Here is a 56,332-nt window from a genome sequence, read left to right as displayed (position 1 = left end):
ACCAGAGCGAAGCGCAGATCTACGCGAAATGGCTGACGAAGGAAAAGCCCGACGCCAAGGTCGCGATCCTCTACCAGAACGACGATTTCGGCAAAGACTACCTCAAGGGCACCAAGGACGGGCTCGGCGCCAAGGCGGCGTCGACCATCATCATGGAGGAGAGCTACGAGGTATCCGAGCCGTCGATCGACGGTCACATCGTCAAGATCAAGGCCGCCAATCCCGACGTGCTGCTGATCTATGCGACCCCGAAGTTCGCGGCCCAGACCATCAAGAAGACCGCCGAGCTCAACTGGAAGCCGCTCCAGATCCTGACCAACGTGTCGATCTCGGTCGGCAGCGTGATGAAGCCGGCCGGCTTCGAGAACGCGCAGGGCGTGCTGTCGGCGGCCTATGCCAAGGACTCGACGGATCCGCAGTGGGCCAACGACCCCGGCATGAAGAAGTGGAACGAGTTCGTCGACAAGTACATGCCGGGTGCCGACAAGTCCGACACCAGCATGGTCTACGGCTATGGTGCCGCGTCGACCCTGGCCAAGGCGCTGGAAATGTGCGGTGACGATCTCACCCGCGCCAACCTGATGAAGCAGGCGGCGAGCCTGAAGGACTTCACGCCGGACACCCTGCTGCCTGGGGTCAAGATCAACACCAGCGCCACCGACTTCGCTCCGATCGCGCAGCTCCAGATGCAGCGCTTCAAGGGCGAGAGGTGGGAACTGTTCGGCGAGATCATCAGCGGCGACGTCGCCTCCGAGTGACACGCTGACGCAATAAGCCGACCGTAAAGAAGCCCCCGCAGGCGACCGCGGGGGCTTTTTGTTGACGGCGGGCGTCAATCTTGTTCAATGCGGCGCTGATCCAGCCCGGGGTAGGAGAACAATGACTGCCGTTCGTTTTCAGGTTGCGGCCCTCGCGGCCGCACTCGCGTTGTGCACTGCGATGACTGGCCCGGTGCTGGCGCAAAAGAAATACGACAGCGGCGCTTCCGATACCGAGATCAAGATCGGCAACATCATGCCCTATAGCGGGCCGGCCTCCGCCTATGCCGTGATCGGCAAGACCGAGGAAGCCTATTTCAACAAGATCAATGCCGAGGGGGGCGTCAACGGCCGCAAGATCAAGTTCATCTCCTATGACGACGGCTATTCGCCGCCGAAGACGGTGGAGCAGGCGCGCAAGCTGGTCGAGAGCGACGGGGTGCTCCTGATCTTCGGCTCGCTCGGCACCTCGACCAACGGCGCGATCCGCAAATACATGAACGAGAAAAAGGTGCCGCAATTGTTCGTGGCGAGCGGCGCCTCGAAGTGGAACGATCCCAGGCAATATCCCTGGACCATGGGCTGGCAGCCGAGCTACGCGAGCGAGGCGCGCATCTATGCCAAATACGTCATGAAGGAGAAGCCGGACGCGAAGATCGGAGTGCTCTACCAGAACGCCGATTTCGGCAAGGACTATCTGAAGGGGCTGAAGGGCGGCCTGGGGGCCAAGGCGTCGATGATCGTGCTGGAAGAGGCCTACGACACCTCGGAGCCGGCCGTCGACGAGCACGTCGTGAAGCTGAAGGCCTCGGGCGCCGACGTCTTCATCAGCATCACCACACCGAAATTCGCAGCCCAGGCGATCAAGAAGGCGGCCGAGATCAACTGGCATCCGATGCAGATCATCTCCAACGTCTCGGCCTCGGTCGGCGGCGTGCTGGAGCCGGCGGGAATCGAGATCTCGCAAGGCATTCTCTCGGCCAGCTACACCAAGGACGGCTCGGACCCGCAATGGAACGCCGATGAGGGCATGAAGAAGTTCTATAACTTCCTCGCGCAATTCGATCCCAAGGCGAACAAGCTCGATGCCGGCGTGGTGTTCGGCTATGCCGCCGCCCAGACCATGGTGAAGGTGCTGCACATGTGCGGCGACGACCTCACCCGCGAGAACGTCATGAAGCAGGCCGCTTCCTTGAAGGATTTCGAGCCGGACACGCTGCTGCCCGGCATCAGGATCAACACCGCGCCGGACAATTTCGCCCCGATCGAACAGCTCCAGATGATGCGGTTCAAGGGCAAGAAATGGGAGCTGTTCGGCGACATCATCTCGAGCGATACGGGACATTAGCTGGATCAACTCAAAATCGATATACTCGCGTTAAACAACTCAAGGCAGTCGCGCTGTCTCGCACTCGCACACGAGACCGCGCCCGTCCCTGACTACTAAAGAAGCAGCCCCTGCGACGCCGTCGCGGGGGCTTTCTGTTGAAGGCACAGGACAAATCGTATTGAATTGCGGCGGCGTCGCCAAAAACAATCAAGACAAGAAACGGGACGCACACACACCAAGAAAATAGGGAGATAGGAATGCCCGCTGTCACCGGCAAACTTGCGGCCGCGTCACTGGCGCTTGCGCTCGTTGCGGCCTCGGCCTCCACTGCATCGGCCCAGAAGAAATACGATACCGGCGCGACCGACACCGAGATCAAGATCGGCAACATCATGCCCTACAGCGGACCGGCCTCCGCCTACGGCATCATCGGGCGAACCGAAGCCGCCTATTTCAAGAAGATCAACGAAGAGGGCGGGATCAACGGCCGCAAGATCAACTACATCAGCTATGACGACGCCTATTCGCCGCCGAAGACGGTCGAGCAGGCGCGCAAGCTGGTCGAGAGCGACGAGGTGCTGTTCATCTTCAACTCGCTCGGCACGCCGCCCAACTCGGCGATCCAGAAGTACATGAATTCGAAGAAGGTGCCGCAGCTGTTCGTCGCCACCGGCGCCACCAAGTGGAACGATCCGCAGAACTTCCCCTGGACCATGGGCTGGCAGCCCAACTACCAGAGCGAGACGCAGATCTACGCGAAGTGGCTCTTGAAGAACAAGCCGGACGCCAAGATCGCCGTGCTCTACCAGAACGACGATTACGGCAAGGACTACCTCAAGGGCCTGAAGGACGGCCTGGGAGCCAAGGCTGCCTCGATGATCGTGATCGAGGAGAGCTACGAGACCTCCGAGCCGACCATCGACAACCACATCGTCAAGCTGAAATCGACCGGCGCCGACGTGTTCATGAACATCACGACGCCGAAATTCGCGGCGCAGGCGATCAAGAAGAATTCCGAGATCGGCTGGAAGCCGCTGCACTTCCTCAACAACGTCTCCGCCTCCGTCGGCAGCGTGATGAAGCCCGCCGGCTTCGAGAACGGCCAAGACATCATCTCGGCCGACTATCTCAAGGACGTGTCCGATCCGGCATGGAACAATGACGCGGGCATGAAGGAATTTCTCGCCTTCATGACCAAGTACTTCCCGGAAGGCGACAAGCTGGACAAGGGCACCATCGTCGGCTTCGCCGTGGCGCAGACGGTGGTTCAGGTCCTCAAGCAGTGCGGTGACAATCTCACGCGCGAGAACATCATGAAGGAAGCCGCCAACCTGAAGAACTTCCGCACCGAGGCGCTGCTGCCCGGCATCCAGATCAACACCGGGCCGAACGACTTCGCGCCGATCAGCCAGCTCCAGCTCGAAAAGTTCAAGGGCGAACGCTGGGAGCTGTTCGGCGACGTGATCAGCGCCGACGCCGGCGGCTAGCCGTCCAGCAACATCCAGTTGCGCGAAAGGCCCCCCGCGAGACCATCGCGGGGGGCCTTTTTGTCGCGCGGCGATTATGATCACGCGATTGCACAATCGAATGATGGTAAACCCTGCTTACGCTTTCGCGCATGATACGGTAGGCAGGTGAACGGCGAATTCGCCGCCATCGCTTCAGTCTGCTCAAGGCCATCGTCATGACCGACCGACGTCCCCTGCTCCGCGCGCTCTACGACGCCGCCGTTGCCGCCGCGCATCCGAGTACAATTCTGGCGCCGCATCTGCGGCCGGCCCCGACAGGACGCGTGATCTGCCTCGCCGCCGGCAAGGGCGCCGGCGCGATGGCCGCGGCCGCCGAGCGGCATTATCTCGACACGCTGAAGCTCGCGCCGGAGCGGCTGGTTGGCATCGCCACCACGCGCCACGGCTACGGCGTGCCGACACGCCGCATCCGCGTGGTCGAAGCCGGCCATCCCGTGCCCGATGAAGCCGGCCTCAAGGGCGCGGCCGACACGCTCGCGCTCGCGGGCGAGGCCGGGCCCGACGACCTGCTTCTGGTCCTGCTCACCGGCGGTGGCTCGGCGAACTGGATCGCGCCGGTGGACGGCATCAGTTTCGCGCAGAAGCAGGCGGTCAACAAGGCGCTGCTGCGTTCGGGCGCGCCGATCGGCGAGATGAACGTCGTGCGCAAGCATCTGTCGCGCATCAAGGGCGGGCGGCTGGCGCGCGCCGGCAGGAACGCCGCCGAGATCGTGACGCTCGCGATCTCCGACGTGCCGCATGACGATCCCTCCGCGATCGCCTCCGGCCCCACCGTGCCCGATCCGACCACGCTGGCGGATGCGCGCGCGATCGTGGCCAGGTACAAGCTCGATATCGACCATGCCGTGCGCCGCGCGCTCGACAATCCCGATAACGAAAGCTGCAAGCCGGATGATGCCGCCTTTGCGCGCGCATCATTCGAATTGATCGCGCGGCCCAAGCAGTCGCTCGACGCCGCGGTGAAGCTCGCCAAAGAGGCCGGCTACGAGACGATTGATCTCGGCGCCGATCTCGAAGGCGAGGCGCGCGAGGTCGCGGCCCATCATGCCGGACTCGCGTTGCAGGCGCGTGCGCAGGGCAAGCGCATCGCGATCCTCTCCGGCGGCGAGCTCACGGTCACCGTGCGCGGCCAGGGGCGCGGCGGTCCGAACCAGGAATACGCGCTGGCGCTCGCCGGCCTCTTGAAGGACACGGCCGGCATCTCCGCGCTCGCGGGCGACACCGACGGCGCCGACGGCGGCGCCGGCCACCCTACCGACCCCGCAGGCGCGCTGATCGACGCGGCCACGTTTGCGAAGATGAAGGCGCTGGCACTCCAGCCGCAGGCCTATCTCGACAACAACGACGCGACGACGTTCTTCGAGGCGACCGGCGATCTGCTGATGCCCGGCCCGACGCTGACGAACGTGAATGATATCAGGGTGATCCTGGTGGATTGAGCGAGCGCTTCTCGCTCCGCTGCGTTCCCTCCCCCTTGCGGGGCAGGGCTATCGCATGTGGTTTGCATGATGCGGCGGCATCGGCACTCGGCTCCCTCTCCCGCTTGCGGGGGAGGGCTGGGGTGGGGGTGTCTCCGCGTCGGGATTGCCTGGGATTGCGGAGAACGTCCCTGCGTGGCGAGAGCCCTCACCCGCCGCGCTCGGGACGATGCTTCGCATCGCCCGGGGCGCGTCGGCCTCTCCCGCAAGCGGGAGAGGCGGAGCAAACCCGCGGACAATTCTCGTGAAATCCACATGCGATAGCCCTGCCCCCGCAAGGGGGGAGGGAGCAGAGAGAGCGTGCGGTTAAGCCCAGCTCAAAACTCGTTGGCGATCTTCGAGAGCATCTCGATCAGGGCTTCGCGGTTGGCCTGGCCGAGCAGGTCGTTCAGCCGCGCCTCGTGCTTGGTGGCGACGAGCTTTTTCGCCCGCGTCAGCACAGCCTTGCCCTTGTCGGTCAGGACCAGGATATGCGAGCGGCGGTCGTTGGTGGAACGGATCCGCGCACAAAGGTCGCGGCTTTCGAGATTGTCGAGCATGGCCACGAAATTCGGGCGCAGGATGCCGAGGGTGGAGGCGATCTCGGTCTGGTTCCGCCCCGGGTTCTTCTCGACCAGCAGCAGCACCGAGAACTGCGCGGGGGTGAGCTGGAGCGAGGCCATGCAGCGCAGGAAGTTCTCGAACACCTTGAGCTGCGCCCGCTTCAGCACATAGCCGAGCTGTTCGGAGAGCTCGCCGAGCTGGAGGGCATCGGTAGAGCCCTGGCCCTGGGCCTCGGCCGCGTCCTTGCGGCCCTTGGCCGAGTCAGCCGGTTTTTCTGAAGACTTTTCAGCGGTTTTGGAAACGGTCATCGCCTCGTGCTCGTAATCCCGCTAAATTCGGGGCGGGTCGCCCGCCACCCTTGAAGTTATATTTGATAATTGTTATGCACCATATCAAATATCGTCAGCGTATTTCAATGGCTGTGAGGGACCATCCACCGCGATTGCGGAGACCGGTCCTTAATCTTTGAGGGGGAGCGTCCGGTCTTGAACACCACTATCATGCTGTTCCTGGTGCAGGACGGCATCACCAATGGCGCGATCTATGCGCTGCTCGGCCTCGCGCTGGTGCTGGTGTTCGCCGTTACCCGCGTGATCCTCATTCCCCAGGGCGAGTTCGTTACCTATGGCGCGCTGACCTATGCCTCGCTGGCCGCGGGCCAGATGCCGGGCACGGCAAAGCTCGCGCTCGCCCTCGGCATCGGCGCCTTCGGCTTCGACCTGTTCGTGGCCCGCAAGGCGCTGCATGGCCGGCTGATCCTGCGCAGCGTCCTCACCAATATCGTGCTGCCGGCCATCGTGCTGGCGCTGACAATCTACTTCGCCGCCCAGAAGCCGCCGGTGGCGGTCTGCATCGCGCTGTCGCTGGTGATCGTGGCGATGATCGGCCTGTATCTCTACCGCATCGCGTTCCAGCCGCTGGCGCACACCTCGGTGCTGGTGCTGCTGATCGCCTCCGTGGGCGTCCACCTCGCGCTGCAGGGACTGGGCCTGCTGTTCTTCGGCGCCGAGGGCCAGCGCGGACCTGCCGTGCTGTCCGGCTCTTTCACCGCCGGCGCGCTGCGTTTCACCGGCCAGAGCATCACCGTCTACGCCATCACCATCGCCTTCATCGTCGGGCTCTGGCTGTTCTTCGGCCTGACGCTCTACGGCAAGGCGCTGCGCGCGACCGCCGTGAACCGGTTAGGGGCGCGGCTCGCTGGCATCCGCACCACGCTGTCGGGGCAGATCGCCTTCCTGCTGGCGTCCGTCATCGGCGCGCTGTCGGGCATCATGATCGTGCCGATCACGACGCTCTATTACGACAGCGGCTTCCTGATCGGGCTGAAGGGTTTCGTTGCCGCGATCATCGGCGGCCTCGTCAGCTACCCCCTCACCGCCGTCGCCGCGCTGGTCGTCGGCATCGTCGAGGCGTTCTCGTCCTTCTACGCCTCCAACTACAAGGAAGTGATCGTCTTCATGCTGCTGATCCCCGTGCTGCTGCTGCGCTCGCTCGCCGCGCCCGCGGTCGAGGAAGAGAAGGACTGACGCTAAGATGCAGAGCCGGCTCCCCATCCTCGTCTTCGCGCTTGTCATGGCGGCGATCCCGTTTGTCCCGGGCATGCCGCCGTTCTGGATCGTGCTGCTCGACAATATCGGCCTTGCCGCCCTCGTCGCGATGGGCCTCGTGCTGCTGACGGGCGTCGGCGGCCTGACCTCGTTCGGACAAGCCGCCTTCGTCGGCTTCGGCGCCTACACCACCGCGGTGCTGTCGACGAGCTACGGCCTGTCGCCCTGGCTGACGCTGCCGTTGTCGCTCGTGGTCAGCGGATCGCTGGCGGTGCTGCTTGGCCTCGTCACCGTCCGCCTCTCCGGCCACTATCTGCCGCTCGGCACGCTCGCCTGGGGGCTCGGCCTGTTCTATCTCTTCAGCAAGCTGGAGTTTTTGGGCCGCAACGACGGCATCTCGGCGATCCCGCCGCTGTCGATCGGCGCGTTCAAGATGCTCTCGCCCGGCTCGATCTACTACGCGATCTGGGTCGCCGTGATCCTCTCGGCCCTGCTCACGATGAACCTGCTGGACTCCCGCACCGGCCGCGCCATCCGCGCGCTCAGGCGCGGCCATGTCGCCGCCGAGGCGTTCGGCGTGCACACGCCGCGGGCAAAGCTACTGGTGTTCATCCACGCCGCGGTGCTAGCCGGTCTCTCCGGCTGGCTCTATGCCCACCTTCAGCGCGCGGTGAACCCGACGCCGTTCGGCGCACAGGCCGGCATCGAATATCTCTTCATCGCGGTGGTCGGCGGCGCCGGCTATGTCTGGGGCGGCGTGCTGGGCGCGGCGATCGTCGTGGTCCTGAAAGAGGTGCTGCAAAGCTATCTGCCGCTGCTCCTGCCGGGTTCCGGCCAGGTCGAGACCATCGTGTTCGGCATCATGCTGGTGGCGCTGTTGCAACTCGCGCCCGGCGGCGTCTGGCCCTGGCTGATGTCGTTCCTGCCCGAGCCTACCCGCGGCAGGAAGCCGGACACCTCGCTGAAGCTGGAGCAGCGCACCCGCGCGCCCGGCGAAGCCAGCGTCCTGCTCCAGGTCGAGAAGGCACGCAAGCAATTCGGCGGCGTGATCGCGGTCAACAACGTTTCCTTCGAGGTCCAGGCCCGCGAGATCGTCGCGCTGATCGGGCCGAACGGCGCCGGCAAGAGCACGACGTTCAACCTGATCACCGGCGTGCTGTCGGCGACCTCAGGCTCGATCTCGGTGCTTGGCAAGAGGCTCGACAACGCGCCGCCGCAGGAGATCGTCAAGCTCGGCATCTCCCGCACCTTCCAGCACGTGAAGCTGGTCCCCGACATGACCGTGCTGGAGAACGTCGCTATCGGCGCGCATCTGCGCGGTCATTCGGGGCCGATCTCCTCCATGCTGCGGCTCGACCGCGCCGACGAGGCAAAGCTGCTCGCCGAGGCCGCACGCCAGATCGAGCGCGTCGGGCTTGCCGACCAGATGCACCAGCTCGCAGGTTCGCTCTCGCTCGGCCAGCAGCGCATCGTCGAGATCGCGCGCGCGCTGTGCGTCGATCCGATGCTGCTGCTGCTCGACGAGCCGGCCGCCGGCCTGCGCCACATGGAGAAGCAGCAGCTTGCCAGGCTGCTGCGCGAATTGCGCGACGGCGGCATGAGCGTGCTGCTGGTCGAGCACGACATGGGCTTTGTCATGAACCTCGCCGACCGCATCGTCGTGCTCGATTTCGGCACCAAGATCGCGGAGGGCACGCCCGCCACGATCAAGACCAATCCCGAAGTGATCAAGGCCTATCTCGGAGTGGCGGCATGAGCGCGCTGTTGTCCGTCACCGACGCGCATGTCGCCTACGGCAAGGTCGAGGCCGTGCGTTCGGTCTCGCTCGAGGTCGGGGCGAACCAGATCGTCACCATCGTCGGCGCCAACGGCGCCGGCAAGACCACGCTGCTGTCGGCCATCATGGGCATTCTGCCGCTGAAGGGCCGCGTCGCCTTCGCAGGCCAGGACCTCGCCCGGCTCGACATCGAGGACCGCGTCGCGATGGGCCTCGGCCTCGTCCCGGAGCACCGCGAATTGTTCGTGACCATGAATGTCGAGGACAATCTCGAGCTCGGGGCCTTCCGCATCGAGCGGAGCAAGTCGAAGGCCTCGATGGAGCGGGTCTACACGCTGTTCCCGCGGCTGAAGGAGCGGCGCAAGCAGCTCGCCGGCACGCTCTCCGGCGGCGAGCAGCAGATGCTCGCGATGGGTCGCGCGCTGATGGGCGAGCCGAAGCTCCTGATGCTGGACGAACCGAGCCTCGGTCTCGCCCCGATTATCGTCGCCGACATCTTCCGCATCGTCACCGAGCTCCGCACCGCCGGCGTCTCGGTGCTGCTGGTCGAACAGAACGCGCAGGCCGCGCTCAAGATCGCGGACCAGGCCTATGTGATGGAGCTCGGCGAGTTCGTGCTCAGCGGCAAGGCCAGCGACATCGCCGCGAACGAACGCGTTGCGGCGAGCTATCTCGGCTTCCAGCACGAAGGTGCGAGCGTTCTGTAGTTCTGAGGCGTCGCCACGAACTCAACTGTCATCGTCCGCGAAGGCGGACGATCCAGTACTCCGAGAAGACCGTGGTCGAATCGATAGGTCGCTGCGTACTGGATGCCCCGCCTTCGCGGGGCATGACACCGAAGAATGCGACGAGATTCGCGCCTAGATGCTCGCCGCCTTCTCCTTCAACGCCGCCACCTCCGCTTCCAGCTCGGCGATCCGCTGATCCCTCGCCGCCAGCGCGGCCGCGACATCCGTCGCATCGAACTTCTGCGGAATGTGCTGCGGGCAGTTGGTGTCCCAGGCCGCGATCTTGAACAGGATCACCTGCTCCGGCCGCGCGCGATATCCCTTCGGCATCAGCGACGTCGTCAGCGCATCGTCATCCTCGACCACGCGCGCCTCGCCCCAGATCTTCACCCGGCGGCGATGGGCGTAGTCCATCACGAAGATGTAGGCCTTGGGATTTTCGGACAGGTTTCCCTGCGTGATGTATTGCCGGTTGCCGGCGTAGTCCGTGAAAGCCAACGTCTGCTTATCCAGCACCTTCAAAAACCCCTTCGGCCCGCCACGGTGCTGGATATAGGGCTGGCCATCGGCAGAGGCGGTGGCGAAATAAAAGCTGTTGGCATCGGCCAGGAACGCTGCGAGGTTCTCATCGACCTCGGTGCGCCAGCCGCGCTGCTCGGCATGGGCATAGCCTTCGCGCGATCCCTTTCGGGTCTGGATCGATTTCACCGCCGGCGTGAACGCCACGTCGCTGGCGTAGGTGAGGGTTGCCGTCATCGGAACATCTCCTGGAATCCCGGCGCATTTCTGCGTCTTTCGGCGATTAAAATGGACCTTTCGGCGTTTAAAACAATCCGCCGGCTTGACACTTCATCATTGCAATATATGCAATAATGCCATGGACCGCCTGGAAGCCATGCACGTGTTCGTCACCGTTGCCGATCTGCGCGGCTTTGCGCCGGCGGCGCGCAAGTTGCACCTGTCGCCCTCGGCGGTGACGCGGCTGATCGCGGCGCTGGAAGAGCATCTCGGCGCCCGGCTGTTGCAGCGGACCACGCGGCAGGTGACGCTGACCGATGTCGGCACACGCTATCTGGAGCGCGCGCGGCGCATTCTCGCCGATGTCGAGGAGGCCGACGGCTCGGCGCGGGAAGAGCGTAACCGGCCGAGCGGGCGGCTGGTGGTGTCGGCACCGGTCGGCTTCGGCCGGCTGCATGTCGGGCCGGTCATGACCGCCTATCTGAAGCGCTATCCCGAGGTTGCCGGCGAATTGCGGCTGTCCGACCATCTCGTCAATCTCGTGGAAGACGCCGTCGATGTGGCGGTGCGGATCGGCCATCTCGCCGATTCGTCCCTCGTCGCGCGCCAGGTCGGCGAGATGCGGCGGATCGTGGTGGCCGCGCCCGGCTATCTGAAGCGCCATGGCGAACCGAAGACGCCGGAAGCGCTCGCCTCGCACCAGACCATCCAGTTCGGACCATCCGCCAGCTGGCATTTCATGCAGGACGGCCGCGACATCGAGGTGACGACGAACCCGCGCCTCACCAGCAATAGCGCTGACGCCGCCCTGCAATATGCCGAGGCCGGCGGCGGCGTCACGCGGGTGCTGGCCTATCAGGCCGCCGAGGGCTTGAAGCGCGGGCGGCTGAAGGTCGTGCTGGCGAAATACGAGCAGCCGGCGCTGCCCATCCATGTCGTCTATCCGACCTCGCGCCTGCTCTCGGCCAAGGTGCGCGCGTTCGTCGATCTCGTGGTGGAGACGGCGGAGTGGCGGTTTGGGTGAAGGCGGTCATTCCGGGGCTCGCAAAGCGAGAACCCGGAATCTCGAGATTCCGGGTTCGATGCTTTCGCATCGCCCCGGAATGACAGCTAGCCCTTCTTCGGCACCACCCGAAACGTCCCGCTGGCCCGCGCTATCACGGTGTCGTCGGCCTTGACCAGGCACTGCGCGAAACAGATCGTGCTGCCGGTCTTGATCACCTCGCCCTCGACCGCGAGCCACTGGCCGATTTCGGCGGCGCCGACATAGTCGACCGACAACGAGATCGTGACGAAGGACGTCGTCCAGCCGGTCGCCTGTGCGCAGCTGTAACCCATGGCGGCATCGGCGAGCGCCGCGATCAGTCCGCCATGGATGAGCCCGCGCGCGTTGGTGTGCGGCTTGGCCAGGCGCAGGCCGATGATCACGGCCTTGTCGGCCTTCTTCGAGTAGAGCGGCTCCCAGGGATCGGTGAGCGGGGCTTTGCGGAAATGCGGCTCGAAGCCGGCGGGAATGTCGGTGGCGGTCATCGCTGTCTCGCGTTGCTGGTTGCCAGCATTGAACGCGATGGGCGTGGCGGACGCATCACCTACAAAGTTTTAAACGGAATTTGCGCGGGTGTTTGAAACGGGCGGCGGCGTTGCGAGGAATGCAACGCCCGTAGGGTGGGCAAAGGCGCAACGCGCCGTGCCCACCATCTCTCCACAAACGCATAGCTGGTGGGCACGCTTCGCTTTGCCCACCCTACGGCACTTCTCTAAAACGGCAGCCCCACATAATTCTCCGACAGCGACGACATCGCGGCCTGCGACTGCGTGACGTAGTCGAGTTCGGCGAGCTGGATGCGGGCGCCGATGGCGCCGGTGTCGGGGAATTTGTGCAGCATCGAGGTCATCCACCAGGAGAAGCGCACCGCCTTCCAGACGCGCGCCAGTGCCTTGGCGGAATAGGCGTCGATGCCGGCGCTGGACTTCTCGTCGTAGAATTCGCGCAGCGCGCTCGACAGATAATGCGCGTCGCTGGCCGCAAGGTTCAGTCCCTTGGCGCCGGTCGGCGGCACGATGTGGGCGGCATCGCCGCACAGGAACATTTTGCCGAAGCGCATCGGCTCGGCGACGAAGCTGCGCAAGGGGGCGATACTCTTCTCGATCGAGGGACCGGTGACGAGGCTGTCGGCGGCCTCCTGGTCGAGCCGACGCTTCAATTCGTCCCAGAAGCGGTCGTCGGGCCATTGGTCGACATGGTCGTCCAGCGAGCACTGCACATAGTAGCGGCTGCGCTTCATCGAGCGCATGGTGCAGAGCGCAAAGCCGAGGGCGTGGTTGGAGTAGATCAGCTCGTGGCTGACCGGCGGCGTCTCGGAGAGAATGCCGAGCCAACCGAACGGATAGACCCGCTCGAACTCCTCGATCGCCGAGGCCGGAACGCTGGCGCGGCTGACGCCATGAAAACCGTCGCAGCCGGCGATGAAATCGCAATCGAGCGTGTGGGTGACGCCGTCCCTGACCCAGGTTACGCGCGGGTGACTGCCGTCGAAATCATGCGGTCGCACGTCCTTGGCCTCGTAGACCGTATCGAGGCCGGCCGCCTTACGCGCGTTCATCAGGTCGAGCGTGACCTCGGTCTGGCCGTAGATCATGACCGTCTTGCCGGTCGCGGCCTTCATGTCGATGCGATGACGGCGGCCGGAAAAGGCCAGCTCAATGCCCTCATGCACCAGGCCTTCGGCATGCGCCCGCACGCCGGCACCGACCTGGTCGAGCAGCGCGACGGTTCCCTCCTCCAGAAGACCGGCGCGGATGCGGCCGAGCACGTAGTCCGGGCTCTGCCGCTCCAGGATGAAATTGTCGATGCCGTAATTGTGCAGCAGTTGCCCAAGCAACAATCCAGCCGGCCCGGCCCCGATGATTGCGACTTTTGTCCGCAATACTTGCTCCTCCCGATCCTGTAGGCTTTCGTCGCGGCTCGCTTGTCGCGATGATCCGCGCAAGTTAATTATATCATATAACGGTTGGGCAAAAGGGGAGTGCTGGTCGCGCTAGCATCGACAAATCCATGCAACATGGCTGACGTACAGGACGCGACAACGTGCGCGCCAATTCCGGCTTGAACGCGCCGGCCAATTAGATAACATGTTAAATAACGAGACCGGGCCATCGAAGCCCGCCGTCGAAAACAGGGAGAGACGTGTGATGAGGAAAGCCTGTCTGGCTTTGTTGCTCGCAGCAAGCGTGACGCCGGCGTTGGCGCAGGACAAGACCTTCGACTTGAAGATCTCGCACTGGGTGCCGGCATCGCACCCGCTGCAAAAATCGCTGGAAGACTGGGTGGCCGCGGTGAACAAGGATTCCGGCGGCACCATTACGGGCAAGGTGTTTCCGGCCCAGCAGCTCGGCAAGGCGTTCGATCATTACGACATGGCGCGCGATGGCATCGCCGATGTCACCTATGTCAATCCCGGCTATCAGCCCGGCCGCTTCCCGATCGTCGGCGCCGGCGAATTGCCGTTCCTGATCTCGGATGCCAAGGGCGGCTCGATGGGGCTCGACGCCTGGTATCGCAAATATGCCGAGAAGGAGATGAAGGACGTCAAATACTGCCTCGCCTTCGTCCACTCGCCCTCCTCCTTCCATTCCAAAACCAAGAAGATCGTGATGCCGGAGGACGTGAAGGGGCTGAAGATCCGTCCCGCGCACGCCACCATGGCGAACTTCGTCACCTCGCTCGGCGGCACCAATGTGCAGTCCTCCGCGCCCGAAGTGCGCGACATCATCGAGCGCGGCGTCGCCGACGGCGTCACCTTCCCATGGGGTTCCCTCGTGCTGTTCGGCATCGACAAGGTGACCAAGTACGACATGGAGGCGCCGCTCTACACCACGACCTTCGTGTTCGTGATCAACAAGGACAAGTACAATGCGATGTCCGACAAGCAGAAGGCCGCAATCGACAAGAACTGCTCGGTCGAGATGGCCGGCGTGGTCGGCGAGCACTGGGGCAAGTTCGAGGACGCCGGCGTCGACAAGGTGAAGGCGGAAGAGGGGCACGAGGTCTACAAGCTGACACAAGAGCAGACCGCGGCCTGGAAGAAAGCCGCCGAGCCGCTGGTCAAGACCTGGGGCGACGGCGCCAAGAAAGCGGGCGCCGATCCGGACGCCGCGCTGGCGGATTTGAAGGCCTCGCTGAAGAAGTACAACGCGCTGGCGGAGTAGCGCTTCGTTGAAACAGATGCGGCGGCGAGAGACATCTCGCCGCCGTCATTCTGCAAGTGCGCTGTTAGGAGCGCACGACGCTTCCTCCCCCTCTCCCCGCCTGCGGGGAGAGGGTTGGGGTGAGGGGGAGTCTCCGCGGGGACGGTGAAAGTTGGACTCGCGGAGAGCCCCCCTCACCCGGAATCCGCGCTTGCGCGCGCATTCCGGCCTCTCCCCGCAAGCGGGGAGAGGCGAACGACCGCCTTCTGAGCCGAGAGCGAGAATGACATCACTCAGGACACACCCATGAAGCGCGCCTGGATGGATCGCTTTATCGACACGATCGAATGGATCGCGGCCGGCTTCGTCGGCCTCGTCGCGCTCGACATCTTCGTGTCGGTTCTGCTGCGCAACACGCTGAACTATTCGATCCCCGACAGCTTCGACATCGGCCGCATGCTGCTCGGCATCCTGATCTTCTGGGGCATCGCTGCGACCTCCTATCGCGGCACCCACATCACGGTCGACCTGGTCTGGGGCAATGTCGAGCCGCGCTATCAGCGCTGGATCGACGTGTTCGCGACCCTGGTGCTGCTGTTCGTCGTCACGGTGCAGACCTGGACCCTGTTCGACAAGGTGCGCGGCACCTACAACGACAACGTCCAGACCTTCGACATGCACATGCCGACCTGGCCGTTCTTCGCGATTGCCTGGATCGGCGACGTCTCCGCCGTGCTGCTGATCGCGATCCGCACCTACCGGCTGATCTTCCATCCCGAAGAAATGCACGACCCCAAGCTGAAGGCGACGGAGTAATCATGAGCACCGATGCCGTCGCCGTAATCGGCTTCGTTTCCCTGTTTGCGTTGATGCTGCTGCGCGTGCCCGTCGGCATGGCCATGGGCCTCGTCGGCGTCTCCGGCTTCTCCTATCTGGTCGGCGCCACGCCGGCGCTGAAACTGGTCGGCCAGACCTCGATGCGCACGGTCACCGACTACACGTTCGGCGTCATCCCGATGTTCCTGCTGATGGGCTCCTTCGTCAGCAATTCCGGCATGAGCCGCGAGCTGTTCCGCGCCGCCAACGGGTTCGTCGGACATTTGCGCGGCGGGCTCGGCATCGCCACCGTCGGGGCCTGCGGCGGCTTTGCCGCGATCTGCGGCTCCTCGGTTGCGACCGCCGCGACCTTCTCCGCCGTCGCCTACCCCGAGATGCGCCGCTTCGGCTATCCGCAGTCGTTCGCCACCGGCGTGATCGCGGCCGGCGGCACGCTCGGCGCGATGCTGCCGCCCTCCACCGTGCTGGCGGTCTACGGCATCATCACCGAGCAGGACATCGGAAAACTCTTCATCGCCGGCATCATTCCGGGCCTGCTGGCGATGACCATGTACATGATCACGATCGCCCTGATCGGATACTTCCGGCCGGACTTCCTGCCCAAGGGCAAGGTGCTGCCGTGGCGCGAGCGCTTTGCCGGCCTGAAGGAGATCTGGGCCCCGGTCCTGCTGTTCGTCTTCGTCATCGGCGGCCTTTACGGCTTGCCCTTCCTGCCGCGCTTCACGCCGACGGAAGCCGGCGGCGTCGGGGCCACCGGCGCCTTCATCATCGGCGTCTTCACCGGCCGGCTCGACCGCGAGAAGATTTTGGCCTCGCTGCTCCAGGCGACGCGCACCGCCGCCGCGGTGTTCACCGTGCTGATCGGTGCGCTGATCTTCGGCTATTTCCTCACGGTGACGCAGACGCCGCAGAAGGTGACGGAATTTTTGACCGGCCTCGGCCTCGGCCCCTACGGCGTGCTGGCACTGATCATGGTGATGTATCTCGTGCTCGGCTGCCTGATGGACGCCATGGCGATGATCATCCTCACCGTGCCGATCATCTTCCCCGTCATCATGCATCTCGGCTTCGACCCGATCTGGTTCGGCGTCATCATCGTGATGACCGTCGAGCTCGGCCTGATCCACCCGCCGGTCGGCATGAACGTCTTCGTCATAAAAAGCGTGGTGAAGGACGTCTCCTTCTCCACCATCTTCAAGGGCGTGATCCCGTTCGTGGCGACGGATCTGGTGCGGCTGGTGATCCTGATCGCCTTCCCGCTGCTGGCGACCTGGCTGCCGACGCGGATGATGGCGCATTAATGATGGATTGAATGCGGGTTCTCGCCGCAACGGCGGTGATCTCCCTCGCCCCGCTTGCGGGGAGAGGGTTGGGGTGAGGGGGAGCCTCCGCGAGGACGGTGACAGTCGGACTCGCGGAGACTCCCCCTCACCCGGAATCCGCGCTACGCGCGCATTCCGGCCTCTCCCCGCAGGCGGGGAGAGGCGAAGACACCGGCGCCTTCTGACCGTGTGACCGTGTGACCGTTGGAGTGACACATGACCCCCACCCTCGACACCAAATACGTCTTCACCATCACCGCCCGCATCGGCGACGTCGTCACCGCCGGCGAGACCGGCATCGGGGTCCGCCGCATCATTCCGATCATCGGCGGCGAGGTGACGGGCGCGGTCACCGGCAAGGTGCTGCCGTTCGGCGCCGACTTCCAGACCATCCGCCCCAACGAGCTGATCGACCTAGAAGCGAAATACGCCTTCGAGACCGCCGACGGCGCCATCGTCTATGTCGAGAACAAGGGCATCCGCTTCGGCCCGGTCGAGCTGCTGCAAGAGCTCAAGCGCGGCGAGCCGGTCGATCCGAAACTGATCTATTTCCGGACCGTGCCGCGGTTCGAGACCGGGCATGAAAAGTATCGCTGGCTGATGGAGCACATTTTTGTAGCTTCAGCCGCACGCCACGCGGACCGCGTCGTGATCGACGTCCATCAGGTGATGTGAGGAATCGGTCTTTGACCCAGGGCGAACCTGGTTCAGAATGTGATCTGCACCAAGTTGTGCAGACCACGGGAGTCCCACCATGTCTCTTATGGCTTCCAGCGAACCAGTCCCCCAACACACCTTCGACTCCGCCGAAATGGGCGCCATCGCTCATCTCTACCGCGGCGAGGTCTATCGATCGACGATCTGGCGAACGCGGCTCGACAACACGACCAATTGGGCGATCGTCACGATGGGCATCGCGCTGTCGACGACATTTTCGAGCCCGGAGGCTTCGCCTCTACCACTCGTGCTTGTCGGACTGCTCCTTGCCGTGTTCCTTGGTATGGAGGCGCGGCGTTATCGCTATTTCAATGTCTGGCGTGCCCGGGCTCGTTGGCTGGAGAGGAATTTCTATGCGCCAATCTTCACCGGTGAAGCGCACGACGATAGCTGGAAGGCCGTTCTCGCGCGCGACTACACTGCGCCCCGCCATCACATTTCATTTGTCCGCGCTACCGGACGGCGGTTGCGTCGCAACTACGTCTGGATATTCGCCATCCAGGCGACAGCCTATTACGGCAAGATTGCAATCCATCCGACGCCTGCAATGACCTTGACGGAACTTATCGATCGCGCCGCCGTCGGACCGATTCCCGGCTGGGTCGTTCTGATCGTAGGCTTTGCCTACAATTTCGGGTGGCTGGCGTTTGCGCTCGGCACGATGTGGCTCGACCGGCGCGAGCACGGGACCAAGGGCGACCGGGTGGCGATGGGCTGATGACATCGGCGGCTACCCGTTCCCCGGGGGAGCCGAGACGAGCGTAGCTGCCCCGACGCCAGGGAGGGCCTCCCTTGTTGACTCCTTGTAAATTCGTTATACAACATAACTATTCTGATAAGGACGCAAATGACACAGGGAAACGCCGAGACCGCTGACGCGGGTGCCTCCGGGCTGTTGAGGATCGAGCGGGCCGACAGGGTTCTGACCGTGGGCCTGAACCGGCCGGCCAAGCGCAATGCGCTCAATGACGGCATCATCCTGGAAATCGGCGAGTGCTTTGCGTCCCTGCCCGAGGATATCGGCGCGGTCGTCATCCACGGCATCGGCGACCATTTCTCCTCCGGCCTCGACCTGTCCGAACTGACGGAGCACGACGCGACCGGCGGGCTGCTCCATTCGCAGATGTGGCACCGGGTGTTCGACCGCATCCAGTATAGCCGCGTGCCCGTGATCGCCGCGCTCCGGGGTGCCGTGATCGGCGGCGGGCTGGAGCTCGCCTGCGCCGCCCATATTCGCGTCGCCGAGCCCTCGACCTATTTCGCGCTGCCGGAGGGGCAGCGCGGCATCTTCGTCGGCGGCGGCGGCTCGGTGCGGCTGCCGCGGCTGATCGGCGTTGCCAGGATGATGGACATGATGCTGACCGGCCGCGTCTATAGCGCGACCGAAGGCGCTTCCTACGGCTTTGCGCAATATCTGACCGAAGCCGGCAACGGGCTCGGCAAGGCGCTTGAGCTTGCGACCAAGATCGCCTCCAACGCGCCGCTGACGAATTTCGCCGTGCTCCAGGCGCTGCCGATGATCGCGGAAGCCAATCCGCAGACCGGCCTGTTGATGGAATCGCTGATGGCCACCGTCGCCCAGAGCGACAAGGAAGCAAAGCGCAGGATCCGCGAATTCCTCGAGCACAAGACCGCCAAGGTGAAGCCAAAGTCATGAATGCACAGCCGTCCTCTTCCGGCACGGAGCGCGGCGCAAGCACTTTCCCGCTGCGGCCGATTTCGTTCGGCGATCCCGTCGTCAATATCGAACGGCGTGAGGACGGGACGATCTACCTGCGGCCGAAGCAGCCGCTCGGCGACTATTCCGTCCGCATCACCGACCGTCTGCATCATTGGGCGACGACGACGCCGGACCGCGTCTTCATGGCGGAGCGCGAAGGCGGCCGCGGCTGGCGCAAGATCACCTATGCCGAGCTGCTCACCGCGAGCCGGCACATCGCCTCGGCGCTGATCCAGCGCGGCTTGTCGGCGGACCGGCCGGTGGTCATCCTCTCCGGCAATTCGATCGACCATGCGCTTTTGGCCTTCGGCGCGTTCTATGCCGGCGTTCCGTTCTGCCCGGTGTCGCCGGCCTATTCGCTGGTGTCGAAGGATTACGGCAAGCTCTCCTATCTGATGAAGCTCTTGACGCCCGGCCTCGTCTTCGCCGAGGACGCCGACAAGTTCTCGGATGCGCTCGCTGCCAATGTTTCGCTCGGCACCGAGATCGCCGCCTCCTACGGCCATGTGGCGGGCCGCGACGTCACGCTGCTCGCCGACCTCATGGCGACGCCGATCCGCGGCGATCTCGACGAAGTCCACGGCAAGATCGGCCCCGATACGATCGCGAAATTCCTGCTGACGTCGGGCTCGACCGGCAATCCCAAGGCCGTCATCAACACCCAGCGCATGATCTGCGCCAACCAGGTGATGCTGCGCGAGACCCTCGCCTTCCTCAAGGACGAGCCGCCCGTCATCATCGACTGGCTGCCCTGGAATCACACCTTTGGCGGCAACCACAATATCGGCCTGACGCTCTACAATGGCGGCTCGATGTATCTGGACGCCGGCAAGCCGATGCCCGGTGGCATCGAGGAGACCGTGCGCAATCTCCAGGAGATTTCGCCGACCGTCTATTTCAACGTGCCGAAGGGCTATGAGTCGCTGCTGCCCTATCTGCGCGACGACCAGGGCCTGCGCGCGAAATTCTTCGACCGGCTGCATGCGATGTTCTTCTCGGGCGCGGCGCTGTCGCCGTTCGTCTGGGACAGCCTCGACGAGCTCGCGGTGAAGGAAAAAGGCTATCGCGTGCCGATGCTGACCGGCCTTGGCGCGACCGAGACCGCGCCGTTCTTCATGTCGGTCAATCCGCGCACCAGCCGCTCCGGCCATGTCGGCCTCCCCGTCTCCGGCAACGACGCCAAGCTGGTGCCGAACAACGGCAAGCTCGAGGTCCGCGCCAAGGGGCCGAACGTGATGCCCGGCTACTGGCGCCAGGCGGATATCACCGCAAAATCCTTCGACGAAGAAGGATTCTACAAGTTGGGCGACGCGCTCAAGCCTGCCGATCCCGATGATCTCAACGCCGGCTTCGATTTCGACGGCCGCGTCAGCGAGGACTTCAAGCTCGCGAGCGGTACCTGGGTCAGTGTCGGCCCCTTGCGCGCGCGCTTCGTTGCGGCCTGCGCACCGCTGGTGCGCGACGTCGTCATCGCCGGCATCAACCGCGACGAGGTCTCCGCGCTGGTCGTGCTCGACCTCGACGGCTGTAGGCTGGTCAACCCGACGCTGCCGGCCGACGACCTCGTCGTCGCGACGCGCGACCGGCTGGTGCGCGAGGCCTTTCGCGAGCGCCTGACCCGTTTCCTCGGCTCGGCCACCGGTTCCTCGACGCGGATCACGCGCGCGATCCTGATGGACACGCCGCTCTCGATCGACAAGGGCGAGGTCACCGACAAGGGCTCGATCAACCAGCGCGCGGTGCTGGAGCATCGCGGCGCGCTGATCGACGAGCTCTACGCTGCCAATCCATCGGACCGTGTGATATCGGTCGGCTAAGAAACCATCGCTACAGGAGAACGCCATGTTGTTGAAGGATCAGGCAGCCATCGTCACCGGCGGCGCATCGGGGCTGGGCGCGGCGACCGCGCGAAAACTGGCGGCGCAGGGCGCCAAGGTCGCGGTGTGCGACCTCAATGCCAAGCTCGCCGAAACCGTCGCCGCCGAGATCAAGGGCGTGGCGGTGACCTGCGACGTCTCCGACGCCGCTTCCGCTGAAGCTGCGATCGCGCAGGCGACCAAGGCCCACGGCCCCGCGCGCGTGCTGGTCAACTGCGCCGGCATCGGCGTGGCAAAACGCGTCGTCGGCCGCGACGGCCCGATGGCGCTCGCCGATTTCGACAAGGTAATCAAGGTCAACCTGATCGGCACCTTCAACATGCTCCGCCTCGCCGCAACCGAGATGTCCAAGCTCGAGCCGCAGGCGACCGGCGAGCGCGGCGTCATCATCAACACCGCCTCCGTGGCCGCCTATGACGGCCAGATCGGCCAGTCGGCCTATTCGGCCTCGAAGGGCGGCATCGTCGGCATGACGCTGCCGATCGCGCGCGAGCTCGCACAGTTCGGCATCCGCGTGCTGACGATCGCGCCCGGCCTGTTCCTCACCCCGCTGCTCGCGAACCTGCCGCAGGAAGCCCAGGATTCGCTCGCGGCCGCGATCCCCTTCCCGCGCCGGCTCGGCAATGCCGACGAGTTCGCCGCGCTCGCGCTGCACATGGTCGAGAATTCGTACCTCAACGGCGAGGTGGTGCGCCTCGACGGCTCGCTGCGCATGGCGCCGAAGTAAATTCATGAGCGATATTGCAGCAGCGTCCTCGACCTTACCTCTCCCATTGGGAGAGGTCGGCGCGCAGCGCCGGGTGAGGGGCTTTGCACTATCGAGAGACCGAAACCGCTCACCCGAATTGCTGCGCAATTCGACCTCTCCCTACGGGAGAGGTGAGAGCCGGCCCCAACGAGTACCAACCACATGTTCGTGAACCGGCGCGACGTACAGATCCAATGGGGCGATTGCGACCCCGCCAACATCGTCTATTACCCGCGCTATTTCAGCATGTTCGACGATTCGACCTCGGTCCTGTTCGAGAAGGCCGGCTTCTCGAAGCAGGACCTGGTCCACAAATACGGCCTGGTCGGTATCCCCATGGTCGACACGCGGGCCAAGTTCTACATCCCCTCGACCCATGGCGACTGGATCACCATCGAGACGAAGATCGAGAGCATCAAGCGCTCGAGCTTCGAGGTGAAGCACAATGTCTACAAGACCGCCGATCTCGCCATCGAGGCATTCGAGACCCGCGTCCTGGTCGGCCGCGACCCGGCCAATCCGGAGAAGCTGAAATCGGCACCGTTTCCGGCGGAAATGGTGACCAAGTTTACGGGAAGTTAGATCGGGGAGCTAAATCGCCGCATCACCAAAAGAGGGGGCTGAATTACCCCCCGATTTCTGCTTTCAAAGAAACACGTCAAGGGAGGAACAATAGATGAAACGCTTTTACCTGACCGCCGCGATCGCCGCGGCGACGCTTGCCCTGCCGGCCCTGCCCGCGCTGGCGCAGACCAGCGAAATCACCATCGGCATCACCACCACCACGACCGGCCCGGGCGCCGCCCTCGGCATTCCCGAGCGCAATGCGCTGGAGTTCGTGCCGAAGGAGATCGGCGGCGTGCCGCTGAAGGTGATCGTGCTCGACGACGGCGGCGATCCCACCACCGCGACCACCAACGCCCGCCGCTTCGTGACCGAATCCAAGGCCGACATCATCATGGGCTCGGCGCTGACGCCGCCGACCATCGCGGTCTCCAACGTCGCCAACGAAGCCGGCATTCCGCATTTCGGCCTCGCGCCGTTCCCGATCACGCCCGAGCGCATGAAGTGGTCGGTGGCGATGCCGCAGCCGATCCCGATCGTGGGCAAGGTGCTATACGACCACATGAAGTCGAAGGGTGTGAAGACCCTCGGCTATATCGGCTACTCCGATTCCTACGGCGACCTCTGGTTCAACGACCTGAAGGCGCAGGCCGTGCCGATGGGCATGACCATCGTGGACGAGGAGCGCTTCGCCCGTCCCGATACGTCGGTGACCGGACAGGTGCTCAAGCTCGTCGCCGCCAATCCCGACGCGATCCTGGTCGGCGCCTCCGGCACTGCGGCCGCGCTGCCGCAGACCGAGCTGCGCGAGCGTGGCTACCAGGGCCTGATCTACCAGACCCATGGCGCCGCCAGCATGGACTTCATCCGCATCGCCGGCAAAGCGGCCGAAGGCGTGCTGATGGCCTCGGGCCCCGTCATGGACCCCGAGGACCAGCCGGACGAAGCCGCCACCAAGAAGCCGGGCCTCGCGCTCAACTCGGCCTATGAAGGCAAGTACGGCCCGAACAGCCGCAGCCAGTTCGCCGGCCATTCCTATGACGCCTTCGAGATCCTGAAGCGAGTCATCCCGACCGCGCTGAAGACGGCCAAGCCCGGCACGCCGGAATTCCGCGAAGCGATCCGCCAGGCGCTGCTGTCGGAGAAGGAATTGGCTGCGAGCCAGGGCGTCTACAACTTCACCGAAAAGGACCGCTACGGCCTCGACGAGCGCTCGCGCATCCTGCTCACGGTGAAGAACGGCAAGTACACGCTGGTGAAGTAAGCGCTGCGACAGTTTCGAGACGACGAGAGCCGGCCCGATGGGCCGGCTCTTTTCTTTTGGCTTCCTTGAGGCGACGCTAAGCCGCCTGCCGCAGCGGGGTCCAGGCGAACTCCGGATAGTAATTGTCCATCATGCGGTCGACATAGGCGGTGAGGTTCGGGAAGCCCTCGGCCCGCTGCCGCAAACCGGATTCGAAGAACGGCGTCAGGATTCCGGCGAGTGCGCCGAAGGCGGTGGCATCGACACCACAGGGCTTGTTGCCCATCAGATAGGCCTTGTCGCCGAGTTGCACCGAAAGCGCGAACAGCGAGCGCACCGCGAGATCGACGTCGTCGTCCGGTGCGTGGCGGCCGAGCCCGGAGAGCAGATAGTTCTCGGCGACACGGAATTGCGCATCCTCGCGCAATTTTTCGCGATTGTGTTCCGGCGCGCCGTCGAAGAAATGCGACGGGCCCTTGGCGAAGTTGATCGGATCGACCCAGCGCGCGCCGACCAGCGCCCAATAGACGTGATGCTCGATCATGCGCTCGAACGCCCAGGCCTGTGCGCGCTCCTGCAACGAGAGCCCGGCGTCGAAATCGAAGCCGTAGCGGCGCTCGATATGGGCGCGGATGAAGGTGGAATCGGCCACCGCCTCGCCGCCGTCGTCGATGAACGGCAGCTGCCCCTTGGGGGAGGCGGGCGGCATCGCACGCTCCTTCCGGTAGGGCAGTCCCGCCATCTTGAGCTGCACCTCCGTCTTGGTGACGAAGGGGCTGATTTCCGGCAGGCCGAAGCCGGTGCCAAAGCCGTAAAGCGTGATCATAAAGCTCTCCTGAAGAAAGAGTTGACGGAACCTAACCGCGGGCTGCTGCCACCATGGTGGCAGCAGCCGTGATATCTTCTGCGAAACGGGCCCCTCGCCAGGCGCGGCCCATGATGTGGCGGACCAGCGCGTCCGCAGCCTGGATCAGCGAGCGTGTCACCATGGTCGCGAGCGCAACGCGGAGGTCGACGACGGTGAGATCGAAAAACATGAGCCGGCTGAAGGCCAAAGCGTGCAGCACGGCCTGCGCCCGCCACAGCGGACCGGCCGGGCTGAAATGGGTTGGGATGATCATGGACAAATCCTCTTCAGTCGATGTGTTGTCCCGGTATAGAACCCCCCTGCTGCCAACATCCTGTCAGCATCCACGCGCCGGATTTTGAGCGGGCTGCGGTCAGGAATTTGGAAAGAGAATTGTCATGAGACGCGCCGACCGGCTGTTTCAGATCATCCAGGTGCTGAGGCGCACGCGTAAGCCGCTGACGGCGGATGCGATTGCGGCCGAGCTCGAGACCTCCAAGCGCACGATCTATCGCGACATCGCGACACTGATCGGCCAGCGCGTGCCGATCCGCGGCGAAGCCGGCATGGGCTACATCCTGGAAAAGGGTTTTGACCTGCCGCCCCTGATGCTGACACCCGACGAGATCGAGGCGGCGGTGCTGGGCGCGCAATGGGTCGCGGGCCATGCCGATTCCACACTGGCGCGCGCGGCCGAAGATCTGATGGCGAAGATCGCCGACACCGTGCCTGAGCGCCTGCGCCCCTTCGTGCTGGAGCCCGCGAGCCGCGCGCGGCCAAGCTGGAACAGGGAGCCGGACCGCCTCGACATGGCGCGCACGCGCACCCAGATCCACGAAGGCAAGAAGATCATGCTGCGCTATCGCGACGAGCAGGGCCGCCCCAGCGAGCGCATGATCTGGCCGATCTCGGTCGGCTATCTCGAAGCCGTGCGCCTGCTCGCGGCCTGGTGCGAGCTGCGCAGCGACTTCCGCAGCTTCCGCACCGACCGCGTCGTGGAGGCGACCTATCTCGACGAGAAATATCCGGAGCGGCGCGACGTGCTGCGCGCAAAATGGCGGCAGAGCCTGGTCTGGGGCCCGCCAAAGGACACGTGACGACGATGGAAGAGCCATCCCCCATCGACCTGTCGAGCTGCTGCCAGAGCTGCGGCGCCTGCTGCGGCTATTCGGAGAACTGGCCCCGCTTCTCGATCGAGAGCGACGAGGAGCTTGCGGCGATCCCGGAGGCGCTCGTCAATGCGCGGCAGTCCGGCATGCGCTGCGAAGGCGATCGCTGCTCGGCGTTGCGTGGGGAGATCGGGAAAGAGACCGCCTGCGGCATCTACGCCGTGCGGCCGGAAGTCTGTCGCAGCTGCATGCCGGGCGACGCCGAATGCGCAATGGCGCGGCGGAAGTTCGGGCTGCCGATGATCGCGAACCCTTAGGCGGGGACAGCTTCGCTGATTTCGTCGTCGAGCTCGTCATCGAGCGGTGCAAGCACCGAGAGCGGCTTGGTCGACAGCGTGATCGGCTTGCGGCCACCCGACAGCGACGGCGAGGATTTGGCGACGCCTTCGCGCGACAGCGCGTAGAGCGTCGAGCCGACCCGGCCGCCGTTCTCGATCAGGTCGCGCTCGCTGCAGCTGCCCGCGATCGCGACCGCCAGCGAATGCAAATGGCTGCGGCGATAGCAGAACAGCGCCAGCTTCGCGCGTGCGTCAGGGGAAACACTCTCAACCAACCTCGGCAGGCCACTCTCGCTGGCGCGATACATCTCGCCAAGGAGCTCGTCGCGAACCGGGCAGAAATCGCTTTCAAAGGCGTCGCGGCTTGAAAACATTGCAGTTCTCCCTCGTGTGGGGAAGATGCAGCGCAATTCTCTAACGGAAGGTTAACCACCCCTGACGGTAGTCACCCGGGGTTCCTTGTGCGCTCCCCGCGAATCGGAAGGGGCGAGAATTGCCACTTGCCGTCATTCCGGGGCTCGCGAAGCGAGAACCCGGAATCTCGAGATTCCGGGTTCGGTCCTGCGGACCGCCCCGGAATGACGGGTGCAAGCAATCAGTTCGCCGCCATGAAGATGGAGAGGCCGAAGCCGGTCAGGTGATGGAGCGCCTGGTCGACGCCGATCAGGGTCCAGAACCAGGGGTGCGCAAGGTCGACCCCGAAATTGGCGGAGACGAACCCCTTGGCGCGGTCGATCGTGATGTGGATCACGAAATCGATGAAGGCCACGAACCAGAATTTCGGCGCGACGATCAGGATCAGCGGCAGCGCAACCGCAAGGTGAATCAGGCAATGCACCAGGAGCGGCAGGGCCCAGCCGTGCTTCTGGTCCTTGCCATGCGCCATCCAGGCGGTCTGCAGGACGAAATCAGCGATGATGTGCTTGAACGTGAGCAACAACATCCAGCCAATGAGCGCCTCAACCGGAACCGCCGATGACATGGGTGGAAACGACAAAGCTGACGCCCTCATTGAGGTGACAAGAAAAGATTGGAGCGTTCAGCGCAACTTCTTCTTGGACCGGTCAAATCGCCGGGACCTCTGATTTATGACACCTCCCGCACCGGAATGCAGCCGGGGGGAACCGGAAAATCGCCAACTGTGGCTAACTGGTGATAGGATGACCAATCGCCGCGTCGGCGTGGAGTAAGGTTACCTCCGGCTCGAAATTTGCATTCCGGTACCGGCAAGCTATCATTGGCGATAGAGAATATCGTTCTTTTTTCAGGCGTTTAAGAATTGCAGGGGCGCACGCAGCGATCGGATCCGCGAGCCGCCCGCGACCCAGAATAAGGCCAGAGTGCTGCCATGAGTACTGAAGGCCCGACCACATCGTCGGTCGAACCGCCGCCCCGGCGCCCCAAGGTAATCAAGACCAATCAGCAGCAGGTCCTGCTGTACGTCGTGCTGACCCTGCTGCTGTCGCTTGCCACCGTCTGGGCCGGCCGCGCGCTGGTGCACAATTCGGAGACGCTGACCTTTGCCGTCGGCGCACCCAACAGCGACGAGGCGCTGTTCGCGGTCAAGCTCGCCGCACTCCTGAAGAACAACGCCTCGCGCTTCCGCATCAAGATCGTCAACAACCCTGACAATGCCAAGGCGCTTGCCCAGTTCGACCGCAAGCAGGCCGACCTCGCCGTGCTGCGCACCGACGCCAAGGTCCCGCTGCGGGCGCGCACGCTCGCGATCCTCGAGCACGACCTCGTGCTCCTGCTTGGACCCGGCAACAAGAAGATCAAGTCGCTTGCCGAGCTGAAGAAGAAGAAGGTCGCAGTCCTCGCCGAGAACGAGTCCTCGCTTGCCTTCGTCCGCGGCATCCTCGACATCCCCGACGGTCCGGACGCCGCCAGGATACAGATGGCGCCGCAGGGCGCAACACTCGACAAGCTGCTTGCGCCGGGAAACGGCTTCGGTGCGGTGATCGCCATCGTCCACGCCTCGAAAGCGGTGCGGGACAAGGCCTATGAGCAGGTCGCCAAACGCGGCGGCTTCACGCTCAACGCAATCGACGAGACCAAGGCGCTGGCGCGCAAATTCCCCGGCATTGCAGACGAGACGCTGACGGCAGGGACGCTGTCGGTCTCGCCTGAAATTCCCGACGACGATCTCGAAACGATCGGGCTGGAATGGCTGCTGGTCGCGCAATCCAGGATGTCGGCGGCCACGGCGGGCGAACTCGCGCGCACCGTCTACGAGAACAAGTCGGCCCTCGGGCTCGACAGCGGCTTCGCCAGCAGGATCGAGCCGGCCTCGGTCGAGAAGGACGCCTATGTGATGGCGCATCAGGGCGCGGCCGATTACATCAACGACGACACCAAGTCGTTCATGGATAAATACAGCGACCTGATGTATCTCGGCGCCGCGGCGCTCAGCGTCATCGGCTCGATCTTCGCCGCCATCTACGCCAAGATCACCCGGATCGCACCGGAGAAGGCCAGCGAGCTCTCCACCGCCATCCTCGACATCGGCGAGCGCATCGAGCACGCCCACTCGCTGGATCAGCTCGAATGTCTCCAGGACGAGCTGGAAGGTATCCTGCGCGGCGCGGTCATCGGCCTCCGGGACGGCACGATCAGTACCGACGGGCTCGACACCTTCAAGCTCGGCTACGAATTCGTCCGCGACGAGATCGGCATGCGTCGCGACTACCTGAAGCGCCATGCGGGCGAGATCGATGAAACCGCCCCGGATGCCGGCCCTCCCCAGCACGACGACAGCAACGTTGTGGTGGTCAAGACCGCGCAGAGCGCTTGACCCGCCCATCTGGCACTCTCGGGGCAGGGCGGGCGGACGTCTTCCGGGAGGATCAACCGCCGGAACTCGGGAACCCTCCCCATCCGCAACCATTGGTTTCCGGATACAACCGGAGAACGCGCCATGCGTACACTCCTCATGATCTTCCTCGTGGGAATGCTGGCAGCGGTTGGCTATTTCGCTTATTCCGCGATGGCGGTCGAAGGCGAGCCGATCCCGACGGAAGGCTATGTGGCTCTCGCGCTGGGGGCGGGATTTTCCGTCGTCGTGGGCATCGGCCTGATGGTCCTGCTGTTCTTCAGCAGCCGCCGCGGCTACGACGAGCCGCCGCATTTCAGGTAGCGGCGGGACCGGCTGCCGCCCCCCGCCTTCGTCTTCCCATTTGCCGCGGCCCGCGCCCGTCGTTGACGGCCTCGGCCCGGGCAGGCACTTTGACACCGAGGTCCCAGCCGGGACCGCAAAAGCCAAGACTGCTGAAGCGAAGACCGCTAAAGCCAAGACCGCTAAAGCCAAGACCGAGCCACCTTCCCGCATGTTCAAGCCGCTGATCTCCGCTCTGGCCCAGTTCGTGGCCGCCACGGCCGGCCGCAACATGACCAAGGCGGCCTATGTTGCGGTCGGCGTCGGCCTGCTCAGCATGGTGCTGCTGACGGTTGGCCCGGCCTATGAGACGGCGCCCCGCTGGGTCGATGCCCTGCTCTGGGCCTGCCTCGCCTATTTCGTGTTCGAATGGGTCGTCCGGCTGCGCCACATGAGGCGAACCGAGCGCCTTGCGCTCTACATGTCCTCCTCCGCCGGCATCGTCGATGCGATCGGAGCGCTGGCCGTGCCGGTCGCGCTGGTTCTCGGCGTCGAGCTTCGGACGGCCTGGCTGCTCAGCGTGCTCTGGGTGCTGAAGGTGGTGCCGGGCATTCCGGGCCTGCGCCAGCTCCGCCGCGTCCTGGTGCTGGAATCGGGACCGCTGGTCAGCGTGCTCGTGATCTTCCTGATGGTGGTTTTCCTCGCCTCCGTCGCCGAATATTTCCTGGAGCGGGACGTGCAGCCTCAGACCTTCGGCAGCGTGCCGGCGGCGCTGTGGTGGGCGGTGGTCACCTTGACGACGACCGGCTATGGCGACGTCGTGCCGGTGACGCCTCTGGGGCGCATGGTGGCGGCGCTGGTGATGATCTCCGGCCTCGGCGTGTTCGGTCTCTGGACCGGTATCCTGGCAACCGGCTTTGCCGCGGAGACCCGGCGCGACAATTTCCTCAAGACCTGGGAATCCGTCAGCAAGGTGCCGTTCTTTGCGGCGCTTGGCCCGGCGGCCATCGCCGACGTCACCCATATGCTGCGGACCATGGAGCTGCCGGCGCGCACCATGATCATCCGCAAGGGCACGCAGGGCGACTGCATGTATTTTATCGCTGCCGGCGCGGTCGAGGTCGACCTGCCCGGCAAGAAGGTTCAGCTCGGCGAAGGCGCCTTCTTCGGCGAGATGGCGCTGCTCGGCAACAACATGCGCGGCGCCAACGTCTCGACCACGAAGGTGTCGCGGCTCCTGGTGCTCGATCTCGTCGATTTCCGCGTGCTGATGGCGCGGCATCCCGACCTCGCCGAGACCATCGACGCCGAGGCGAAACGGCGCACGCTCGAAAACAGGTAAAGGGAGACAAGAATGTCGGATATAGCCGACGCAGCCTCTGGCCCCGTGCTCGAACGCGACGGCGCGCGGGCCACCATCCGCCTCAATCGTCCCAAGCATCTCAACCGGCTCCAGGCCGAAGATCTCGGCGAACTCGTCAAACTGTTCGACCGGATCGAGGCTGATCCCGCGATCCGCGTGCTGGTGCTGACCGGCACCGGGCGCGCCTTTTCGGCGGGCTATGATCTGAATTCGGTCGCCGAGCGCGCGGTGAGCGCAAGCGAGCAGCAGAGCGCGGGCTCGGCCTTCGAAGCGGTCGTCAACCGGCTGGAGGATCTCGGCGTGCCGACCATCTGCCGGCTCAATGGCGGCGTCTATGGCGGCTCGACGGACCTCGCGCTCGCCTGCGATTTCCGCATCGGCGTCGACACCGCCGAGATGTTCATGCCGGCGGCGCGGCTCGGGCTGCACTATTACCGGAGCGGCATCAAACGCTACGTGACGCGGCTCGGCGTCGACAATGCGAAGAGGCTGTTTTTGACCGCGCAAAAGATCAGCGCGCCGGAGATGCTGCGGATCGGCTATCTCACCGCCATGGTGGCGGTGGAATTCCTCGACGAGGAGGTCGACAAGCTTGCCGGCGTCCTCGCCGGCAACGCGCCACAGGCGATGCGCGGCATGAAGCGCGCCATCAACGAATTCGCCCGCGGCGAATTGGATGAACAAGCCGCCGACCAGCGCCACCGCGACAGCATGCGCGGCGACGAGATCAAGGAAGGCATCAAGGCGTTCGCGGAAAAGCGGCCGCCAAAATTCTGATCACGCCCGCTTCGACCGCATCGCGCGCACCTGCGTGAGCTTGGGATCGCGGACGAGCGCCTGGTAGCGTTTGCTGTCGACGGCGTAAATCGCGATCCGGCCCTCACTGTCGGCATGAACGCCCCAGCCAAAACGCTTGCCCAGGCTCGACGCCCTCATGCACGCCTGCCCCCGGGAGAAGAACGCTTCACGGGCCGCACGCTTCTCCGTCTTCGTCGCCTTCACATCGAGCTCGCGTCCCGGCGCAGACGTCGCGAAGATCACGTCGTCGGACGTGTGTTTGTAGGGTGCCTTGGCGATCATCTCGTATTGCAGGGACGCCACCGTCGGCTTTCCCGCGCGCAGCGGCGGCTCCTCGCCAGTATGCGCCGGACAGTCTTCAGCGACCCGGATGAAGGTGTTGAAGCAATTGGTCGTGTGAATTGTCATCTGCAACCCTGGATCATTCAACCGACAGCAGCCGCAGCATGCTGCGCCGCCATCTCGTCATCCGCCGCATTGATCCGCTGGAACGCGGGCCGTGACGTCATCCGCTCGGCATAGCGGACGAAGACGTCCTTTTTCGGCACGATGCCGAACATCATCGTCCAGCTGAACGCGACGCCCCATAGCACGTCTGCTGCTGTCATGCGCTCGCCGAGCAGATACGGCCCCTTCGACAATTGCGCCTCGAGCGCACCCAGCATGGTGTCGTAATCGGCATAGGGCGACTGCGTGATCGGTGCCGGCTCGCGCTGCATGAACTTGTCGATTAAAGCCGGCTCGAACGATGCGCCGTAATAGGCGATCCAGCGCAGATAGGGGCCGCGCAGCGGATCGTCCAGCGCGGGCGTCAATCCCGCCTGCGGAAACAGGTCGCCGAGATAAATGGTGATGGCGACCTGCTCGGTCACCAGCGCATCGCCGTGGCGGATCGCCGGCACCTTGCCGAGCGGGTTGATCGCGAGATAGGCGCCCTGCCGCTGCTCGCCGGCCTTCATGTTGAGGACATGGAGATCGTAGGGCGCCCCCAACTCCTCCAGCAGCACCCGCGTGCCGGTGGCGCGGCTTTGCGGCGAGTAATACAGCGTGATGCGGTTCGGATCGGTCATGGCAGGTCTCCTCGGGCGCCGTCTGGCGATGCGCACCTTGTAGCGGACCATACCTGACATCCTGTGTCAGGTATGGTTTAAGGGGTCATGCGCGCGAGCCGGATGCTGTCGATCCTCACCACCCTCCAGGCCAGGGGGCAAGTCACCGCGCCCGAGCTCGCGCAAGCCTGCGAGGTGTCGGTGCGCACGATCTATCGCGACATCGACGCGCTCGCGGCATCGGGCGTCCCTGTTTATGCCGACCGCGGCGCGGAGGGCGGCTACCGCCTGCTCGACGGCTATCGCGTGCGGCTGAACGGCCTGTCGCAGAACGAGGCGGAAGCGCTGTTCCTGACCGGTTTGCCGGGGCCGGCGGCAGCACTCGGGCTGGATGCGGCAATGATCGCCGCGCAGAACAAGCTGATGGCGGCACTGCCCGCCAACCTGCGCGCGGACGCCGGGCGGATGCAGGAGCGTTTTCACCTGGACGCTCCCGGCTGGTTCGGCGAGGCGGAAGAACCAAAGCACCTGCGCACGATTGCCGGTGCGGCCCTGCGCGGGACGCTGATCAAGATCCGCTACCAGAGCTGGCGCGCCGAAAAGCAGCGCCGCGTGGCGCCGCTCGGGCTCGTGCTGAAGGGCGGCGGCTGGTATCTCGCAGGGCAGGTCGACGGCAGCGTGCGCACCTATCGTGTCGCGCGCGTGCTCGATTGCACGGCGCTCGACGAGCGCTTCGATCGTCCCGCCGATTTCGATCTCGCCGCCTATTGGCAGGCCGCCACGCTGCGCCTCGAGGCCGAGATGCATCCGAATGTCGCGATCGTGCGGCTGTCGCCGTTCGGCGTGAAACTGCTCGACGCGCTGAGCCAGCCTTACGTCCGGGCGCGCACGCAGATCGAGGACGCTGCCGACGCGGACGGCTGGCGCATCGCCAGAGTGCCGACCGGCAAGACGTCATGGCACGCCGCGGCCGAATTGCTGCGGCTCGGTCCCGAGGCCGAGGTGCTGGAGCCTGCCGATCTCCGCGAGAAGATGGCCGAGCTGACGCAGGCCATGGCCGCGCGCTATCGCGCGGCGCGGAAAGCATGACGGCGGCGCGCCTCGCCGCAGTCGACGAAACAATCCTGAAACACGATTCTCCCCTCGCCCCGTGAACGCATTCGCGTTTCGACCCGACCGAGATGCAGGGACACAACAACGGCCTCGCGCCAACTGGAGAATGAAGATGTTTCGTAAGCTTGCACTCGGTCTGATCGCTGCCGGCTCGCTCGGCGTTGCCGCTCTCGCCCCCACCGCCGCTTCGGCCCACGGCTTCCACCATCACTGGGGTCCCGGCTGGGGCTTTGGCGGAATCTACGTCAACACCGGCGTCAACAACTGCTACCAGGAGCGCGTCGTCCAGACCCGCCACGGACTGCGCGTCCGCGTCGTGAATGTCTGCGCCTACGGAATCTACTGATATCTCGCGCCGTCGACAAAGCCCCGATCGCTCCGCGATCGGGGTTTTGCATTTGCCTAGCCGGCCTGCCGGTGCCGGCGAAACCAGGCCCAGGTCTCGCGCGTCGTCGCGATATAGCCGCGGCCGCGATGGACGATCTCGCCGTCGACGATCTCGTTCAGCTTCGGCAGCGCGTGGAAGGGTATGGAGGGATAGGCGTGATGCTCGACGTGGTAAGGCATGTTCCACGCGAACCATTTGACGAGCGCGCCGGTGTAGGTGGTGCGCGTGTTCTGGAAGGCGCTGCGGGTGCGGTCGCAGCCGGTGTGCTCGGCATAGAGATAGGGCCGCAGGAAGAACTGCCCGATGACAAGCGGCACGATCCAGACCCAGAGCAGCAGCGCCGAGGAGAACCACAGCGAGAGCGCGAGCAGCAGCGCATAGAGCGCAGCATAGGCGCGCGCCTCGCGCACGATGATGGCGCGCTTGTTTTCGGGAATCCAGGGCACCGTGACCTTGCCGGTCACGGCGTGGCCGAGCATCAGCCAGAGGCGGCCGGCGACCTGGAGCAGGCCGCTATAAGCGAGCGCCAGCTGCGTATCGGATTTCGGCTTCACGCCGACGATCAGCTCCGGGTCCTTCTCAGGATCCTGGGTGTAGCGGTGATGGTCCCAGTGAAACAGGCAGTAATATTCGTAAGGTTGTCCGATGATGAAGCCCGAAGGATAGCCGACCGCAAGGTTGAGGCCACGGCTCCTGAACGCGGTCTTGTGCGCGGTCTCGTGCAACGCCATGAACAGGAAGGCGACGAAATAGCCCTGCACCGCCATCAGCGGCAGGGCCCATAACACGCCCCAGGCCGAAGAGACCTTCCAGACCAGCGCGCCGACCAGCACGACCAGGCCGTAATGGCTGAGGCTTTTCGCGGTCCCCCTGAGATCGGAGCGCACCGACAATTCACGCAGCATCGCCGGCGTGAGCGGCTTCAGGCGGTGGCCCGGCTCTGAAACGGTTGCGTCAGTCATGATCGGATGCCTGTCTTACTTGCTGAGGAGCTGTGCGATCTCGGCCCTGATGAAGGCCTGGTCGGGTGGATTGTTGACGGGATTTCCGGCGCGATGGCCGTGCAGCGACGGGATCGGATGCAGCACCGCCGATTTTGCGTTGACCAGCCGACCGAGTTCGTCCTCGTTGTCGCGGACGTCGAAATAGCGGTCGGTGGCGCCCGGCATCAGCAGCATGTGCGCCTTGATCGCGGCGAGCGCCCGATCGAGATCGCCGCCGAATGCGGCGCAGCGGCTGATATCGCCGCTCTGCCAGATGCCAATCTGCGCCAGCAGGTCGTTGGCATCGCGCCGCGCGAACGTCGCGTCCCAGCCACGGACGAGATAGTCCTCAAGCGAGCTGAAACCGGCCTCGCGCCAGAGCTCGTCGCGATAGAAGCCGTGCGACATCGCCCAGCCGGCATAGACGCGCCCCATGGCGCGGTAGCCGACGGTGGGCTTCTCGACGAAACGGCCGTTACGGAAGGCGGGATCGCCGGTCAGCGCGGCCTTCACGCTTTCGAGGAAAACATGATTATAGGGCGCGCAGCGCGCACTGCCGCAGACCACCGCGGCGCGCTCGACCATATCGGGATGAGATGCCGCCCAGTGATAGGCCTGCATGCCGCCCATCGACCAGCCATAGACCAGCGCGAGCTTCGAGATGCCGAAGCGCCCGGTGAGAAGGCGATGCTGGACCGCGATGGCGTCGTGGTAGGTCGGCTCGGGGAACGGGCCAGCCGTGTTCGAGGGCGAGGACGACAGGCCGTTGCCGAACAGATTCGGGATGATGATGAAGTAGCGTTCGGGATCGAGCACGCCGCCGGACCCGATCAGCCATTCGGTGTCGTAATGCTGCGCGCTGAACGAGGTCGGGTAGAGGATGACGTTGTCTTTGGCCGGGCTCAGCGTGCCGTACGTCTTGTAGGCGAGCGTCATCGAGGGGAAGATGGCCCCGGACTGGAGCGTGACGTCGCCGGCCTCGAAGGTCTCATAGTCGCGCTGCGCCGTCATGCGTTCAACTCCGCTCACGCGGTCGCAGAACGCGCCGCTGAAATGGCGATGCATCGATCATGCCGGGCCGCTCACGCATCATTGCGTCACGCTTAATAACTGTACGAATAGTACATATATTAGCAGGTGGCAAGATGTATCTGTCCGGTTCGCCGGCTCAAGCGATGGCCGCCAGATAGCGCGCGACCGACGCCGCGAATGCGGCCTTGGCCCCCGCGGCGATGTTGCGCCCCCACCAGGCGCCATAAATGCGGTCGAAGGCGAACGGCTCGACAACGCCGGCGATCCGCCGCACCGCGGTGGCATTGAGCGGCATGTAGTTCGGATAGGAATACATGAAGCTGACGAAGCGGCGGTCCATCGTCACCTGCGCGATGTCGCCGGTGAGCAGCGCGCCCCTGCCGTCCGCGCCCTGCCGCCAGTGCAGCATGGTGGCGCCGGCGAAATGGCCGCCGCTGCGCAGCAGCACCACGTCGTCGGAGATGCGATGGCTGTCGCCGGTCCAGTGCACGATCGAGGCATGCGGCCGCGTCACCCATTGGCGGTCATCCGCGTGCAGAAAGACCGGGATGCCGCCGAAAGCCTCGCTCCAGTCGGCGAGCGCGCCATAATAATGCGGATGTGAGATCGCGATTGCCTGCAGTCCGCCGAGCGAGCGGACCTGCGCGATCGCCTCCGGCGTTGCCAACGGCACGCAGTCCCACATCACGCAGCCGTCTGCGAGCGGCACGAGCAAGGCGCGCTGGCCGATGGCGAAGCTCGGCTCGAGTGCAAGACCGGTCAGGCCGAGATCGTCGCGACAGATCATGCGATGGCTTTCCGCCAACGCCTCGCGGGTGAGGAAGGTCTGCCCTTTCCAGTTCACGAATTGCCGTTCGTCCTCGCAGATCGGACAGGACGCAGGAGGTCTTTCGCTGGCCGGGAATTGCGCGCCGCAGGTTTCGCAGGTCCAGAGGGACATGGCTCGTGATCCAGGATGTGACGCTTCAAATATGGACAGGCGCGCGTCGACGGCAAGAGCGCTGCAAGCGGGAAAGGCGAACGACGCCTCACGTCCCGAAATTCTTCTGGATCGCCTTGTCGAGCGTCTCGCCGCCGACGAAGCGCTGGCGCAGCTCGCGCTTGAGCAGCTTGCCGCTCGGATTCTTCGGCAGGCTATCGACGAAGATGACCCGCTTGGGCACCTTGAAATGCGCCATCTGGCCGGCGCAGTGCTTGATGACGGATTCTTCGTCGAGCGTCTCGCCGCTCTTGACCACGACGATCGCGGTGACCGCCTCGATCCAGCGCGGATCGGGCAGCCCGACGACGGCAACCTCCGACACCGCCGGGATACGATACACCATCTCCTCGACCTCGCGGCTCGCGACGTTCTCGCCGCCGGTCTTGATCATGTCCTTGACGCGGTCGACCACGGTGATGTGACCCTCGCCATCGACGGTAGCGAGATCGCCGGAGTGAAACCAGCCGCCGGAGAACGCGGCCGCCGTCTTGACGGGATCGTTGTAATAGCCGGACAACAGGTGCGGCGAGCGGTGCACGATCTCGCCGACCTCGCCGACCTTGACGTCCTCCATCGCCGTATTGACCACGCGCGTCTCGACGTTCAGCACCGGCTTGCCGGCCGAGCCGGCCTTGCGCAGCTGGTCCTCGGGCCGCAGCACGGTCGCGAGCGGCGCGATCTCGGTCTGGCCGTAGAAGTTCCAGAATTTAACGGCGGGCAGACGGCGCTGAAGCTCGAGCAAGACTTCCACCGGCATGATCGAGGCGCCGTAATAGCCCTTCTGCAAGGTCGACAGGTCGGTCTTGTCGAAATTGGGTGAGCGCAGCATCGCGATCCAGATCGTTGGCGGCGCGAAAAACGACGTGATCCTGTGCGCCTGGATCAGCGCCAGGATGTTGTCGGCAGTAGGCTTTCTCGTGATCACGCCGGAGGCGCCGAGATAGACTTGCGGGCCAAGGAACACGTCGAGCTGGGCGCAATGATAGAGCGGCAGCGCGTGCAGGAATTTATCGTCCACACTCATGCCGCCGTCGATGATGCAGCTGACATACTGCCACATCACGGCTTCATGGGTCAGCATCGCCCCTTTGGGCAGCGACTCCGTACCGCTGGTGTAGACGATCTGCGCGAGGTCGCGGCTGTCGACGGACGCCTCCAGGAACGAGCCGTCGGCATGAAGCAGATCGTCGAAGGTGGTGAGGCCGGCGGGCGCGGTGGCGGGATCCTCGCCCGGGAGCCAGATCATCTTCTCGACCGCACAGTCCTTGGCCGAGGCCGCTCGCGCGGGCTCGACGAAATCAGGCCCGGTCGCAAGCAGCTTTGCGCCGGAGCTCTTCAGGATGAAATTGATCTCATCCGGATTGAGCATGAAGTTGATCGGCACCAGCACCGCGCCGATCCGCGCCACTGCGAAGCGGAGCGCGGCAAAGGCATGGGAGTTGCGCGAGAGCACGGCGAGACGATCGCCCTTTTTGACGCCGAGGCCGAGCAGGCCGCGGCCGAACCGGTTGCAGATCGCGTCCATCTCGGCGAACGTCCAGCTCACGCCGCCGCAGCTTATCGCGAGCTTACCCGGATCGCGGCCCGCCGAACGGCGCAGGAGATCGCCGATGGAATGCTCGCGCGCTTTCGAGATGGTGGCTGCGGTGTCGCTGGACATTTCTATTCCCCAAGATTTGCAATTTGCGCGAAGCGTAGTCGGCGCTGTCGACTGCGTCAAATTGCCTGCGCGCCGGCGTCATGACGCAAGAATTGCCCCTTCGCCGGGGCAATCTAATCTGGCGCGCCAACTACAAAGATCGGGGGAAATGTCATGTATCGGATCGCACGCGCCGCCCTTGCGGCCGGGCTGTTGTCTGCGCTTTTCATCAATCCGTCGCCCGCCCAGCAGACCCCGCTCAAGATCGGCGTGCTCTCCGACTTCTCCTCGGTCTATTCCGACATCGGCGGTATGGGGAACGTCGAGGCCACCAGGATGGCCATCGAGGATTTTGGCGGGCAGATGTTCGGCAAGCCGATCGACATGGTCTCGGCCGACGTGCTCAACAAGCCCGACGTCGCCTCCACCATCGCCCGCAAATGGTGGGAGACCGAGGGCGTCGACATGATCATCGACCTGCCGACCTCGGCCACCGCGCTCGCCGTGATGGAGCTGTCGAAGCAGTACGAGAAGATCATGATCGTGACGGATGCGGCGAGCTCCGACATCACCGGAAAATCCTGCTCGCCCTACACCGCGCACTGGACCTACGACACCTATGCCAACGCCCACACCGTCGGCAGCGCCATCGTCAAGAACGGCGGCGACACCTGGTTCTTCCTCACCGCCGACTACGTGTTCGGCCATTCGGTCGAGCGCGACACCGGCGACGTGGTGAAGGCCGCCGGCGGCAAGGTGCTCGGCAGCGTCAAGCATCCGCTCAACACCGCCGACTTCTCGTCCTTCCTGCTCCAGGCCCAGGCCTCCAAGGCCAAGATCATCGGGCTTGCCAATGGCGGCGGCGACACCATCAACGCGATCAAGCAGGCCGGCGAGTTCGGCATCGTCGCCGGCGGCCAGAACCTGGCGGCGATCGTGATGTTCATCTCCGACGTGCACAGCCTGGGGCTGAAGCTCGCGCAGGGGCTGATCATCACCGAGGCCTATTACTGGGACCTCAACGACAAGACCCGTGCCTTCGGCAAGCGCTTCCTGGAGCGCGTCAAGCGGATGCCGACGATGAACCAGGCCGCGACCTACAGCGCGACGCTGCATTACCTCAAGGCCGTGCAGGCCGCCGGCACCAGGGACACCAAGACCGTGATGGCCAAGATGCGCGAGCTGCCGGTGAGGGATGCCTTCACCGACAACGGCAGCTTGCGCGAGGACGGCCGCATGGTCCACAGCATGTACCTGTTCCAGGTGAAGAAGCCCGAGGAATCCAGGGGTCCGTGGGACTATTACAAGCTGCTCGCCGAAGTCCCGGCCGATCAGGCCTTCCGGCCGCTGAAGGACGGCGGCTGCCCGCTGCTGAAGTAGCGCTTTGCGCGCATCGGGGACCTGCCTTCCGTCGCGGGGCGGGCCCACGACATTGCATTGCACGGAAAAAACGAGCGAGCGCTCTCTCAGAAAATTCTGGTCCGCCCCCTTTCCCGACGGCCACTCTCTGCGCTAGGAATGACGACAAGGGTGTAAAGCCCACGCCTGGATCAACAACAACGCCAAAAGACCCGGGAAGAAATTTGGGGAGGCAGCGTGAATCTCGCGCGCCGACGACCTTGGACGAACGCGTTCTCGACGGAAGCGCTGTGCACGCGCATTCTGGAACGTCACCGCGACTCAATCCGCGTCCAGAAGCCACGTCTTGCCGTCGCAAATCTCGCGCGTATCATCGGCGCAACCCTCACCCTCTCCAACAAGCAGGGCTTTCACGCCACCACGCTCCGCCAGCTCGCGGAGGCCTCCGGCCTCAGCATGGGCGGCCTCTATACGTATATCGACAGCAAGCCCAGGCTCCTGTCGATGATCCTCGGCGAGGTCGCGGCAACGGCGACCGAGGTTCTGACGGCGCCTCCCGACGACGTCAGGAATGACGCCCACAGGCACCTCGACTGGATCATCGCGACCCATATCCGCATGAGCGAGGCGATGCAGCCCTGGTTCGTCTTCGCCTTCATGGAGGCGAAGTCCTTTCCGCCGGCGGAACGTCAGCGCGCGATCGACATGGAAGCCATGACCGAGAAGATCATCGCCGACGTCCTCAGGCAGGGCGTCGCCAGTGGCGCCTTCACGATCGACCATGTCAGGCTCACGGCGTCGCTGATCAAGCCGCTGCTGCAGGACTGGTACGTCAAGCGCGCCAAGTACCGCAAACGCGGCACGTCGATCGACGGATACATCGATGGCGTCGGCAACTTCGTGAGCGCCGCCTTGTCGAGTGGCACCCGCGCCAACGGACGCTCGTCCGCCAGGGCACGCTCGCGGCCAAAGCAGATGGCGCACCCATAGTCCGCAGGAAGGGCCAGGCGATGAAGCGTTTCCGGTTCAATCAGCAAGAGATCGTCTTCGCCGTCTTCGCGCTGCTGTTCCTGGTATTCTCGATCTTCCTGCGCGGCTTTCTCACCCCGGAGAACATGCTGACGCTGCTCCAGAACGTCTCCGTGCTCGGCATCCTCGGCCTTGCCATGGCGATCGTCGTGATCGGACGCGGCATCGACATCTCGCTGATCGCCGCGCTCGCCGTGCCGCCGGGGCTGGTCTTGCAGATGGTGCAGAACGGCCACTCGCTGCCGGCCTCGCTCCTGACCGCCGTGCTGCTGACGATTGCCTTCGGACTCGTCAATGGCTGGCTGATCGCCTACGCCGAGGTTCCCTCGTTGTTCGCGACGCTCGCGACCGGCTTGCTCCTCGCCGGTCTCGGGCAGGCCGCATTGTTCCAGCTCGACGTCGTGCAGTGGAGCCCCGGCATGGACGGCTTCGAGCGGCTCGGACAGGGCACGATCCTCGGCATCCCGACGTCGATCATCATGTTCGCGATCGCCTGCATCGTGGTGGCTTTCCTGCTGCGCCAGACGCGCTGGGGCGCCTATATCTATGCGATCGGCGACAACCCTTTCGCCGCGCGCGTCACCGGCATTCCCTCCCGCCCGATCATCGTCCTGCAATATGTGATCGCCGCCCTGATCGGCTGCTTCGCCGGCCTCGTGTTGGCTGCATCCGTCAACTCGATGCCGACCCGCATCTTCAACTCCACGCTCATCTACGACGTCATTCTGGTCGTCGTGCTCGGCGGCATCGGGCTATCGGGCGGCCGCGGCGGCGTCCTGAACGTCGTGATCGGCACGCTCCTGATCGGCACGATGCTCAACGGCATGACCATCATGGACATCTCCTACGCCGGGCAGAATCTCATCAAGGGCGTGGTTCTGCTGCTCGCCGTCATCACCGATTCCTTCCTCAATCCGCGCAACGAGGAGACGGCGCAGCAGGGCGACATCTGACCGACCCAACGAGATAACGACAACCACAACCAAGGAGGAAGCAATGAAGCATCTCGGCAGCCCGACAAAGGCCATCGTTGCAGCACTGGGCCTTGCGGCCATGACCGCACCGGCTTTGGCCCAGCAGGGCCTGGACGAGCCGTTCCAGAAGCCGTTCAAGGAAGCGCTGGCCGGCAAGACCGTGGCCTATGTTCCGGTCGCGATGAACTTCGACCTCACCGAGGGCTGGTATGCCGGCCTGAAGAAGGAGCTCGAGCCGCTCGGCGTCAAGTTCGTGATCCGCGACGCCAACTGGAACACCAATGCCGGCGCGCAGGCCGTCACCTCGCTGATCTCGGAGAAGCCGGCGGTGATGGTGGTGCATAATCCGGACGTGCAGACCTATGCCAAATTGCTCCAGCGCGCCGAGAACGAAGGCATCTACGTCATCCAGATCAACATGGGCTCTGCCTATCGGAGCTCCGCCTTCGTCGGTGCCAACTGGGTCGAGATCGGCGAACGCCAGACCGAAGGCGTGGTCAAGGCCTGCGAGGGCAAATCGAACAAGATCGCGATCATCCAGGGCGCGCTGTCGGCGGCCGCCAGCGCCTATACGCTCAAAGGCGTCGAGAACGTGCTCGCCAAGCATCCCGAGATCAAGGTGGTGTCGAGCCAGGCCGCCGATTGGGACGCCGCCAAGGCCAAGGCGATCACGCAAACGGTGCTGAAGCAGAACCCCGATCTCTGCGGCATCGTCGGCTTCTGGGACGGCATGGATATCGGCACGGCGGCGGCCGTGAAGGAAGCCGGGCTCACCGGCAAGGTATTCCTGGCCACCTCGGGCGGCGGCGAACGCAAGGGCGCGTGCGAACTGGTGAAGTCGGGCGCGTTCGATCTCAACATGAGCTACGACGTGCCGACCCAGGCGGCACAGATGGCAGGCACGATCAAATGGCTGCTCTCGTCGGGCGTCAAGCCCGGCTCCGTCAAGGGCTCGGAATACACCACGCTGATTCCGATCACCAAGGAGAACGCCGACAGCCAGACCGCCTGCTGGAATCTCAGCGATCTCAAGAAATAGTTCGACGCTGACGCTCGAGGTTCCCTGGGCCATTGCGGTCTCGGGGACCTCGCTCCCAACATTTTCCATGCCCCGCTGGAATGCCGATGCGCGACACCCTGACAAGCCTGCGTTACCGCTACTGGCCCGATCATCTGCTCGGCGAAATCCTGTCCAAGCGATGGACCGAGACGGCCATCCCGGTCATCCTGCTGCTGATCGTCGGCCTCGCGCTCAGCCGGTCCATCGACAATTTCCTGTCGCCGGCGAGCCTTGCCGACACCGCGCGCCAGGCCGGAGAGATCGGCTTCATCGCGCTCGGGCTGGCGCTGGTCGTCATCGTCGGCGGCATCGATCTGTCCGTCGGTTCGATCTTCGCACTGACGGATTTCTGCGCGCTCTATCTGCTCGACGTGCTGGGCTGGCCGGTCCCGGCGGTGGTGGCCGCCACGCTGCTCTGCGGTGCGCTGCTCGGCGCCGTCAACGGCGTCCTGATCGGTTATCTGCGGCTGCGCGCCTTCATCACCACGCTGATCACCCTGATCATCTACCGCTCGGCCTACGACCTCCTGATCCAGCGCTACTCCAACGCCATCGCGTCGGCCTTCCCCGACATCCCGTCCTGGGACTTCATCGGCGGCGGCAGCATCTTCGGCATCCCGACCGTAGCGCTGGTCTATATCGTCATCGCCATCTTCGGCCATATCTTCATGACGCGGCTGCGGCCCGGCTGGCACATCACCGCGATCGGCGGCTCGCGCCGCTCGGCGTACAATTCCGGCATTCCCGTCCGTCGCACGATCGCGCTCTGCTACGTCGCAAGCGGCGTGCTGACCAGCATCGGCGCGCTGTTCTTCGCCTCCCGGCTCGGCACCGTCGGCGGCGACATCGGCGTCGGCCTCGAGGTGATCGTGCTGACCGCGACGGTGCTGGGCGGCATCACGCTCGGCGGCGGCAAGGGTTCGGTCGCCAAATCCGCGGTCGGGGTCCTGATCGTGCTCCTGATCACCAATGGTCTCACGACCATGAACGCGCGCGGCGGCGTCAACCGGATGGCGCTCGCCGGCATCCTGCTCGTCGCCGCGATGGTCGACATCCGCTGGCAGAAGAATCGGACGCGCATCATCAGCAAGGTCTACGTCGCCCCGACCTACCACGCGCTGCCGCCGCCTCCCCCGACCGAGATCGGGCAGGGCGGCCCGTTCGAGCAGAACGACAAGCTGCGCGATGTCGAATTGATCGGCCTTGGCCGCATCGAGGCGCCGGAGGACGTCATCCTCGATCGCCACGACAACCTCTATGCGGGCTCGCGCCACGGCGACATCATCCGCTTCCTCGCGCCCGACTATCAGAAGATGGAAGTATTCGCCCATATCGGCGGCCAGCCGCTCGGCATGGCCTTCGATCGCGAGGACAATCTCTACATCTGCATCGGCGGCATGGGGCTCTATCGCATCAAGCCCGATGGCACCGTGGAAAAGGCGACCGACGAGACCAACCGCAGCATGCGTTCGGTCAACGACGACAGCCGCCTTCGGCTCGCCGACGACCTCGACATCACCGACGACGGCCTCATTTTCTTCTCCGAGGCGACCGTGCGCTACGAGATGGACGAGTGGCCGATCGATGGCCTCGAGGCGCGGGGCAACGGCCGCATCATCTGTTACGACACCAGGACCGGCGCGACACGGACGGAATTGCGCGGCCTCAAATTTCCCAACGGCATCTGCGTGGCCAGCGACGGCCAGTCGATCCTGTTCGCCGAGACCTTTGGCTGCTCGATCAAGCGCTATTGGTTCGCAGGACCGAAGAAGGGCGCGGTCGAGGTGGTGATGGACAACCTCCCCGGCTACCCCGACAACATCAACCTCGCCTCCGACGGCAATTACTGGCTGGCGCTGGTCGGCATGCGCAGCCCTTCGCTCGACCTCGCCTGGAAGATGCCCGGCTTCCGGCGCCGCATGGCCAAGCGTGTGCCGGTCGACGAGTGGCTGTTCCCGAACATCAACACAGGCTGCGTTGTCAAGTTCAACGAGCAGGGCAAGATCCTCGAATCGTTCTGGGACCTGCGCGGCGAAAACCATCCGATGATCACCTCGATGCGCGAGCATCGCGGCTACCTCTATCTCGGCGGCATCGCCAACAACCGGATCGGCCGCTACAAGCTCGACAACGCCGATCCCGACTTCGTCCAGTATGACAAGCGGTGGGGGAAGCTGTCGTGATCGCAGCCGTCAGGGAATTCGCCAACCGCTTTCTCGGGCGCGGCGAAGCCACCATCACGGTGCCGTCCTTCGACGGTGCCTTGAAGCCCAACCAGAAGCTGGAAGCCGCCGACACCTTGCTGACGTGCGAGGCGCCGGAGGACCTCGCCACCGATGGCCGCAACCTCTTCATTGCGGACGGTCCGCGGCTGATGTGCCTGAATGGCGGCTCGCCCTCGGAGATCCGCACCTTCGATCGGCCGATCTCGGCGTTGTGTGTCCTTCCCGAAGGCGGCCTTGCCGTGGCGCTCGGGGGACGCGAGGTGCGCCTTTACGCAAGCCCTTCGGCCGAACAGCCAAGCGTGACGTTTGCCGACGCCGCCTTCAATGCCGTCAACGCGCTCGCGCCGGCGGGCGACAACACGCTGATTGCGACGGACGGCTCGGCGACATGCGGCGTCGACGACTGGGCGCGCGACCTGATGGAGCTGAACCGGAGCGGCCGCGTGTTCAGGCTGGATCCCGGCAGCAAATCCGTGACGGCGCTGGCCCAGGGGCTCGGCCATGCCTTCGGCGCCTGCGCGCATGGCAACGGCGTGCTTGTCAGCGAGAGCTGGCGCCACCGCCTCGTTCTGGTGACGCCGGGCGCATCGCCCCGGATCGTGCTCGCCCACCTGCCCGTCTATCCGTCGCGACTGACAAGAGCCGCGGGCGGCGGCTACTGGCTCACCGCCTTCACCGCGCGCACCCAGCTCATCGAGTTCGTGCTGCGTGAGCCGGCCTATCGCCGCCGCATGATGACGGAGATCGATCCGGCGTATTGGGTTGCCCCGCGCCTGCGCTCAGGCCTCTCGTTCAAGGAGCCGATGCAGGGCGCGCACATCAAGACCATGGGCGTCATCAAGCCGTGGGCGCCGCCGCGATCCTACGGACTCGTCATCCGTCTCAACCCCGATGGCCAGCCGCTCTATTCGCTGCACAGCCGGGTTGACGGCGTCAATCACGGAATCGTTGCGGCCATCGAGATGGGCGACGACCTCGTCCTGATCGCCAAGGGACCTGGCCGTGTCCTGCGACTGCCGCTGGCCGGCCTTGCCGAGGAGTTTTGCCAATGAGCGACATCATGCTCTCGCTGCGCAAGGCGACAAAACTCTACGCCGGCGTTCCCGCCATCGACGGGGTCGACTTCGACCTGCGCCGCGGCGAGATCCACGCGCTGGTCGGCGAGAACGGTGCCGGCAAGTCGACGCTCACCAAGGTCATGGCCGGCGTGGTGACGCTGACCTCGGGCGCCATGACGGTCGACGGCGCGGACGTCGCACCGAGGACGCCGCTGGAGGCACGCAATCTCGGCATCGCCATGGTGTTTCAGGAGAACAGCCTGGTGCCGACCATGACGGTGGCGCAGAATTTATTCCTCGGGCAGGAGAAGTTCTATAACCGCTTGCGCGGAATCTACATCGCCGCGCAGCAGTTTTTGCAATCGCTCAATTTTGACGTCACGCCGACCGCCACGGTCAGCGGTCTCGGCGCGGCCAAGAAGCAGATGGTGGAAATTGCGCGCGCGGTTCTGCACCGCGCCAAGGTCATCATCTTCGACGAGCCGACCGCGTCGTTGACGCCGGAGGAGAAGAAGTACTTCTTCGACCTCGTCCGCGACCTCAGGAAGCGCGGTGTCTCGATCGTCTTCATCTCACATGCCCTGGAAGAGGCCCTGCTGCTCGCCGACCGCATCACGGTCCTGCGCGACGGCAAGCATGTCGTGACCGACGACGCCGCCAAATTCGACCGCGCCGCGATCGTACAGGCCATGGTCGGCCGCGACCTGTCGAACACGCTCTACGGCGCACGCAAGCGCAGCGTGCGGCCGGCCGGCCCGCGCGTGCTCACGGTGCAGAATTTGAAGATGGCGCCGATGGTGAAGAACAATTCGCTGTCGGTGTTCGCAGGGCAGATCACCGGCGTATTCGGCCTCGTCGGGGCCGGCCGCACCGAGACGTTCAAGATCGTCTCCGGCGTGCTGAAGCGCGACTTCTTCCACGGCGGCGAGATCCTGCTGCACGACAAGCCGGTGCGCTACCGGGTGCCGGCGCCGGCGGTCAAGGCCGGCATCGCCTATGTCACCGAGGATCGCAAGGTCGAGGGCTTCTTCGAGACGTCCTCGATCGCGCGCAACATCTATCTCGGGCTTCTGTCGAAGTTTCCCAAGGGCCGCATGATGCTGTCGCGGCGGGAAACCGAGACCATCGGCAAGACCTGGATCGAGAAGCTCAGGGTTCGCGCCATCGGCGACCACGGCAAGGTGGTCGAGCTGTCCGGCGGCAATCAGCAGAAGGTCGTGATCGCCAAATCGCTGGTGCAGGAGCCCGACCTGATCATCTTCGACGAGCCGACCCGCGGCGTCGACGTCGGCGCCATCGTCGAGATCCACGAGCTGATCAACCAGCTGGCCGACGAGGGCAAGGCCGTCGTGGTCATCTCGTCCTATTTGCCCGAGATCATGGCGCTCTCCGACCGCATCCTGGTCTCACGCCAGGGCAAGGTCGTGGAGGAATTCTCCGCGCTGGACGCGACGGAAGAGAGGATCATGTACGCGGCGATCCACTAGGCGTCGCCAGAGCGCTCCGGGCCAGCCGACTGCCTGAACCTTGGGCAGAGGCAACGATCGCGCAATCTGATCTGCATCAAGTTGCGCTGCAACAATCGCGGCAATGTTGGACCAGCTTCGGCTGCGCGGCTTCCACCTCGGAGAGATCCGTAGCGGCCGGCCATTCGTGTCTCAACATGTGGGCGCCGCGGCGCGGCGTTATGAACAGATGAACTTCACTCCGGGCCGCGTCATCGCCGCGATCGCCATCCTGCTTGCAGGCGGCGGCTATTACTACTGGCAGCACCGCGATTCCAACACGCTGCCGGCAGGCTTTGCCCGCGGCAACGGCCGCATCGAAGCGGTCGAGATCGACATCGCCACCAAGACGCCTGGCCGGATTCGCGAAATCCTGGTCAACGAAGGTGATTTCGTGAACGCCGGCCAGGTTCTGGCGCGGATGGACACCGAGCAATTGCAGGCGCAGCGCCGCCAGGCCGAAGCGCAGCTCCAGCGCGCATCCATCAATGTCGAGACCGCGAAGAGCCTGGTGAACCAGCGCGAGGCCGAACGCAGGGCTGCGGAGGCCGTGGTCGACCAGCGCATCGCCCAGCTCGACACCGCCAGCCGCAAGCTCGATCGCTCCGAGCAATTGATCAGGACGAATGCGGTGTCGCAGCAGGTGCTGGACGACGACCGCTCGGCCAACGCCACGGCCAAGGCGGCGCTTGCCGCCTCCCAGGCCCAGGTCGCAGCCTCCGAGGCCGCGATCAGCTCCGCCCGCGCCATGGTGATCGATGCCGGCGCCTCGGTCGACGCCGCCAAGGCCGCGATCGAAAGCATCAACGCCGACCTCAACGACAGTGTGCTGAAGGCGCCGCGCGAAGGCCGCGTCCAGTATCGCGTGTCGCAGCCGGGCGAGGTGCTCGCGGCCGGCGGCCGCGTCCTCAACATGGTCGATCTCGGCGACGTCTACATGACATTCTTCCTGCCGACCGCGGATGCCGGCCGCGTCGCGATCGGCTCCGAGGTCCGCCTCGTGCTCGACGCCATCCCGCAATACGTGATCCCGGCCAAGGCCACCTTCGTCGCCGACGTCGCGCAATTCACGCCCAAGACCGTCGAGACCGAGGAGGAACGCCAGAAGCTGATGTTCCGCATCAAGGCGCATATCGCGCCCGAGCTGCTGCGCCAGCACATCGAGCATGTGAAGACCGGCCTGCCCGGCATGGCCTATGTGCAGCTCGATCCGGCCGCGCAATGGCCCCACAATCTCAAGATCAAAGTGACCCGATGAGCGCGACTGCCGCAGCCGACGCACCGGCCGGGCCCGGCAGCGTGGTGCATCTCGAAGGCGTAGGCCTGAGCTACGGCAAGACCCGCGCGCTGGATGGCATTACCCTCGACCTGCCGTCCGGCTGCATGATCGGATTGATCGGACCCGACGGCGTCGGCAAATCCAGCCTGCTCGCGCTGATCGCCGGCGCTCGCGAGATCCAGCAGGGACGCATCCATGTGCTTGGCGGCGACATGGCGAGCTCGCGCCATCGCCGTACGGTCTGCCCTGATATCGCCTATATGCCGCAGGGGCTGGGCAAGAATCTGTATCCAACGTTGTCGGTGTTCGAGAACATCGACTTCTTCGGCCGCTTGTTCGGACACGACAAGGCGGAACGAAGCAGACGGATCGCTGGCCTTTTGCGCGACACCGGGCTCACCCCCTTCGCCGACCGCCCGGCCGCAAAGCTCTCCGGCGGCATGAAGCAGAAGGTGGGCCTGTGCTGCGCCCTGATCCACGATCCCGAGTTGCTGATCCTGGACGAGCCGACCACCGGCGTCGATCCCTTGTCGCGGCGCCAGTTCTGGGAGCTGATCGCCTCGATCCGGAGCAGCCGGCCCGGCATGAGCGTGATCGTCTCGACCGCCTATATGGAGGAGGCCGCGCAGTTCGACTTCCTGATCGCGATGAACGCCGGCCGCGTGCTGGCGACGGGAACGCCTGCCGCGCTCAAGCGTCAGACCGGCGCCGACACGCTCGACGACGCCTTCATCCGCCTCTTGCCGGAGGCAGATCGCGGCAATCACACCGGCGTCGTCATCCCGCCGCGCAGCGCGGACCATGACGAGATCGCGATCGAGGCGGACCACCTGACCCGGAGCTTCAATGACTTCGTCGCTGTCGACGATGTCAGCTTCCGCATCAGGAAGGGCGAGATCTTCGGCTTCCTCGGTTCGAACGGATGCGGCAAGACCACGACCATGAAGATGCTCACCGGCCTGTTGCCCGTGAGCGAGGGCAATGCGCGACTGTTCGGCAATGCGATCGATGCCGGCGATATGTCCGTGCGCCGCCGCATCGGCTACATGTCGCAGGGCTTCTCGCTCTATTCGGAGCTGACGGTCGCCCAGAATCTCGATCTGCATGCGCGGCTGTTCGGGCTGCCGGCGGAGACTATCGCCGCGCGCATCCACGAGATGATCACCCGGTTCGATCTTGCGGAGGTGGCCGACGCCCTGCCCGACGCGCTGCCGCTCGGCCTGCGGCAGCGGCTGTCGCTGGCGGTCGCCATGATCCATGCGCCGGACATCCTCATTCTCGACGAGCCGACCTCCGGCGTCGATCCCGTCGCCCGCGACCGCTTCTGGCAGATTCTCGCCGAGCTCTCGCGCAAGGACAACGTCACCATCTTCGTCTCGACCCATTTCATGAACGAGGCCGAACGCTGCGACCGGATCTCGCTGATGCACGCGGGCAAGGTGCTGACGTCGGACACGCCTGCCGCGATCGTGGCCGCGCGCGGCACCGCCACGCTGGAGCAGGCCTTCATCGCCTGCCTCGAAGAGGCGATCGCTGACACGGCGGATGCAGCCGGCCCGCCTGCGGCCGCATCGCCCGCGCCGGCTGCGACCGCTACGCCGCCGCGCAAGCGCAGCAGCGCGACGTTCAATCCGATCCGCATGCTGGCCTATTCCCGGCGCGAGGCGCTCGAGCTGCGCCGCGACCCGATCCGCGCGACGCTCGCGATCCTCGGCAGTGTGCTGCTGCTGTTCGTGCTCGGCTACGGCATCAGCATGGACGTCGAGAACCTGACCTTCGCCGTGCTCGACCGCGACGACAGCGCCATCAGCCGCGACTACAGCCTGCAGATCGCGGGGTCGCGCTACTTCACCGAAAAGCCTCCGATCACGGATTACGCCGATCTCGACCGCCGCATGCGCGCCGGCGAGATTGGCCTCGCCATCGAGCTGCCGCCCGGCTTCGGCCGCGACGTCAGCCGCGGTCGCCATGTCGAGATCGGCGCCTGGGTCGACGGTGCCAACCCCACCCGCGCCGAAACGCTGCGCTCTTACGCCCAGGCGATCCACGCCACCTGGCTCGCGCAGAAGGGCCGCGAGCTCTATGGCGAGGCGGCGATCGCCGGTTCCTACAAGCTCGAGCTCCGCTACCGCTACAATCCCGACGTCAGAAGCGTCGTCGCCATGGCGCCCGGAATCATTCCGCTGCTCCTGATCATGATTCCGGCGGTGCTCGCCGCACTCGCGGTGGTGCGCGAGAAGGAGCTCGGCTCGATCGTCAATTTCTACGTGACGCCGGTGACGCGGCTGGAATTCCTGCTCGGCACGCAACTGCCCTATGTCGTGCTGGCATTCGGCAACTTCCTGCTCCTGGTCGGCTTCGCGCTCGCCGTCTTCGGCGTGCCCTTCACCGGCAGCTTTCCGACCTATGCGCTCGCCGCCCTGCTCTATGTCACCGCCACGACCGGCATGGGGCTGGTGATCTCGGCCTTCATGAACAGCCAGATCGCGGCGCTGTTCGGCACGGTGCTGATCACGCTGATCCCGGCCATCCAGTATTCCGGGCTGATCGATCCGGTTTCATCGCTCCAGGGCCTGGGCGCACTGGTCGGGCGGCTCTATCCCACCACCTATTTCGTCACGATCTCGCGCGGCACCTTCTCCAAGGGGCTCGGTTTCGAGACTCTCCACAACGATCTCCTGGCGCTCGCCGTCATGATCCCGGTGCTGGTGGCAGCCGGCACAATGCTGCTGAAGAAACAGGCCCGCTGACCATGCGCATCGACAACGTGCTTCAGCTCGGCATCAAGGAATTGCGCGGCCTCGTGCGCGACCCGATGCTGCTCGTGCTCATCGTCTACTCCTTCACGCTGGCGGTCTATGCAGGTGCCAAGGCACTGCCGGAAACGTTGAACCGCGCCGCGATCGCCATCGTCGACGAAGACCATTCGCCGATATCGACCCGCATCGAGATGGCGTTCACGCCACCCTACTTTTCCGAGCCGCGCCTGATCTCGCAATACGAGATGGACCGGCGGATGGACGCGGGTCTCGACACCTTCGCGCTCGACATACCGCCGGACTTCCAGCGCGACCTGCTGGCGCGGAGATCGCCCGCGATCCAGCTCAACGTCGATGCGACGCGGATCTCGCAGGCCTTCAACGGCGGCGGCTATGTCGAGCAGATCGTCAGCGCGGAGATCGCGGAATTTCTGGCGCACACGCGCAATGCACAGGCCGCACCGATCGAGCTGGCGCTGCGGGCGCGGTTCAACCCGGAACTGAAGAAGTCCTGGTTCGGCGCCATCGACCACGTGATCACCTCGATCACCATGCTCTCGATCATCCTGACCGGCGCAGCGCTGATCCGCGAGCGCGAGCACGGCACGATCGAGCACCTGCTGGTGATGCCGGTCACGCCACTGGAAATCATGGTGAGCAAGATCTGGTCGATGGGAGCGGTGGTGCTGATCGCCTCCGCCTTGTCGATCATCTTCGTGGTCAAGGGGTGGCTGGCGGTTACCATCGATGGCTCGGTGGCGCTGTTCCTCGTCGGCGCGGCGCTTCAGCTCTTCGCCACCACCAGCATGGGCATCTTCCTCGCCACCGTCGCCGGGTCGATGCCGCAGTTCGGGCTGCTGCTGATCATGATCCTGCTGCCGCTGCAGACCCTGTCGGGCAGCATGACGCCGCGGGAGAGCATGCCGCAATTCGTCCAGGACATCATGCTGGCGGCGCCCAACACGCATTTCGTGATGCTCGCGCAGGCGATCCTGTTCCGCGGCGCGGGCCTGGAGGCCGTCTGGCCGCAGCTCGTCGCGCTCACGCTGATCGGCGTCGTCTTCTTCCTGATCGCGCAGCGCCGGTTTCGCGCGTTTCTGGCCTAGGCACGACGCGCGGCCCGAGCGTATTGCCCGGCCTCAAAGCTTGTGCCCCTTCTGCCGCAGCGCCTCGATCAGGCGCTGCTTCAGCTCGTCGGCCGCCTTCTGACCGACGTCCTGGCCGATCTGCATGCTCGCCTGCGCCAGCGCATCCGACTTCTCCAGGAATTTTCGTCCCACGGGCTGGGCGTAGAACGCCTCGATCTGGCGCAGCTCATCGACGGTGAAGCTGGCGGCGTAGAGAGCCGCGATCTGATCGATCATCGAGGCGACGAACGGAGCATAGATCTCGGCGCCGGGCGCCGTCAGCGCATCATAGTCGCGCTCGATCTCCGGCCTGTCCTGGGCGACCACCGGCCTGAGCTTAAGCAGGAGCTGCGGCAGCAGCGCACGATACTGGTCCGCAATCTTCAGCGTGACGACGAGCTTGCGCGCCGCATTCATCGCCTCCGGCGGCGGCGCCTGCGCCGACGCGCCGCAGACCAGGAACAGGAGCGTGCCGGCGATCGTCAACAAACGTCTGGACATGAACCTCTCCGTGAGAAGGCGAGCTGGCGCCACGATGCTTTCAACGGCTCGCGGGCGCCCCGGCCGCGGCCGGAGCGCTTTCGGGCTCGGAATCCTCGACCTCCGTCACCTTCACGAACAGGCTGGGCACGCGTTCGGCACGATCGAGCAGCCAGGCGGCGCCGATCATGATGACGATGCCGACGATGGAGACGGCGAGCTGCTCCCAGACGCCCTTGGTGTATTGCGTCAGGATCCAGTGCGCGGAGAACGACAGGAACACCCCGAGGCAGAAGATCGGCAGCGAATGCTGGCCGCAGAGGATGACCGGGCGCAGCCAGGGTGTGTGCAGTGACCGCCATTTGCGCGAGATGAAATGGGTGACCCAGATCGCCAGCGCCAGGAAATGCGTGAAGCGCAGCATGTCGAGATCGGTCTTGTCGATCGGGTAGATCGCCTTGATCATCCATTTCGGGATCAGGGCCTCGAGCGCGGGAACGTGCCAGGTCATCACGATCAGGAGCGCGAAGGCGAGCCAGGCCGCCGCGAGCGTCATCGCCGCCTTCGACCACACCCATTTCGCGATCTTCCCGATCTGGCCGATGCCGCACCAGGCCGCGAACACGAACATCAGCTGCCAGCAGAACGGGTTGAAGTACCATTTCGTGCCGGGCGGATAGGAGGCGACGTTCCAGTCGAACCAGCGCGACAGCACATAGAGCACCACGGAGGCGGCGAGGGTCAGGTTCGGCCGCCGCACCAGGCACCAGACGATGAAGGGCGAGGCGAACACCAGCGCGATGTAGAGCGGCAGCACGTCGAGATTGACCGGCTTGTATTTCAGGACGATCGCCTGCCCGATCAGCTCGTCCGGATGCGACAGGAAGTTGAACACGTTGAACTCGTGCTCGTACATCGGATTGTCGAAGCGGCGCGCGGTGCGCGCGATCTGCGCCGTGAACAGCAGGAACAACATGATGTGGGCGACGTACATCTCGGCCGCGCGACGCCACAGCCGCTTGAGCGCGGCGAGAAACCAGCCGCCCGCGATGATCGGCCCGTAGATCCAGCCGACCAGGTAGCCGGAGATGAAGACGAAGAACTCGGCGGCGTCGCTGAAGCCGTAATTGCGCAGCGTCAGCCAGGCCACGACGTCGTGCGGGATGTGGTCGAGGAAGATCATCCACAGGCCGATGCCGCGGAAGAGATCGAGCCGCAGGTCGCGCTCGACCGGCGCCAACAGTGCTGACTGGTCCCGTGTGATCATGGCCCCGCCTCTTCCGGTGGGCGTCGCGCCGTGGCGGCGCCGACAAAATGCAATGCTAAAAAACGCGAATCAAAAGATCACCTGGCCCTGCGGCTAGCTTCCCGCCAACGGTAGCCGACCCAGGTGCCCGCGCAAGGGACTTCGTCATGACGGGCGGCGGGGACCACCGCCGGGCCGCGCCGAACCGGCGGCCATCCCACTAAAACATCGAAAACAACCCCATGCACAGTAGAAGTGGCACGATAAGCCATTGTGATTACTACAAAATAAAAACGATATGTCGGGCAAGAAAGTCACCCCGGCGGTACGATCGCACGGCAGGCGGATTGAGAGTGAGGGGTCAGGCGATCTCGTCGCCCCGGGCGAGCATCCCGGTCAGCATCGCCTCGGCCTTCTGCTTCAGCGGCAGCGCGCCGCTGTCGGAGGCGATCGCGATCGCCGCGCGCAGGGCGGCAAGGATCGCGGCCTTGTTCTCCTCGCTGGAGGGAGGCGTCACCACGGCTTCGCCGAACAGGGCTTCGGCCTCGAGGCCGGCAAACCCCTGCTGCCGCGCGGTGTTGCGCGCCTCGCGCAGCATGTTCTGCGCGGCCTGGACGTCGCCGAGCCGGCAGGTTGCCAGCGCCAGGTAGATCGAGCTGCGCAGCACCGCCGAGGTATAGCCGACCGCCTTCGCCTCCTCCCGCGCCTCGCCGAGCATGCCGCGCGCCCGGTCGAACAGACCCTGCTCGAGATAGGCGATGCCGAGGTGGCAGGCGAGCACCGGCACGAACAGCCGAATGCCATGCTTCTGCGCGAGGACGAAACCCTCTTCGAGGATGGCGGCGGCCGCCGCCGGATCGTTGCGGCCGAGCTTCAGCCACCCGCCGCTATAGGCCGCCGCGACGCGGTCGTAGGGACGGCCGGTCTCCTCCGCGATCGCCGCGGCCTGCTGCTGGAGCTGTTCGGCGGCATCGAGCTCGCCCATCACGGTGTGGGTGAAGCTCTTCATCATGCAGCAGAGGAGGAGCGTGTATTTTGGGGGCGTACCGAAGGGCGCGCTTGCCTCCGGTCCCATGAGATTAGCGCGGCCTCGCGCCAACGTCTGCTCCGCTTCGCGATATCGACCGGCGAGAAAATAGGCCTGTCCCAGATTGTATTGTGCAAGGTTGCGCCAACCCGGGTTGCCTGACTTCTCGGCGAGGCCAACGACCTCCCGGCCGAGCGCAACCGCTTCAGTTGGCGTTCCGTAGAAATTCTGTCCACCCGCCATGACGGTCATGGCGGCGACCTTTCTTCCGATGTCGTCAATTCCACTGGCCCGGCGTTCGGCCTCTTTTCCGAGATCGATCCACTCGGCAACCTGACCGGACCAGATGAATGCCATTCGCGCCTCCATCCGGAGGTCAATTGCATCTGCCTCCCGCGAAGGAGTCATCGGTGTTTTGTCGAGCGAACTCATCGCGATCCCGAAATAGTCGACCGCATCGGCATATGCCGAGCGCACAAGACATTTCCGCGCGGCCCCCCTCCCGTACCCGAACGCTTTCAGCCAATCCTTCGCGCGCATTGCGTGGTAGCAAAGCGTGTCAGGACCGTCGCTCCATGTCTCGTCGCTTTCGAAGGCCGCAAGAATTCGCGCATGTATATTTTCGCGCACCTTTTCGACCATCGACTCGTAGGTCACTTGGCGGACCATCTCGTGCTGGAACTCGATCGAGTCCTCAAGTTCACTATCGATCCTGACGAGGAGCTCGGCTCGGTCGAGCGCTCCAAGGCAATCCTGGAAGACGTCTTCGGGCAGCGCCGCGACGTTCCGCAGCATCATCACGCTTGAGCGCGGCCCCAGCGCCGC

At 64.7% G+C, this 56,332-nt stretch carries 53 protein-coding genes (2 of these 53 cut by a window edge); 36 read left to right on the top strand and 17 right to left on the bottom strand.

Annotated features, from left to right (window positions below; genetic code table 11):
• The 4 genes from AB5K84_RS06490 to AB5K84_RS06475 all read left to right on the top strand — a co-directional run.
• Positions 1-758 carry the 3' portion of an ABC transporter substrate-binding protein gene (locus AB5K84_RS06490; protein WP_063921556.1) on the top strand. It extends 472 nt beyond the left edge of the window, so the window shows 758 of its 1,230 coding nt (coding positions 473-1,230); its start codon lies beyond the left edge, outside the window; it ends in the stop codon at positions 756-758.
• Positions 759-879: 121 nt separating this feature from the next.
• Positions 880-2,106: an ABC transporter substrate-binding protein gene (locus AB5K84_RS06485; protein WP_441232380.1), complete on the top strand. Its 1,227-nt coding sequence runs from the start codon at positions 880-882 to the stop codon at positions 2,104-2,106.
• Positions 2,107-2,345: 239 nt separating this feature from the next.
• On the top strand, positions 2,346-3,575 hold the full coding sequence (locus AB5K84_RS06480; protein ID WP_011090553.1) for an ABC transporter substrate-binding protein: 1,230 nt from the start codon (positions 2,346-2,348) through the stop codon (positions 3,573-3,575).
• A gap of 197 nt (positions 3,576-3,772) precedes the next feature.
• Positions 3,773-5,056 carry a glycerate kinase type-2 family protein gene (locus tag AB5K84_RS06475; RefSeq protein ID WP_011090554.1) on the top strand — a complete coding sequence of 428 codons (1,284 nt, stop codon included), beginning with the start codon at positions 3,773-3,775 and terminating at the stop codon, positions 5,054-5,056.
• Between the two features lie 356 nt (positions 5,057-5,412).
• Here AB5K84_RS06475 and AB5K84_RS06470 read toward each other — a convergent pair whose 3' ends face one another.
• On the bottom strand, positions 5,413-5,946 hold the full coding sequence (locus AB5K84_RS06470) for a MarR family winged helix-turn-helix transcriptional regulator (protein ID WP_011090555.1): 534 nt from the start codon (positions 5,944-5,946) through the stop codon (positions 5,413-5,415).
• 177 nt (positions 5,947-6,123) lie between these two features.
• Between AB5K84_RS06470 and AB5K84_RS06465 the strand changes: the two genes are divergently transcribed.
• From AB5K84_RS06465 to AB5K84_RS06455, 3 genes are read left to right on the top strand one after another with little or no spacing between them, the layout of a single operon-like run.
• A complete protein-coding gene (locus AB5K84_RS06465) occupies positions 6,124-7,164 on the top strand; it encodes a branched-chain amino acid ABC transporter permease (protein ID WP_028173794.1) in 1,041 nt (346 codons plus the stop codon).
• A 7-nt stretch (positions 7,165-7,171) separates the two neighbouring features.
• Positions 7,172-8,941: a branched-chain amino acid ABC transporter ATP-binding protein/permease gene (locus tag AB5K84_RS06460; RefSeq protein WP_011090557.1), complete on the top strand. Its 1,770-nt coding sequence runs from the start codon at positions 7,172-7,174 to the stop codon at positions 8,939-8,941.
• Entirely contained in the window at positions 8,938-9,669 is a 732-nt protein-coding gene (locus AB5K84_RS06455) for an ABC transporter ATP-binding protein (RefSeq protein WP_011090558.1), read from the top strand. Before AB5K84_RS06460 ends, AB5K84_RS06455 begins: the two co-directional genes overlap by 4 nt.
• A 153-nt stretch (positions 9,670-9,822) precedes the next feature.
• Here the strand turns inward: AB5K84_RS06455 and AB5K84_RS06450 are convergent, their stop codons facing one another.
• On the bottom strand, positions 9,823-10,446 hold the full coding sequence (locus tag AB5K84_RS06450; protein WP_011090559.1) for a pyridoxamine 5'-phosphate oxidase family protein: 624 nt from the start codon (positions 10,444-10,446) through the stop codon (positions 9,823-9,825).
• A gap of 121 nt (positions 10,447-10,567) precedes the next feature.
• Here AB5K84_RS06450 and AB5K84_RS06445 point away from each other — a divergent pair, with 121 nt between their 5' ends.
• A complete protein-coding gene (locus AB5K84_RS06445; protein WP_011090560.1) occupies positions 10,568-11,452 on the top strand; it encodes a LysR family transcriptional regulator in 885 nt (294 codons plus the stop codon).
• 86 nt (positions 11,453-11,538) lie between these two features.
• On the opposite strand, the gene AB5K84_RS06440 is transcribed toward AB5K84_RS06445, so the two are convergent.
• Positions 11,539-11,958, bottom strand: coding sequence for a PaaI family thioesterase (locus tag AB5K84_RS06440; protein WP_011090561.1), 420 nt, complete (start codon positions 11,956-11,958; stop codon positions 11,539-11,541).
• A 227-nt stretch (positions 11,959-12,185) separates the two neighbouring features.
• The gene (gene pobA, locus AB5K84_RS06435) at positions 12,186-13,355 is read right to left on the bottom strand and encodes a 4-hydroxybenzoate 3-monooxygenase (protein ID WP_011090562.1); all 1,170 of its coding nucleotides are present in this window, start codon (positions 13,353-13,355) and stop codon (positions 12,186-12,188) included.
• A 265-nt stretch (positions 13,356-13,620) separates the two neighbouring features.
• Between pobA and AB5K84_RS06430 the strand changes: the two genes are divergently transcribed.
• From AB5K84_RS06430 to AB5K84_RS06385, 10 genes are all read left to right on the top strand, one after another.
• Positions 13,621-14,637 (top strand): TRAP transporter substrate-binding protein, encoded by a 1,017-nt coding sequence (locus AB5K84_RS06430; RefSeq protein WP_011090563.1) that lies wholly within the window; start codon positions 13,621-13,623, stop codon positions 14,635-14,637.
• Positions 14,638-14,922: 285 nt separating this feature from the next.
• Positions 14,923-15,432 (top strand): TRAP transporter small permease, encoded by a 510-nt coding sequence (locus tag AB5K84_RS06425; RefSeq protein ID WP_011090564.1) that lies wholly within the window; start codon positions 14,923-14,925, stop codon positions 15,430-15,432.
• 2 nt (positions 15,433-15,434) lie between these two features.
• Positions 15,435-16,754 carry a TRAP transporter large permease gene (locus tag AB5K84_RS06420; RefSeq protein ID WP_011090565.1) on the top strand — a complete coding sequence of 440 codons (1,320 nt, stop codon included), beginning with the start codon at positions 15,435-15,437 and terminating at the stop codon, positions 16,752-16,754.
• A 237-nt stretch (positions 16,755-16,991) separates the two neighbouring features.
• Positions 16,992-17,450, top strand: a complete 459-nt coding sequence (locus AB5K84_RS06415) for a DUF3237 domain-containing protein (protein WP_011090566.1) — start codon at positions 16,992-16,994, stop codon at positions 17,448-17,450.
• 79 nt (positions 17,451-17,529) lie between these two features.
• A complete protein-coding gene (locus AB5K84_RS06410; protein WP_011090567.1) occupies positions 17,530-18,210 on the top strand; it encodes a DUF2270 domain-containing protein in 681 nt (226 codons plus the stop codon).
• 129 nt (positions 18,211-18,339) lie between these two features.
• A complete protein-coding gene (locus AB5K84_RS06405; RefSeq protein ID WP_011090568.1) occupies positions 18,340-19,149 on the top strand; it encodes a crotonase/enoyl-CoA hydratase family protein in 810 nt (269 codons plus the stop codon).
• On the top strand, positions 19,146-21,029 hold the full coding sequence (locus tag AB5K84_RS06400) for a feruloyl-CoA synthase (protein WP_011090569.1): 1,884 nt from the start codon (positions 19,146-19,148) through the stop codon (positions 21,027-21,029). The genes AB5K84_RS06405 and AB5K84_RS06400 overlap by 4 nt, the downstream gene beginning before the upstream one ends.
• A 25-nt stretch (positions 21,030-21,054) precedes the next feature.
• On the top strand, positions 21,055-21,816 hold the full coding sequence (locus AB5K84_RS06395) for an SDR family NAD(P)-dependent oxidoreductase (RefSeq protein WP_011090570.1): 762 nt from the start codon (positions 21,055-21,057) through the stop codon (positions 21,814-21,816).
• A 183-nt stretch (positions 21,817-21,999) separates the two neighbouring features.
• Positions 22,000-22,419 carry an acyl-CoA thioesterase gene (locus AB5K84_RS06390; protein ID WP_011090571.1) on the top strand — a complete coding sequence of 140 codons (420 nt, stop codon included), beginning with the start codon at positions 22,000-22,002 and terminating at the stop codon, positions 22,417-22,419.
• Between the two features lie 94 nt (positions 22,420-22,513).
• The gene (locus AB5K84_RS06385) at positions 22,514-23,665 is read left to right on the top strand and encodes an ABC transporter substrate-binding protein (RefSeq protein WP_011090572.1); all 1,152 of its coding nucleotides are present in this window, start codon (positions 22,514-22,516) and stop codon (positions 23,663-23,665) included.
• Positions 23,666-23,741: 76 nt separating this feature from the next.
• On the opposite strand, the gene AB5K84_RS06380 is transcribed toward AB5K84_RS06385, so the two are convergent.
• Together AB5K84_RS06380 and AB5K84_RS06375 are read right to left on the bottom strand one after the other, a co-directional pair.
• Positions 23,742-24,470 carry a glutathione S-transferase family protein gene (locus tag AB5K84_RS06380; RefSeq protein ID WP_011090573.1) on the bottom strand — a complete coding sequence of 243 codons (729 nt, stop codon included), beginning with the start codon at positions 24,468-24,470 and terminating at the stop codon, positions 23,742-23,744.
• A gap of 31 nt (positions 24,471-24,501) precedes the next feature.
• Positions 24,502-24,765, bottom strand: a complete 264-nt coding sequence (locus AB5K84_RS06375; RefSeq protein WP_011090574.1) for a hypothetical protein — start codon at positions 24,763-24,765, stop codon at positions 24,502-24,504.
• A gap of 124 nt (positions 24,766-24,889) precedes the next feature.
• On the opposite strand from AB5K84_RS06375, the gene AB5K84_RS06370 reads away from it, so the two are divergent.
• On the top strand, positions 24,890-25,588 hold the full coding sequence (locus tag AB5K84_RS06370; RefSeq protein ID WP_011090575.1) for a helix-turn-helix transcriptional regulator: 699 nt from the start codon (positions 24,890-24,892) through the stop codon (positions 25,586-25,588).
• Positions 25,589-25,593: 5 nt separating this feature from the next.
• The gene (locus AB5K84_RS06365) at positions 25,594-25,917 is read left to right on the top strand and encodes a YkgJ family cysteine cluster protein (protein WP_038966146.1); all 324 of its coding nucleotides are present in this window, start codon (positions 25,594-25,596) and stop codon (positions 25,915-25,917) included.
• Here the strand turns inward: AB5K84_RS06365 and AB5K84_RS06360 are convergent.
• Positions 25,914-26,312: a hypothetical protein gene (locus AB5K84_RS06360; RefSeq protein WP_028173785.1), complete on the bottom strand. Its 399-nt coding sequence runs from the start codon at positions 26,310-26,312 to the stop codon at positions 25,914-25,916. The genes AB5K84_RS06365 and AB5K84_RS06360 overlap by 4 nt on opposite strands.
• A 221-nt stretch (positions 26,313-26,533) precedes the next feature.
• The gene (locus AB5K84_RS06355; protein ID WP_049832502.1) at positions 26,534-26,881 is read right to left on the bottom strand and encodes a DUF3307 domain-containing protein; all 348 of its coding nucleotides are present in this window, start codon (positions 26,879-26,881) and stop codon (positions 26,534-26,536) included.
• Between the two features lie 405 nt (positions 26,882-27,286).
• Here AB5K84_RS06355 and AB5K84_RS06350 point away from each other — a divergent pair, with 405 nt between their 5' ends.
• From AB5K84_RS06350 to AB5K84_RS06335, 4 genes are all read left to right on the top strand, one after another.
• On the top strand, positions 27,287-28,732 hold the full coding sequence (locus AB5K84_RS06350; protein WP_011090579.1) for a TAXI family TRAP transporter solute-binding subunit: 1,446 nt from the start codon (positions 27,287-27,289) through the stop codon (positions 28,730-28,732).
• Between the two features lie 123 nt (positions 28,733-28,855).
• On the top strand, positions 28,856-29,074 hold the full coding sequence (locus AB5K84_RS06345; protein ID WP_028173782.1) for a hypothetical protein: 219 nt from the start codon (positions 28,856-28,858) through the stop codon (positions 29,072-29,074).
• A gap of 190 nt (positions 29,075-29,264) precedes the next feature.
• Positions 29,265-30,374, top strand: coding sequence for a cyclic nucleotide-gated ion channel (locus tag AB5K84_RS06340; RefSeq protein WP_011090580.1), 1,110 nt, complete (start codon positions 29,265-29,267; stop codon positions 30,372-30,374).
• Positions 30,375-30,386: 12 nt separating this feature from the next.
• Positions 30,387-31,172: an enoyl-CoA hydratase/isomerase family protein gene (locus tag AB5K84_RS06335; RefSeq protein WP_011090581.1), complete on the top strand. Its 786-nt coding sequence runs from the start codon at positions 30,387-30,389 to the stop codon at positions 31,170-31,172.
• Here the strand turns inward: AB5K84_RS06335 and AB5K84_RS06330 are convergent, their stop codons facing one another.
• Together AB5K84_RS06330 and AB5K84_RS06325 are read right to left on the bottom strand one after the other, a co-directional pair.
• Positions 31,173-31,601 carry a DUF6157 family protein gene (locus AB5K84_RS06330; protein ID WP_011090582.1) on the bottom strand — a complete coding sequence of 143 codons (429 nt, stop codon included), beginning with the start codon at positions 31,599-31,601 and terminating at the stop codon, positions 31,173-31,175.
• A gap of 17 nt (positions 31,602-31,618) precedes the next feature.
• Positions 31,619-32,263 (bottom strand): glutathione S-transferase family protein, encoded by a 645-nt coding sequence (locus AB5K84_RS06325; protein ID WP_011090583.1) that lies wholly within the window; start codon positions 32,261-32,263, stop codon positions 31,619-31,621.
• Positions 32,264-32,350: 87 nt separating this feature from the next.
• Here AB5K84_RS06325 and AB5K84_RS06320 point away from each other — a divergent pair, with 87 nt between their 5' ends.
• Entirely contained in the window at positions 32,351-33,331 is a 981-nt protein-coding gene (locus tag AB5K84_RS06320) for a helix-turn-helix transcriptional regulator (protein ID WP_011090584.1), read from the top strand.
• A 136-nt stretch (positions 33,332-33,467) separates the two neighbouring features.
• Positions 33,468-33,701 carry a hypothetical protein gene (locus tag AB5K84_RS06315; RefSeq protein ID WP_027543365.1) on the top strand — a complete coding sequence of 78 codons (234 nt, stop codon included), beginning with the start codon at positions 33,468-33,470 and terminating at the stop codon, positions 33,699-33,701.
• A 56-nt stretch (positions 33,702-33,757) separates the two neighbouring features.
• On the opposite strand, the gene AB5K84_RS06310 is transcribed toward AB5K84_RS06315, so the two are convergent.
• The 4 genes from AB5K84_RS06310 to AB5K84_RS06295 form a co-directional block, all read right to left on the bottom strand.
• Complete coding sequence (locus AB5K84_RS06310) at positions 33,758-34,705, bottom strand: fatty acid desaturase (protein WP_011090585.1); 948 nt, start codon at positions 34,703-34,705, stop codon at positions 33,758-33,760.
• A gap of 15 nt (positions 34,706-34,720) precedes the next feature.
• A complete protein-coding gene (locus tag AB5K84_RS06305; protein WP_028173775.1) occupies positions 34,721-35,737 on the bottom strand; it encodes an alpha/beta fold hydrolase in 1,017 nt (338 codons plus the stop codon).
• A 157-nt stretch (positions 35,738-35,894) separates the two neighbouring features.
• Positions 35,895-36,698 carry a hypothetical protein gene (locus tag AB5K84_RS06300; protein ID WP_011090587.1) on the bottom strand — a complete coding sequence of 268 codons (804 nt, stop codon included), beginning with the start codon at positions 36,696-36,698 and terminating at the stop codon, positions 35,895-35,897.
• 88 nt (positions 36,699-36,786) lie between these two features.
• Entirely contained in the window at positions 36,787-38,400 is a 1,614-nt protein-coding gene (locus tag AB5K84_RS06295; protein ID WP_011090588.1) for an acyl-CoA synthetase, read from the bottom strand.
• A gap of 153 nt (positions 38,401-38,553) precedes the next feature.
• On the opposite strand from AB5K84_RS06295, the gene AB5K84_RS06290 reads away from it, so the two are divergent.
• The 10 genes from AB5K84_RS06290 (at position 38,554) to AB5K84_RS06245 (ending at position 52,733) form a co-directional block, all read left to right on the top strand.
• Positions 38,554-39,759 (top strand): ABC transporter substrate-binding protein, encoded by a 1,206-nt coding sequence (locus AB5K84_RS06290; RefSeq protein ID WP_011090589.1) that lies wholly within the window; start codon positions 38,554-38,556, stop codon positions 39,757-39,759.
• A 216-nt stretch (positions 39,760-39,975) separates the two neighbouring features.
• A complete protein-coding gene (locus AB5K84_RS06285) occupies positions 39,976-40,728 on the top strand; it encodes a TetR/AcrR family transcriptional regulator (RefSeq protein ID WP_011090590.1) in 753 nt (250 codons plus the stop codon).
• 20 nt (positions 40,729-40,748) lie between these two features.
• Positions 40,749-41,720 (top strand): ABC transporter permease, encoded by a 972-nt coding sequence (locus AB5K84_RS06280; RefSeq protein WP_011090591.1) that lies wholly within the window; start codon positions 40,749-40,751, stop codon positions 41,718-41,720.
• A gap of 43 nt (positions 41,721-41,763) precedes the next feature.
• A complete protein-coding gene (locus AB5K84_RS06275) occupies positions 41,764-42,780 on the top strand; it encodes a sugar ABC transporter substrate-binding protein (protein ID WP_011090592.1) in 1,017 nt (338 codons plus the stop codon).
• 80 nt (positions 42,781-42,860) lie between these two features.
• Positions 42,861-44,984: an ABC transporter permease gene (locus AB5K84_RS06270; RefSeq protein ID WP_011090593.1), complete on the top strand. Its 2,124-nt coding sequence runs from the start codon at positions 42,861-42,863 to the stop codon at positions 44,982-44,984.
• Positions 44,981-46,078: a hypothetical protein gene (locus tag AB5K84_RS06265; RefSeq protein WP_038966137.1), complete on the top strand. Its 1,098-nt coding sequence runs from the start codon at positions 44,981-44,983 to the stop codon at positions 46,076-46,078. Before AB5K84_RS06270 ends, AB5K84_RS06265 begins: the two co-directional genes overlap by 4 nt.
• Positions 46,075-47,571, top strand: a complete 1,497-nt coding sequence (locus AB5K84_RS06260) for a sugar ABC transporter ATP-binding protein (protein WP_011090595.1) — start codon at positions 46,075-46,077, stop codon at positions 47,569-47,571. Before AB5K84_RS06265 ends, AB5K84_RS06260 begins: the two co-directional genes overlap by 4 nt.
• 208 nt (positions 47,572-47,779) lie before the next feature.
• Positions 47,780-48,847: an HlyD family secretion protein gene (locus AB5K84_RS06255; protein WP_038966136.1), complete on the top strand. Its 1,068-nt coding sequence runs from the start codon at positions 47,780-47,782 to the stop codon at positions 48,845-48,847.
• Positions 48,844-51,618: a ribosome-associated ATPase/putative transporter RbbA gene (gene rbbA / locus AB5K84_RS06250; RefSeq protein WP_063921557.1), complete on the top strand. Its 2,775-nt coding sequence runs from the start codon at positions 48,844-48,846 to the stop codon at positions 51,616-51,618. Before AB5K84_RS06255 ends, rbbA begins: the two co-directional genes overlap by 4 nt.
• A 2-nt stretch (positions 51,619-51,620) precedes the next feature.
• Entirely contained in the window at positions 51,621-52,733 is a 1,113-nt protein-coding gene (locus AB5K84_RS06245; RefSeq protein WP_011090598.1) for an ABC transporter permease, read from the top strand.
• A 33-nt stretch (positions 52,734-52,766) separates the two neighbouring features.
• On the opposite strand, the gene AB5K84_RS06240 is transcribed toward AB5K84_RS06245, so the two are convergent.
• The 3 genes from AB5K84_RS06240 to AB5K84_RS06230 all read right to left on the bottom strand — a co-directional run.
• Entirely contained in the window at positions 52,767-53,255 is a 489-nt protein-coding gene (locus tag AB5K84_RS06240) for a DUF2059 domain-containing protein (protein WP_028173764.1), read from the bottom strand.
• A 40-nt stretch (positions 53,256-53,295) separates the two neighbouring features.
• Entirely contained in the window at positions 53,296-54,501 is a 1,206-nt protein-coding gene (locus tag AB5K84_RS06235; protein WP_011090600.1) for an OpgC domain-containing protein, read from the bottom strand.
• A gap of 340 nt (positions 54,502-54,841) precedes the next feature.
• Positions 54,842-56,332 carry the end of an ATP-binding protein gene (locus AB5K84_RS06230; protein ID WP_011090601.1) on the bottom strand. Its footprint extends 1,566 nt past the window's final position, so 1,491 of the gene's 3,057 nt are visible here — the last part of the coding sequence; its start codon lies beyond the right edge, outside the window — the gene reads right to left on this strand; its stop codon occupies positions 54,842-54,844.

Origin of the sequence: Bradyrhizobium sp. 1200_D9_N1_1, assembly GCF_052075915.1 — a bacterium.
Classification (GTDB): Bacteria; Pseudomonadota; Alphaproteobacteria; order Rhizobiales; family Xanthobacteraceae; genus Bradyrhizobium; species Bradyrhizobium diazoefficiens.
The sequence above is the reverse complement of the archived record's forward strand: the minus strand, read 5'-3'. Positions and strand labels throughout refer to the sequence as shown.

What these genes read in the sequence shown, in the direction of transcription:
- rbbA (WP_063921557.1), top strand. Translation starts at nt 48,844, where the DNA reads ATGAGCGCGACTGCCGCAGCCGACGCACCGGCCGGGCCCGGCAGCGTG.
- AB5K84_RS06350 (WP_011090579.1), top strand. Translation starts at nt 27,287, where the DNA reads ATGAGTACTGAAGGCCCGACCACATCGTCGGTCGAACCGCCGCCCCGG.
- AB5K84_RS06470 (WP_011090555.1), bottom strand. Translation starts at nt 5,946, where the DNA reads ATGACCGTTTCCAAAACCGCTGAAAAGTCTTCAGAAAAACCGGCTGAC.
- AB5K84_RS06480 (WP_011090553.1), top strand. Translation starts at nt 2,346, where the DNA reads ATGCCCGCTGTCACCGGCAAACTTGCGGCCGCGTCACTGGCGCTTGCG.
- AB5K84_RS06240 (WP_028173764.1), bottom strand. Translation starts at nt 53,255, where the DNA reads ATGTCCAGACGTTTGTTGACGATCGCCGGCACGCTCCTGTTCCTGGTC.
- AB5K84_RS06335 (WP_011090581.1), top strand. Translation starts at nt 30,387, where the DNA reads ATGTCGGATATAGCCGACGCAGCCTCTGGCCCCGTGCTCGAACGCGAC.
- AB5K84_RS06390 (WP_011090571.1), top strand. Translation starts at nt 22,000, where the DNA reads ATGTTCGTGAACCGGCGCGACGTACAGATCCAATGGGGCGATTGCGAC.
- AB5K84_RS06430 (WP_011090563.1), top strand. Translation starts at nt 13,621, where the DNA reads ATGAGGAAAGCCTGTCTGGCTTTGTTGCTCGCAGCAAGCGTGACGCCG.
- AB5K84_RS06315 (WP_027543365.1), top strand. Translation starts at nt 33,468, where the DNA reads ATGTTTCGTAAGCTTGCACTCGGTCTGATCGCTGCCGGCTCGCTCGGC.
- AB5K84_RS06460 (WP_011090557.1), top strand. Translation starts at nt 7,172, where the DNA reads ATGCAGAGCCGGCTCCCCATCCTCGTCTTCGCGCTTGTCATGGCGGCG.
- AB5K84_RS06345 (WP_028173782.1), top strand. Translation starts at nt 28,856, where the DNA reads ATGCGTACACTCCTCATGATCTTCCTCGTGGGAATGCTGGCAGCGGTT.
- AB5K84_RS06365 (WP_038966146.1), top strand. Translation starts at nt 25,594, where the DNA reads ATGGAAGAGCCATCCCCCATCGACCTGTCGAGCTGCTGCCAGAGCTGC.
- AB5K84_RS06235 (WP_011090600.1), bottom strand. Translation starts at nt 54,501, where the DNA reads ATGATCACACGGGACCAGTCAGCACTGTTGGCGCCGGTCGAGCGCGAC.
- AB5K84_RS06260 (WP_011090595.1), top strand. Translation starts at nt 46,075, where the DNA reads ATGAGCGACATCATGCTCTCGCTGCGCAAGGCGACAAAACTCTACGCC.
- AB5K84_RS06395 (WP_011090570.1), top strand. Translation starts at nt 21,055, where the DNA reads ATGTTGTTGAAGGATCAGGCAGCCATCGTCACCGGCGGCGCATCGGGG.
- AB5K84_RS06340 (WP_011090580.1), top strand. Translation starts at nt 29,265, where the DNA reads ATGTTCAAGCCGCTGATCTCCGCTCTGGCCCAGTTCGTGGCCGCCACG.
- AB5K84_RS06380 (WP_011090573.1), bottom strand. Translation starts at nt 24,470, where the DNA reads ATGATCACGCTTTACGGCTTTGGCACCGGCTTCGGCCTGCCGGAAATC.
- AB5K84_RS06455 (WP_011090558.1), top strand. Translation starts at nt 8,938, where the DNA reads ATGAGCGCGCTGTTGTCCGTCACCGACGCGCATGTCGCCTACGGCAAG.
- AB5K84_RS06440 (WP_011090561.1), bottom strand. Translation starts at nt 11,958, where the DNA reads ATGACCGCCACCGACATTCCCGCCGGCTTCGAGCCGCATTTCCGCAAA.
- AB5K84_RS06305 (WP_028173775.1), bottom strand. Translation starts at nt 35,737, where the DNA reads ATGACGGCGCAGCGCGACTATGAGACCTTCGAGGCCGGCGACGTCACG.
- AB5K84_RS06400 (WP_011090569.1), top strand. Translation starts at nt 19,146, where the DNA reads ATGAATGCACAGCCGTCCTCTTCCGGCACGGAGCGCGGCGCAAGCACT.
- AB5K84_RS06290 (WP_011090589.1), top strand. Translation starts at nt 38,554, where the DNA reads ATGTATCGGATCGCACGCGCCGCCCTTGCGGCCGGGCTGTTGTCTGCG.
- AB5K84_RS06405 (WP_011090568.1), top strand. Translation starts at nt 18,340, where the DNA reads ATGACACAGGGAAACGCCGAGACCGCTGACGCGGGTGCCTCCGGGCTG.
- AB5K84_RS06445 (WP_011090560.1), top strand. Translation starts at nt 10,568, where the DNA reads ATGGACCGCCTGGAAGCCATGCACGTGTTCGTCACCGTTGCCGATCTG.
- AB5K84_RS06360 (WP_028173785.1), bottom strand. Translation starts at nt 26,312, where the DNA reads ATGTTTTCAAGCCGCGACGCCTTTGAAAGCGATTTCTGCCCGGTTCGC.
- AB5K84_RS06485 (WP_441232380.1), top strand. Translation starts at nt 880, where the DNA reads ATGACTGCCGTTCGTTTTCAGGTTGCGGCCCTCGCGGCCGCACTCGCG.
- AB5K84_RS06280 (WP_011090591.1), top strand. Translation starts at nt 40,749, where the DNA reads ATGAAGCGTTTCCGGTTCAATCAGCAAGAGATCGTCTTCGCCGTCTTC.
- AB5K84_RS06255 (WP_038966136.1), top strand. Translation starts at nt 47,780, where the DNA reads ATGAACTTCACTCCGGGCCGCGTCATCGCCGCGATCGCCATCCTGCTT.
- AB5K84_RS06370 (WP_011090575.1), top strand. Translation starts at nt 24,890, where the DNA reads ATGAGACGCGCCGACCGGCTGTTTCAGATCATCCAGGTGCTGAGGCGC.
- AB5K84_RS06300 (WP_011090587.1), bottom strand. Translation starts at nt 36,698, where the DNA reads ATGTCCCTCTGGACCTGCGAAACCTGCGGCGCGCAATTCCCGGCCAGC.
- AB5K84_RS06310 (WP_011090585.1), bottom strand. Translation starts at nt 34,705, where the DNA reads ATGACTGACGCAACCGTTTCAGAGCCGGGCCACCGCCTGAAGCCGCTC.
- AB5K84_RS06275 (WP_011090592.1), top strand. Translation starts at nt 41,764, where the DNA reads ATGAAGCATCTCGGCAGCCCGACAAAGGCCATCGTTGCAGCACTGGGC.
- AB5K84_RS06410 (WP_011090567.1), top strand. Translation starts at nt 17,530, where the DNA reads ATGTCTCTTATGGCTTCCAGCGAACCAGTCCCCCAACACACCTTCGAC.
- AB5K84_RS06320 (WP_011090584.1), top strand. Translation starts at nt 32,351, where the DNA reads ATGCGCGCGAGCCGGATGCTGTCGATCCTCACCACCCTCCAGGCCAGG.
- AB5K84_RS06375 (WP_011090574.1), bottom strand. Translation starts at nt 24,765, where the DNA reads ATGATCATCCCAACCCATTTCAGCCCGGCCGGTCCGCTGTGGCGGGCG.
- AB5K84_RS06270 (WP_011090593.1), top strand. Translation starts at nt 42,861, where the DNA reads ATGCCGATGCGCGACACCCTGACAAGCCTGCGTTACCGCTACTGGCCC.
- AB5K84_RS06330 (WP_011090582.1), bottom strand. Translation starts at nt 31,601, where the DNA reads ATGACAATTCACACGACCAATTGCTTCAACACCTTCATCCGGGTCGCT.
- AB5K84_RS06450 (WP_011090559.1), bottom strand. Translation starts at nt 10,446, where the DNA reads ATGACGGCAACCCTCACCTACGCCAGCGACGTGGCGTTCACGCCGGCG.
- AB5K84_RS06415 (WP_011090566.1), top strand. Translation starts at nt 16,992, where the DNA reads ATGACCCCCACCCTCGACACCAAATACGTCTTCACCATCACCGCCCGC.
- AB5K84_RS06355 (WP_049832502.1), bottom strand. Translation starts at nt 26,881, where the DNA reads ATGTTGTTGCTCACGTTCAAGCACATCATCGCTGATTTCGTCCTGCAG.
- AB5K84_RS06325 (WP_011090583.1), bottom strand. Translation starts at nt 32,263, where the DNA reads ATGACCGATCCGAACCGCATCACGCTGTATTACTCGCCGCAAAGCCGC.
- AB5K84_RS06295 (WP_011090588.1), bottom strand. Translation starts at nt 38,400, where the DNA reads ATGTCCAGCGACACCGCAGCCACCATCTCGAAAGCGCGCGAGCATTCC.
- AB5K84_RS06420 (WP_011090565.1), top strand. Translation starts at nt 15,435, where the DNA reads ATGAGCACCGATGCCGTCGCCGTAATCGGCTTCGTTTCCCTGTTTGCG.
- AB5K84_RS06385 (WP_011090572.1), top strand. Translation starts at nt 22,514, where the DNA reads ATGAAACGCTTTTACCTGACCGCCGCGATCGCCGCGGCGACGCTTGCC.
- AB5K84_RS06475 (WP_011090554.1), top strand. Translation starts at nt 3,773, where the DNA reads ATGACCGACCGACGTCCCCTGCTCCGCGCGCTCTACGACGCCGCCGTT.
- AB5K84_RS06245 (WP_011090598.1), top strand. Translation starts at nt 51,621, where the DNA reads ATGCGCATCGACAACGTGCTTCAGCTCGGCATCAAGGAATTGCGCGGC.
- AB5K84_RS06425 (WP_011090564.1), top strand. Translation starts at nt 14,923, where the DNA reads ATGAAGCGCGCCTGGATGGATCGCTTTATCGACACGATCGAATGGATC.